The organism is Streptomyces sp. WM4235, assembly GCF_001279725.1.
Classification (GTDB): Bacteria; Actinomycetota; Actinomycetes; order Streptomycetales; family Streptomycetaceae; genus Streptomyces.
In genome coordinates, this window is the sequence record NZ_LGDE01000013.1 from 1 (window position 1) to 56656 (window position 56656).

Annotated in this window: 51 protein-coding genes, 2 tRNA genes and 1 pseudogene (1 of these 54 cut by a window edge); 26 read left to right on the plus strand and 28 right to left on the minus strand. The window is 71.5% G+C overall.

The features are described 5' to 3' along the window. Positions 1–1352: serine/threonine-protein kinase (locus tag ADK55_RS02470; RefSeq protein WP_053675530.1), on the minus strand; the 1352-nt coding region annotated here is incomplete at its 3' end. Positions 1353–1453: 101 nt separating this feature from the next. Continuing rightward, entirely contained in the window at positions 1454–2002 is a 549-nt protein-coding gene (locus tag ADK55_RS02475; RefSeq protein WP_053675533.1) for a helix-turn-helix domain-containing protein, read from the minus strand. 160 nt (positions 2003–2162) lie between these two features. Here ADK55_RS02475 and ADK55_RS02480 point away from each other — a divergent pair. The 4 genes from ADK55_RS02480 (at position 2163) to ADK55_RS02495 (ending at position 6845) form a co-directional block, all read left to right on the plus strand. Beyond that, positions 2163–2235, plus strand: a tRNA-Ala gene (locus tag ADK55_RS02480). 255 nt (positions 2236–2490) lie between these two features. Further along, positions 2491–4254 (plus strand): hypothetical protein, encoded by a 1764-nt coding sequence (locus ADK55_RS02485; protein ID WP_159041262.1) that lies wholly within the window; start codon positions 2491–2493, stop codon positions 4252–4254. A 68-nt stretch (positions 4255–4322) separates the two neighbouring features. Then, the gene (locus tag ADK55_RS02490; protein WP_053675538.1) at positions 4323–5462 is read left to right on the plus strand and encodes a Fic family protein; all 1140 of its coding nucleotides are present in this window, start codon (positions 4323–4325) and stop codon (positions 5460–5462) included. Positions 5463–6314: 852 nt separating this feature from the next. Then, positions 6315–6845, plus strand: coding sequence for a LysM peptidoglycan-binding domain-containing protein (locus ADK55_RS02495; RefSeq protein ID WP_053675540.1), 531 nt, complete (start codon positions 6315–6317; stop codon positions 6843–6845). A 120-nt stretch (positions 6846–6965) separates the two neighbouring features. On the opposite strand, the gene ADK55_RS02500 is transcribed toward ADK55_RS02495, so the two are convergent. Then, positions 6966–7655, minus strand: a complete 690-nt coding sequence (locus ADK55_RS02500; protein ID WP_053675542.1) for a DUF5324 family protein — start codon at positions 7653–7655, stop codon at positions 6966–6968. 175 nt (positions 7656–7830) lie between these two features. Between ADK55_RS02500 and ADK55_RS02505 the strand changes: the two genes are divergently transcribed. Both ADK55_RS02505 and ADK55_RS02510 read left to right on the plus strand, forming a co-directional pair. Beyond that, positions 7831–8358, plus strand: coding sequence for a peptidylprolyl isomerase (locus ADK55_RS02505; RefSeq protein ID WP_053675544.1), 528 nt, complete (start codon positions 7831–7833; stop codon positions 8356–8358). A 175-nt stretch (positions 8359–8533) separates the two neighbouring features. Continuing rightward, complete coding sequence (locus tag ADK55_RS02510; RefSeq protein WP_053675545.1) at positions 8534–9415, plus strand: rhomboid family intramembrane serine protease; 882 nt, start codon at positions 8534–8536, stop codon at positions 9413–9415. Positions 9416–9579: 164 nt separating this feature from the next. Here the strand turns inward: ADK55_RS02510 and crgA are convergent, their stop codons facing one another. Continuing rightward, positions 9580–9834: a cell division protein CrgA gene (crgA, locus tag ADK55_RS02515; RefSeq protein ID WP_053675547.1), complete on the minus strand. Its 255-nt coding sequence runs from the start codon at positions 9832–9834 to the stop codon at positions 9580–9582. Between the two features lie 91 nt (positions 9835–9925). On the opposite strand from crgA, the gene ADK55_RS02520 reads away from it, so the two are divergent. The 6 genes and pseudogenes from ADK55_RS02520 to ADK55_RS02540 all read left to right on the plus strand — a co-directional run bounded on the left by ADK55_RS02520 (position 9926) and on the right by ADK55_RS02540 (position 14005). Further along, positions 9926–10702 carry a DUF881 domain-containing protein gene (locus ADK55_RS02520; RefSeq protein ID WP_053675549.1) on the plus strand — a complete coding sequence of 259 codons (777 nt, stop codon included), beginning with the start codon at positions 9926–9928 and terminating at the stop codon, positions 10700–10702. Then, complete coding sequence (locus ADK55_RS02525) at positions 10671–11441, plus strand: class E sortase (protein ID WP_053675551.1); 771 nt, start codon at positions 10671–10673, stop codon at positions 11439–11441. Before ADK55_RS02520 ends, ADK55_RS02525 begins: the two co-directional genes overlap by 32 nt. 79 nt (positions 11442–11520) lie before the next feature. Further along, entirely contained in the window at positions 11521–11697 is a 177-nt protein-coding gene (locus tag ADK55_RS39015; protein ID WP_030011120.1) for a hypothetical protein, read from the plus strand. Further along, positions 11694–12332, plus strand: coding sequence for an aminodeoxychorismate/anthranilate synthase component II (locus ADK55_RS02530; RefSeq protein WP_053675553.1), 639 nt, complete (start codon positions 11694–11696; stop codon positions 12330–12332). Before ADK55_RS39015 ends, ADK55_RS02530 begins: the two co-directional genes overlap by 4 nt. Positions 12333–12484: 152 nt before the next feature. Beyond that, positions 12485–13150 (plus strand): annotated as a pseudogene (locus ADK55_RS02535) (class E sortase); the annotation flags it as partial. A gap of 117 nt (positions 13151–13267) precedes the next feature. Continuing rightward, positions 13268–14005: a class E sortase gene (locus ADK55_RS02540; protein WP_053675557.1), complete on the plus strand. Its 738-nt coding sequence runs from the start codon at positions 13268–13270 to the stop codon at positions 14003–14005. 164 nt (positions 14006–14169) lie between these two features. Here ADK55_RS02540 and pknB read toward each other — a convergent pair whose 3' ends face one another. From pknB to ADK55_RS02570, 6 genes are all read right to left on the minus strand, one after another. Continuing rightward, entirely contained in the window at positions 14170–16209 is a 2040-nt protein-coding gene (gene pknB, locus ADK55_RS02545) for a Stk1 family PASTA domain-containing Ser/Thr kinase (protein ID WP_053675559.1), read from the minus strand. 192 nt (positions 16210–16401) lie between these two features. Next, complete coding sequence (locus ADK55_RS02550; RefSeq protein WP_053675561.1) at positions 16402–17862, minus strand: peptidoglycan D,D-transpeptidase FtsI family protein; 1461 nt, start codon at positions 17860–17862, stop codon at positions 16402–16404. Next, entirely contained in the window at positions 17859–19283 is a 1425-nt protein-coding gene (locus ADK55_RS02555) for an FtsW/RodA/SpoVE family cell cycle protein (RefSeq protein ID WP_053675563.1), read from the minus strand. Before ADK55_RS02555 ends, ADK55_RS02550 begins: the two co-directional genes overlap by 4 nt. Positions 19284–19314: 31 nt before the next feature. After that, complete coding sequence (locus ADK55_RS02560; protein WP_053675565.1) at positions 19315–20778, minus strand: PP2C family protein-serine/threonine phosphatase; 1464 nt, start codon at positions 20776–20778, stop codon at positions 19315–19317. 144 nt (positions 20779–20922) lie between these two features. Then, positions 20923–21420, minus strand: coding sequence for an FHA domain-containing protein FhaB/FipA (locus ADK55_RS02565; protein ID WP_053675567.1), 498 nt, complete (start codon positions 21418–21420; stop codon positions 20923–20925). 10 nt (positions 21421–21430) lie between these two features. Next, positions 21431–22273, minus strand: coding sequence for an FhaA domain-containing protein (locus ADK55_RS02570; RefSeq protein ID WP_053675569.1), 843 nt, complete (start codon positions 22271–22273; stop codon positions 21431–21433). A gap of 291 nt (positions 22274–22564) precedes the next feature. Between ADK55_RS02570 and ADK55_RS02575 the strand changes: the two genes are divergently transcribed. The 6 genes from ADK55_RS02575 (at position 22565) to ADK55_RS02600 (ending at position 28190) form a co-directional block, all read left to right on the plus strand. Beyond that, positions 22565–22647 (plus strand) — tRNA-Leu (locus tag ADK55_RS02575). A gap of 275 nt (positions 22648–22922) precedes the next feature. Next, on the plus strand, positions 22923–24533 hold the full coding sequence (locus tag ADK55_RS02580; protein ID WP_053675571.1) for a sensor histidine kinase: 1611 nt from the start codon (positions 22923–22925) through the stop codon (positions 24531–24533). Between the two features lie 8 nt (positions 24534–24541). Further along, the gene (locus tag ADK55_RS02585; RefSeq protein WP_053675573.1) at positions 24542–25201 is read left to right on the plus strand and encodes a response regulator; all 660 of its coding nucleotides are present in this window, start codon (positions 24542–24544) and stop codon (positions 25199–25201) included. A gap of 68 nt (positions 25202–25269) precedes the next feature. Next, the gene (locus ADK55_RS02590; protein WP_078998384.1) at positions 25270–26703 is read left to right on the plus strand and encodes a DUF2252 domain-containing protein; all 1434 of its coding nucleotides are present in this window, start codon (positions 25270–25272) and stop codon (positions 26701–26703) included. A 59-nt stretch (positions 26704–26762) separates the two neighbouring features. Next, positions 26763–27722 (plus strand): hypothetical protein, encoded by a 960-nt coding sequence (locus ADK55_RS02595; protein WP_078998386.1) that lies wholly within the window; start codon positions 26763–26765, stop codon positions 27720–27722. Positions 27723–27845: 123 nt separating this feature from the next. After that, positions 27846–28190 (plus strand): rhodanese-like domain-containing protein, encoded by a 345-nt coding sequence (locus tag ADK55_RS02600; protein WP_053675575.1) that lies wholly within the window; start codon positions 27846–27848, stop codon positions 28188–28190. A gap of 49 nt (positions 28191–28239) precedes the next feature. Here ADK55_RS02600 and ADK55_RS02605 read toward each other — a convergent pair whose 3' ends face one another. From ADK55_RS02605 to paaA, 6 genes are all read right to left on the minus strand, one after another. Next, on the minus strand, positions 28240–29382 hold the full coding sequence (locus ADK55_RS02605) for an acyl-CoA dehydrogenase family protein (protein WP_053675577.1): 1143 nt from the start codon (positions 29380–29382) through the stop codon (positions 28240–28242). Between the two features lie 137 nt (positions 29383–29519). Next, positions 29520–30647, minus strand: a complete 1128-nt coding sequence (locus ADK55_RS02610; RefSeq protein ID WP_053675579.1) for a 2Fe-2S iron-sulfur cluster-binding protein — start codon at positions 30645–30647, stop codon at positions 29520–29522. Continuing rightward, positions 30648–31133, minus strand: a complete 486-nt coding sequence (gene paaD, locus ADK55_RS02615; RefSeq protein ID WP_053675750.1) for a 1,2-phenylacetyl-CoA epoxidase subunit PaaD — start codon at positions 31131–31133, stop codon at positions 30648–30650. It abuts the gene before it with no gap. Positions 31134–31147: 14 nt separating this feature from the next. Further along, positions 31148–31897, minus strand: coding sequence for a 1,2-phenylacetyl-CoA epoxidase subunit PaaC (paaC, locus tag ADK55_RS02620; RefSeq protein WP_234349865.1), 750 nt, complete (start codon positions 31895–31897; stop codon positions 31148–31150). Continuing rightward, complete coding sequence (paaB, locus tag ADK55_RS02625) at positions 31894–32178, minus strand: 1,2-phenylacetyl-CoA epoxidase subunit PaaB (protein WP_053675581.1); 285 nt, start codon at positions 32176–32178, stop codon at positions 31894–31896. Before paaB ends, paaC begins: the two co-directional genes overlap by 4 nt. Beyond that, a complete protein-coding gene (paaA, locus tag ADK55_RS02630; RefSeq protein WP_078998388.1) occupies positions 32175–33179 on the minus strand; it encodes a 1,2-phenylacetyl-CoA epoxidase subunit PaaA in 1005 nt (334 codons plus the stop codon). The genes paaB and paaA overlap by 4 nt, the downstream gene beginning before the upstream one ends. A gap of 147 nt (positions 33180–33326) precedes the next feature. Here paaA and ADK55_RS02635 point away from each other — a divergent pair, with 147 nt between their 5' ends. The 3 genes from ADK55_RS02635 to ADK55_RS02645 are packed head-to-tail and all read left to right on the plus strand — an operon-like array spanning position 33327 to position 36070. Continuing rightward, the gene (locus tag ADK55_RS02635; RefSeq protein WP_053675583.1) at positions 33327–34049 is read left to right on the plus strand and encodes a DUF5819 family protein; all 723 of its coding nucleotides are present in this window, start codon (positions 33327–33329) and stop codon (positions 34047–34049) included. Next, positions 33986–35236 (plus strand): HTTM domain-containing protein, encoded by a 1251-nt coding sequence (locus ADK55_RS02640; protein ID WP_053675586.1) that lies wholly within the window; start codon positions 33986–33988, stop codon positions 35234–35236. Before ADK55_RS02635 ends, ADK55_RS02640 begins: the two co-directional genes overlap by 64 nt. Before the next feature lie 51 nt (positions 35237–35287). Then, positions 35288–36070: a TrmH family RNA methyltransferase gene (locus ADK55_RS02645; RefSeq protein WP_053675588.1), complete on the plus strand. Its 783-nt coding sequence runs from the start codon at positions 35288–35290 to the stop codon at positions 36068–36070. Here the strand turns inward: ADK55_RS02645 and paaN are convergent. Further along, positions 36067–37749 carry a phenylacetic acid degradation protein PaaN gene (gene paaN / locus ADK55_RS02650; RefSeq protein ID WP_053675590.1) on the minus strand — a complete coding sequence of 561 codons (1683 nt, stop codon included), beginning with the start codon at positions 37747–37749 and terminating at the stop codon, positions 36067–36069. The genes ADK55_RS02645 and paaN overlap by 4 nt on opposite strands. A gap of 167 nt (positions 37750–37916) precedes the next feature. Here paaN and ADK55_RS02655 point away from each other — a divergent pair, with 167 nt between their 5' ends. Both ADK55_RS02655 and ADK55_RS02660 read left to right on the plus strand, forming a co-directional pair. Continuing rightward, the gene (locus ADK55_RS02655; RefSeq protein WP_053675757.1) at positions 37917–39500 is read left to right on the plus strand and encodes a 3-hydroxyacyl-CoA dehydrogenase; all 1584 of its coding nucleotides are present in this window, start codon (positions 37917–37919) and stop codon (positions 39498–39500) included. Beyond that, the gene (locus ADK55_RS02660; protein ID WP_053675592.1) at positions 39497–40084 is read left to right on the plus strand and encodes a TetR/AcrR family transcriptional regulator; all 588 of its coding nucleotides are present in this window, start codon (positions 39497–39499) and stop codon (positions 40082–40084) included. Before ADK55_RS02655 ends, ADK55_RS02660 begins: the two co-directional genes overlap by 4 nt. Before the next feature lie 120 nt (positions 40085–40204). On the opposite strand, the gene ADK55_RS02665 is transcribed toward ADK55_RS02660, so the two are convergent. Further along, positions 40205–40804: an Lrp/AsnC family transcriptional regulator gene (locus tag ADK55_RS02665; protein WP_078998391.1), complete on the minus strand. Its 600-nt coding sequence runs from the start codon at positions 40802–40804 to the stop codon at positions 40205–40207. A gap of 178 nt (positions 40805–40982) precedes the next feature. Between ADK55_RS02665 and pdhA the strand changes: the two genes are divergently transcribed. The 3 genes from pdhA to ADK55_RS02680 are packed head-to-tail and all read left to right on the plus strand — an operon-like array spanning position 40983 to position 44463. Next, positions 40983–42113, plus strand: a complete 1131-nt coding sequence (gene pdhA / locus ADK55_RS02670) for a pyruvate dehydrogenase (acetyl-transferring) E1 component subunit alpha (protein ID WP_053675759.1) — start codon at positions 40983–40985, stop codon at positions 42111–42113. Continuing rightward, complete coding sequence (locus ADK55_RS02675) at positions 42113–43126, plus strand: alpha-ketoacid dehydrogenase subunit beta (protein ID WP_053675597.1); 1014 nt, start codon at positions 42113–42115, stop codon at positions 43124–43126. Before pdhA ends, ADK55_RS02675 begins: the two co-directional genes overlap by 1 nt. Then, positions 43126–44463: a dihydrolipoamide acetyltransferase family protein gene (locus ADK55_RS02680; protein WP_053675599.1), complete on the plus strand. Its 1338-nt coding sequence runs from the start codon at positions 43126–43128 to the stop codon at positions 44461–44463. The genes ADK55_RS02675 and ADK55_RS02680 overlap by 1 nt, the downstream gene beginning before the upstream one ends. 84 nt (positions 44464–44547) lie before the next feature. On the opposite strand, the gene ADK55_RS02685 is transcribed toward ADK55_RS02680, so the two are convergent. The 10 genes from ADK55_RS02685 to ADK55_RS02730 form a co-directional block, all read right to left on the minus strand. Further along, positions 44548–45528 (minus strand): NAD(P)H-quinone oxidoreductase, encoded by a 981-nt coding sequence (locus ADK55_RS02685; RefSeq protein ID WP_053675601.1) that lies wholly within the window; start codon positions 45526–45528, stop codon positions 44548–44550. 45 nt (positions 45529–45573) lie between these two features. Then, complete coding sequence (locus tag ADK55_RS02690; protein ID WP_199826423.1) at positions 45574–46674, minus strand: potassium channel family protein; 1101 nt, start codon at positions 46672–46674, stop codon at positions 45574–45576. Further along, entirely contained in the window at positions 46662–47999 is a 1338-nt protein-coding gene (locus ADK55_RS02695; protein WP_053675605.1) for a molybdopterin molybdotransferase MoeA, read from the minus strand. Before ADK55_RS02695 ends, ADK55_RS02690 begins: the two co-directional genes overlap by 13 nt. Continuing rightward, positions 47996–48859, minus strand: a complete 864-nt coding sequence (locus ADK55_RS02700; protein ID WP_053675607.1) for an NTP transferase domain-containing protein — start codon at positions 48857–48859, stop codon at positions 47996–47998. Before ADK55_RS02700 ends, ADK55_RS02695 begins: the two co-directional genes overlap by 4 nt. Positions 48860–49058: 199 nt before the next feature. Beyond that, positions 49059–49598, minus strand: coding sequence for a bacterial proteasome activator family protein (locus ADK55_RS02705; RefSeq protein WP_053675609.1), 540 nt, complete (start codon positions 49596–49598; stop codon positions 49059–49061). A 158-nt stretch (positions 49599–49756) separates the two neighbouring features. Next, positions 49757–52486 (minus strand): ABC transporter permease, encoded by a 2730-nt coding sequence (locus ADK55_RS02710; protein ID WP_234349871.1) that lies wholly within the window; start codon positions 52484–52486, stop codon positions 49757–49759. A gap of 101 nt (positions 52487–52587) precedes the next feature. Further along, a complete protein-coding gene (locus tag ADK55_RS02715; RefSeq protein WP_053675613.1) occupies positions 52588–53331 on the minus strand; it encodes an ABC transporter ATP-binding protein in 744 nt (247 codons plus the stop codon). Between the two features lie 26 nt (positions 53332–53357). After that, a complete protein-coding gene (locus tag ADK55_RS02720; RefSeq protein WP_053675615.1) occupies positions 53358–54026 on the minus strand; it encodes a PadR family transcriptional regulator in 669 nt (222 codons plus the stop codon). 108 nt (positions 54027–54134) lie between these two features. Beyond that, complete coding sequence (locus ADK55_RS38300; RefSeq protein WP_053675617.1) at positions 54135–54911, minus strand: hypothetical protein; 777 nt, start codon at positions 54909–54911, stop codon at positions 54135–54137. A gap of 164 nt (positions 54912–55075) precedes the next feature. Next, positions 55076–56656, minus strand: the 3' portion of a protein-coding gene (locus ADK55_RS02730; protein WP_053675619.1) for a protein kinase domain-containing protein. Its footprint extends 48 nt past the window's final position; 1581 of the gene's 1629 nt are visible here — the last part of the coding sequence; its start codon lies off the right edge, out of view — the gene reads right to left on this strand; its stop codon occupies positions 55076–55078.

Here is a 56656-nt window from a genome sequence, read left to right on the forward strand (position 1 = left end):
AAGCAGAGGAGCGCGGCGGCGAGGATGCCGACCGTGACCCTCGCCGGGGGCGGGGCGATCCGGAAGGCGCGGGGCGCGGCCGGGCCGGGGGGCGTCGTCGGGCCGGTCGGTGAGGCCGCTGCGGGCCGGGCGGGCCGGGCCGGTGCTTCGGCGCCGAGCGGGGTGAGGGCCGGCTCGGGTGCGGCCGGCGGGGGCAGGTGGAAACTGCCCGTCTCGGAGGGGCCGTACGCCGTGGGGGGCGGCCCGAACGCGTCGAGGGGCGCGGGCGGCGTCGCGTACGCGGCGGGGGTGGGCGTCGGGGTGTGGACGGGTGCGGGCGCGGCCGACGACGGGGTCCGGTCCGGGGGCAGGAGCGGGGGCGGTGCCACGGCGCCCGTGCGCGGGTCCGTCGGGGTGGTCCCACCGGGCCCCGTGGCCGGGTGTGGGACCACGGCGGCGGTGGGGCCGCTCCCGGGGGTCACCGCGCTGGTGTTCTGCGGCCCATGGGGGCCGAAACCGTCGGGGAGCGGGCCGAGTTGGTCGAACACCTCCACCGGCTCCTCGTCCGGCGCGGCGGGCGGAAGCAGCTCCATGGCCTCGGCAAGGGCCTTGCGGGCCCCTGTGGCGGTTCTGAACCGGCTCTGGGGATCGGGTTGCAGGAGGTTCGCGATGACGTCCCACAGGGGCGCGGGGACGCCTTCGGGGGCATCTGGGGTGCCGTGCGCCAGGAAGTGCTCCACCAGTGCCTGGGCGTCCGGCTTGCGCCCCTGGAGGAGGTACAGGGCGACCAGGCCGGTGGCGAAGAAATCGGCGGGGAAGTCGGGCTCCGCGCCGAGGAGTTGCTCGGGGGCGGAGTAACCCGGCGTACCCACGACGTAGTTGGTCTCGGTGAGCCGCGGCTCACCCTTGCGCATGGAGATGCCGAAGTCGGACAGCCGCAGGTGCGGCCGCCCGGTTCCGGTGGCCGCCATCAGTATGTTGGCCGGTTTGATGTCGCGGTGGACGACGCCCTCCGCGTGGACCGCCGCCAGTCCCGCCAGGAGCTGGTCGAGCAGCGTGCACACGAACCGGGGCGGCAGGGGGCCGTAGTCCCCGATCACGTGGGCGAGCGAGCCCCCGGCGACCAGGTCCATGGTGAACAGGACCTTGTCGTCGTCCGCCGCCCAACTGGCCGGCGCGAGCACGTGCGGATGATCGATCCGCAGGGCCTGCTCGCGCACGAACCGCAGCAGGGTGTGGGCGTCGCTCTGCATGAGGACCTTCGCGGCGACGTACCGACGGCGGCGGTGGTCCCAGGCACGCCAGACGGCGCCCGCTCCACCCCGACCGATCGGGTCGATCAGCTCGTACCGGCCCGCGAAGACCTCACCCATCGCTGTGCCCGTCCCCCGTCGTCGCCGGATGCCAGTTGTCAGTTGCCAGTTGTCGGTTGCCAGTCGTCGGTCGTCGGTCGCCAGTCGTCGTCCGCCGTGACTCAGTTCTGGTGCGACTCGTAATGCGCCACGGCGTCGGCGGTGCGACCCGCTCCGTACACCCGGAGGAACTCTGCCAGTTCCGGATGGCTGGGGGCGAGGGTCTCCGCCGCGTCGATGATGTCCCCGGCCGCCGAGACGGAGCGCAGCAGCGACTGGATCTCACGGACGACCCGCTTGACGGTGGGCGCGCCCGAACCGGCCGCCGTCTGCCCGCTGTTGCTGAGGACGGATCCCCCCTGGGTCTTCTTGATCTCGTCCATCCTGTCGGTGGCCTCCCCCGCGCTGACGCTTCCGTCGGCCACCTGACCGGCGAGATCCTGCAGGGCCTGGACCCGCTGGACCACGGCCGGGTTGCCGATCTTGGCGCGCTGGCCGCTCATCAGCTGGGACAACATCGGCGCCGAAAGCCCGAGGACGGCAGCGAGGCGAGCCTGGTTCAAGCCGAGGTCATCTATGAGCCGGCGGAAGAGCGCCCCCAACGGCTCCCCGTACCAACTGCGCTGAAGCTCTCTGGCTCTGGCCGTGGCCTCTTGCTGTACAGCGTCCACTCTTACTACTCCCCTTCGCTGGTGCGAACCTCGCGAGCATCTTACGGAGAGTGGTCGCGGGGCGGGAGTCCCTATCATTTTGCGGGATGAGGGGGTACACCCGGTACTCTGTTCTGCGGAACGACCACTCCTTCTCCGGGGGCGGCCGTGTCCACTTTTCGGGGCCTTAGCTCAGTTGGTAGAGCGCTGCCTTTGCAAGGCAGATGTCAGGAGTTCGAATCTCCTAGGCTCCACATCGCGAAGACCCCCTTGACCTGCGGAAACGCAAGTCAAGGGGGTCTTTTGTCCGTTTGGCCTCGTTGACGCGCCAACACGGCCAAACGGACAAAACGCGGCAGTCGTGCGGGAGGTCTGTCTGGTGGATCTCCTGGTGGCTGCAGGACTGGGTGAGCGGATCGGGAAGGCGCCGGGTTCGGCCCTGAAGTCATGGCGAGCAGGGCAGCTCATTTGATCCCGCGCGGTCGGGTTCCCGCCCTACAGTGAGCGGCGTGAGCGACCTTCCCGACCCACAGTCGGTACTTGAAGATCTTGGCAAGCTCGTTCCGGAGCTCGTCCCGAATCCCGGGGCCGACCCGGATCTCGTCGTCATTGGTGAGCGCTATTGGGCCTTGGCAGGCTTCTCCCCGGAGCTCGGTACTCCTGTGTGGTGCGAGAAGGTCAAGGACATCGACACTGCGGGATGGGGACACCAGATCTATGCCGTCGCGGCGGCCGGCGTCCGCGCCGTGGTCCCGGGGCGGACGTGTAGCCAATGCGGGGAAGCATTGAGCCTCACTTCACGGACGGCCTTCCAGCAGGTGTGCGACGGCCAGGATTCCGCCTGTGTGGAGTGCACGGAGTCGTTGCTTTCCGCAGTGCGCGTGGTCCTCGATCCGGCGCGCAAGGCCAAGAGGGAGGCCGGCAGAGCCAGGACGCGGCAGCAGGAGGTCCTCCACGACACCGGCGCCGCGTGGGCCGAAGTCCAGAAGGAGGTTGTCGCACAGCGCTATGCGACCGTCTTTCCCCGCGAACGCACGGAGCCGCTCTCTGTCTCCGTCAAGGACATGGTCGCGACTCTGGCACTCCTGAGGTACGCCTCCTCGACCTCCCCGATCGCCGATATCGGAGCTTGGCTCGACCCCCTGTACCCGGACATGGGTGAGGTGACCGAGTTACTGGGATCGCTGGTCAGGGCCGAGCTGCTGAAGATTCATCCCACCAGCCCGGCTGAGGCATTCGTCTGGGACCCAGCCAGTTTCGAGCACGCGCTACGGGACGCCGGAGGAGACCTGGATGCCCTTGCTGCGCCCGAACTCAACGGCAGTTTCCATCCGCTGAGGGCTCGGTACTACGCCCCCTTCGGCACGAGCCAGGGAATGGCGGCCGAACAGCTCGACATCGACCTCGCCGCCGCCCTGGGTCCGGCCCTCATGAGCGCGACGCAGCAGGCCGAGCTGCTGGCGCTCGCGCGGGAACTCATCGCGGAGGAGGCGCTCCGCTACTTCACCAACCGACTGGAGGAGCTGAACCTGCCTCCGGTTCCGGAGAACCATGGTGCTCGACTTGGCGATGCGGCCTACAAGGTCGCCGAACACCGGCCCCTTGGGGAGATCTACAACCTCGTGTGGCGTGCGACGCGTGCCGCAGCAGAAGCAGCTCAGAAGAACCCCCGCGCTCCCCGCGCACACATGAGTACCTACGCGGTCAACAGGTTCGAGGGCGATGCTCAACGAGCAGTTGCCGAAACCGAGTGGGAACTCAAGCCGTTCAGTGCCATCGCCGGCAACGGCCCGGCGGCGATGACTCGTGCGCTGTTCTACAGCGTTCTTGATCTCAACCCGATCGACACGAGCATTCCGCAACTCAGGGAGGGATTGCCGCCCCCTGTCGCGGCATCGATTGCCGCGGCCGGGGTGACCGCCCCCGGCCATGATGATCTGGCGGCTGTCGTCGCCTGGCTACATGCCCACCCGGATGCCTGGGACCCGCGCAGGGTTCCTGCGGAGCTCGGGCTCCTTGAGCAAGCCCGGGAAGGGGCTCCCGACTGGCACTTCGAGGGGAAGATCATTGCGCGGGACGCGGCCAGACTTCACCGGCTGCACTTACGGCTGGCTCCCGCCCTCGGGGTGAAGGAGGCAGCTCTGGCGGTGCTCGCGGCCACGGGGATGCTCGTCCATCCGGTGACACGGGATGGGGTCACCGTGACCAGCGGGGAATGGATTCTGGACGCACTCAGCGTCCTGTTCGTCGATGGCTCGGACGGCCAGGTGTAAGGGCCTCGGGATGTAACGGCATGGGATGAAAAATTGACTGAATCATTCAGTCATGCTGTCATCGAGTCATGCTCTATGGAACTCCTTCTCTGGATGACGACGACCGCCGTGTCCTTGGCGAGATCGAGGAGATGCGGCAGCGCCTGCGGCATCAGCTGCGTGCGCAGCCGCGCTGGCAGGGACAGCTACGGCGGAACCTGACGGCTCGCGCGATTGCTGGTTCGAACACCATCGAGGGCTATGCCGCGACCGTGGATGACGTCGAGGCGCTGATGTCGGGTGAGGAGCCGCTGGAGACCGAGGAACGGACGAGGGTAGAACTGGAGGGTTACCAGCGGGCCATGACCTACATCCAGGCTCTGTCGGATGCAGGTCCAGGGTTTCGGTACGACGGGGGTCTGCTCAACGGCCTGCACTTCATGTTGCAGGGCCATCATCTGGACAAGCGGCCCGGTCGATGGCGGGATGGACAGGTGTTTGTCACCAGCCCCGACGATCCCCTTGTGCCTGCCTACACGGCACCGGATTTCGAGCAGGTGCCCGGGCTCATGAACGAGCTGATCGACTGGCTCAACGATGGTGACCTGGATGCTCCCGTGCACGTAAGAGCCTCCATGGCGCACCTCAACCTGGTCAATATTCACCCTTGGAAGGACGGAAACGGGCGCATGTCGCGCTCGATCTCCACCCTCGTGTTCGCCCGTGAGGCCTTGATGCCACCAGAGTTCTCCTCCATTGAGGAGTGGCTCGGGTACGGCCGCAACACCTACGGCTACTACAACGTGCTGCAGGAAGTCGGTGGCCCGGCCTGGAGCCCGAAGCGAGACACGCACCCGTGGATCCGCTTCTGCCTGGGTGCACACCACCGGCAGGCGCAGGTCGCGCAGCGTCGTACGGATCTCCTTGCGAGGGCCTGGATCAGGCTAGGCGAGGAGGCCGCGGCAGATGGCATGGACGAACGTGTTGTGTATGCCTTGCTGCCCGCATTCTGGGGATCTCGCGTACGGCGGGCGGTTTATCAGCACGACGCCGAACTCTCGGACCAGCAGGCGATTCGCGACCTTCGTGACTTGGTTCGCCGTGGCTGGCTCGTCGCGCACGGACAGACCCGTGCCCGCTCCTATGCTCCGGGGGCACGCATCGAGACGGTCCAACAGGCTGTGCGACAGTCGTTGGAGCCCTACTCCGATCCGTACTCTCAAGGCTGACGGATCAGGGGGATTCCTTCCCGTCCGTGAGTTGCAGCGGCTTCCCGCCTGTACCGCCCGGACCTGAGTGCACGGCGGGCCTATTGGGAGGCGCGGCGGCGAGCCGCGTGAGCACTGCCTGCGTTTCCCCCGGAGCTGGTCTGGCAGAGCGCACCGCGTTGAGCGCCACATGACGGGCAGGTCCCTTGTTGAGCCTCGACCGCATGGACAGCGAGCGCATAACGCGCCTGGTGAAAGATCCGTTTGAAGGCTTCTCCAGTACCTGGGATGACGCAGGCTGCCTCGGAGGGGGATCGGCAGTAGCCGCAGGCGATGGCGAGCGCGACGGCCTCCTTCTGGCGCAGTTGCGCCGCTTGCCGGGCTTCCTGTGCCGCCTGTTCTCGACGACGGGCCTCTTCGCGCTCTGCCTTGGCCTGGAGGATGCGCTGGTAGGTCTCGGGATGGTTGACGTGTTGACGCCTTTTTCGTGTGCGCGGCGGGGTGCGGGCACCGCTGCGGTCGGTCGCCGGAAACGGTGGCCGACCCGGCACCGAGCGGGGCGCGCCGGCCGCCGGGGAGAGTCGACGGACCGTCGACGGGGTGCGTCGCGCTGTGCCGGCCGGCCTTTCCGGGGCCGCGCGGGAAGGCCCGGTGCGCGGACGGGAGCTGGTTGCCGGCGGTCTCGTGGTCGCGCCCTGCCGAGAGCCCCCGACCGGCCCGCCGTGTCCGTCAGGGGGACCGCGAACCCCCGGGGGCGTCCGGCCCGCGGTGTCCCCCGGTCGGCTCAGTCACCCGGCCGGTCGGCGCCGGGTGGCCGAGAGTGGAGGGAGGCACTGTGCCAGGGGGCGACACCACGCCGGAGGCGTACACACCATGGGAATCTTCGACTTCCTGAAGTCCGACAAGAAGAAGGCGCACGACGCCGCCGAGACGGCGAAGGAGCAGGTGGAACAGCAGGCGGTGGCGAAGCCCGCCACCCCGGACGCGCCCAACGACCTCGGCGGGAAGTACACCGACGCCGCCGCGGCCACCAAGGCGGCCGCCGACCGGATGGCCGCCGCCGCTCCCCCGAAGCCCGCGCCGGCTCCCCCGCGGCCCGCCGCGCCGCCGAGGCCCGCACCGGCTCCGCCCAGGCCCCCGGCGGCCGGGCCGGTGGCGCACCACACGCCCACCCCGGCGTCCGCCGCGCACAAGGCGGTTCCGGCGGCGCCCATGCCGAAGCCGGCGCCCGTCGCGAAGAAGCGCACGTACACCGTCAAGTCCGGCGACTCGTTGTCGGCGATTGCCCGCCGCGAGCTCGGCAACGAGGCCCGTTGGCGCGAGCTCTACGCCATGAACCGGGGAGTCGTCGGGTCCAACCCCGACCTGATCCACCCGGGGATGGTGCTTACCCTCCCCAACTGACCGCGAGCCCCGACCGACCGCGGGCCCCGACCGACCGCTGGCGACGGGCACGGCGAGGGGCCCGGATCGATCTCGATCCGGGCCCCTCGCCGTGTCTTCCCGACTGTCGGGCGACTCCCGTTACTGCTGGTCGTCGCCGGCCGAGCGGGCCTCCTGCTCCTTCGCCGCCAGCTCGTCGTCAAAGCTCGCCGGAGCGGAGTCGCGGGAGGACAGTTCGGTGGCTGCCGGCGGTTCGACGAGCCAGTCCGGGTTCGACTGACGGTCCCACCACTTCCAGGCCGCGTACGCCCCGCCGGCGACGACGCCGACCAGCAGAACGCCCTTGAACACCCGGCCCGTGCGGGCCCGGCGCTTCTGGCGCCGCACCAGCTTGCGCACTTCCTCGGCCGACACCTGGCCGCGCAGGGCGGCGAAGGCGGCGGTCGACCGGGAGGCGGCCTCCTCGGCCACCGGCTGCGCCGCGGCGAGCGCGCTTTCGAGTCGCGGCTGGGTGTACTCGGCTGCCTGTCGCGCGGCGCGCCGGGTCTGCTTCACCGCCTTCGTCGCGGCCCGGTCCACGTTCGGCGGCACGTGGGAGCGCGCCGCCTTGATGTGGGGGTGCAGATGGGAGTCGTACGTCGTACGCGCGTGCCGGGCAGCCTCGCCGGCCGCGTACGAAATCTTGGGCGCCAGCAGCTCGTTCGCCTCATGCGCATAGTGCACAGCGGCGTCCTTGGCGGTTCCTGCGTACGGCGCCACCACTTCCGCTGCGTGCCGCATGCTCTCCCTGGCGCTCTCGGCTGCCGCGTGCACGCTGTCCTTGCGGGTCACGGGGTTCCTCCTCCTCGGTGGCGGACACAGTTCACCTTTCCACCCTTTGTCGGATCATGCCTGCCTTACCGTCGACCGGCATGCGTGACAGGGCATCCGAGTGGAGGATTTCTGTGCGTGGAAGCACCCCGTGGGAGTATCTGTACCGACAGTGATGACTATGGAAGGCAGATTCGTGGCCGAGAAGCTCTACGCCACCCTGAAGACGAACCACGGCGACATCGAGATCGAGCTGCTCCCGAACTTCGCCCCCAAGACCGTGCGGAACTTCGTGGAGCTCGCCACCGGCGCCCGCGAGTGGACGCGACCCACGGACGGGCAGAAGACCACGGACCCGCTGTACGACGGCACGGTCTTCCACCGGATCATCAGCGGTTTCATGATCCAGGGTGGCGACCCGCTCGGCAACGGCACGGGCGGTCCGGGCTACCAGTTCGCGGACGAGTTCCACCCCGACCTGGCCTTCACCAAGCCGTACCTGGTCGCCATGGCCAACGCCGGGCCGGGGACCAACGGCTCGCAGTTCTTCATCACCGTCGCGCCGACCGCCTGGCTGACCCGCAAGCACACCATCTTCGGCGAGGTCACCGGAAAGGCCGGCCAGAAGATCGTGGACGCCATCGCCGGACTGCCGACCAACCCGCGCACCGAGCGCCCGCTGGACGACGTGATCATCCAGTCGGTCGTGATCGAGAAGCGCTGACCCGACCGGGGAGACGCCCGACCGCGGCTCCGGGACCGGTCGGCCCCGGCCGGGAGCCGACGACCGCGGCCCCCGGGAACCTTTTCGCCCCGCCCGTCCGTCCTGGATACATACCTGGACACCTACCGGACCGGCGGGGTGGCACCATCCGCCTCGCCACCGATCGAGGGGACCGATGGACACCGACCGTCTGCCGGGCTGTTACCGCCACCCGGACCGGGGCACGGGCATCAGCTGCACCCGCTGCGAGCGTCCGATCTGTCCCGAGTGCATGATCAGCGCCTCGGTGGGCTTCCAGTGCCCCGAATGCGTCCGGGAGGGCTCCGGCACGGGCCACCGTCCCACCGCGAACGCCCCGCGCACCATCGCCGGCGGCGTGGTCGCCGCCGACCCGCACCTCGTCACCAAGATCCTCATCGGCGTCAATGTCGCCCTGTTCTTCGCGACCCTCCTGGCGCCGGGGATCGTCCTCCCCCTGGAGCTGCTCGGCGGCTACGTCGACTATTGGGGCGGACCGCTCCACGGCGTCGCCGGCGGCGAGTACCACCGCCTGCTGACCTCGGTGTTCCTGCACACCCAGTGGTGGCACATCATCGGCAACATGATCGCCCTGTGGGTGATCGGCGGTCCCCTGGAAGCGGCCCTGGGCCGGGCCCGCTACCTGACCCTCTACCTGCTGTCGGGCCTGGGCGGCAGCGCCCTCGTCTACCTGCTGACCGGGCCGTCCACCCAGACCCTCGGTGCGTCGGGCGCCATCTTCGGACTGCTCGGCGCCACCGTCGTGCTGGCGCGCCGGCTGCGCTACGAGATGCGTCCGGTCCTGATCATGGTCGGTCTGATGCTGTTGTTGACCTTCGTGCGGATCGGGGACGTCGAGGTGTCCTGGCAGGCCCACATCGGCGGCCTGGTCACCGGTGCGCTGGTGGCACTGGGGATGCTCCTGCCCGCCGCGGGCAGAAAGCGGGCGTTGATCCAGTGGGGGACGTGCGCGGCGGTGTTTCTCCTGGTCATGGGTGTGATCGTGGTCCGTACGGCCCAACTGACCGCACTCACCTGATCACACCGGCGTCAACTCTCCACAGAGTTATCCACAGATCTTCTGTCTTTTCCTCAGGTGTGGATGACGCTGTGGATAACTCATGGGGAGAGCTTCCCAGGGTGGTCCCGCTGCGCTAGTGCTGTGACCGGGCGAGCGGGACTACCCACACCGCGTGGGGAAGGCTACTTCCACTGCGTGGAGACGCCGAACCCGGCCGCGATGAAGCCGAACCCGACCACGATGTTCCAATTGCCCAGCGACTCGATCGGCAGCTGGGTATCGGTCACGTAGAAGACGACGATCCAGGCCAGACCGATCAGGAAGAAGGCCAGCATGACCGGGGCCACCCAGCTCCGGTTCGTCAGCCTGATCGTCTGCGCCTGCCGCGTGGGCGGCGGGGTGTAGTCGTCCTTCTTGCGGATACGTGACTTCGGCACGAGGGGCTCTCCTGTCGATGCGCTGGGGACCTTGCCTGCCCCGGGCGTCCGTTAGCGTAGTGGACCTGTGGCGTTGAAGGAGAAGGCTACGTTGAGCAATTCCGACGACTCCTCCGCGGGTCCCCGTGGCCGGGCCAGGCCCGTCCGGTTGTTGACCGCTGCCGTTTTCGCCCTGGCCGGCCTCATCTTCGTCACCAGTTTCAACACGTCCAAGGGTACGAACATTCGCACGGACGGCTCACTCCTGAAGCTGTCCGACCTCATCCACGAGCGCAGCCAGGACAACGCCGAGCTGGAGCGGACCACCGCGACCGTGCGCGACCAGGTGGACGCCCTCGCGGAGCGCGACGACGGGAGCACCAGGGCCGAGGACGCCAAGCTGGCCGCCCTGCGCACAGCCTCGGGCACCGAGGAGCTGTCCGGCAAGGGCCTGACGGTCACGCTCAACGACGCGCCGCCGAACGCCACGGCCCGCATCCCCAACGTTCCCGAACCGCAGCCCAACGACCTCGTCATCCACCAGCAGGACCTCCAGGCCGTGGTGAACGCGCTGTGGCTCGGTGGCGCCCAGGGCATCGAGGTCATGGACCAGCGGTTGATCGCCACCAGCGCCGTGCGCTGCGTCGGCAACACGCTGATCCTCCAGGGCCGGGTCTACTCGCCCCCCTACAAGGTGTCGGCCGTCGGTGATCCGCGCGCGTTGCGCAAGGCCCTGGCCGCCTCGCCCGCCCTGCAGAACTACCAGCTGTACGTGAACGCGTACGGGCTCGGCTGGAAAGTGGAGGAGCACAAGGAGCTGACACTCCCCGCCTACTCCGGCACAGTGGACCTCCACTATGCGAAGCCCGTGGAGTCCGCCACGCCCTGACGTCGTACTGCGGCTGCTGGTACGGACGTTCAGCGAGGTGTGTCTGACCGTCGGCACGGTGATCGTGTTGTTCGTCGCGTACGTGCTCCTGTGGACCGGGGTCAAGGCCGACCGGGCCATGGACGGGGAGATGGCCCGGATGCGCGACCGCTGGGCCGCGCCCGCCGCCCACGCACCGGCCCCCGCTCCGGTGCCGACGACCGCCGCCCCGAGTCCCTCGACGGGTCCCTCGACACGGCCCTCGACACGGCCGGAACCGGCGCGGATCCCCGAGGGCCGGGCCTTCGCCGAGATGTACGTGCCCCGCTTCGGTCGGGACTGGAACAAGCCCGTGCTGGAGGGCACCGGCACCGAGCTGCTCAAGAAGGGCCTCGGCCACTACCCGGGCAGCGGCCGGCTCGGCGAGACCGGGAACTTCGCGGTCGCCGGGCACCGGCGGACGTACGGGGACCCCTTCAAGGACATCCCCGAGCTGCGGCCGGGGGACAGCGTGATCCTCAAGGACGCGACGACCTGGTACACGTACACGGTCCGGGCCGCGCCGCTGCGCACCCTGCCCGACGAGACCGGCGTGGTCGACGCGGTGCCCGCGCGCTCCCCCTTCACCACCCCCGGCCGCTACCTGACCCTGACCACCTGCGATCCGGAATGGGGCCACAGCCACCGGCTGATCGTCTGGGCCGAACTCACGGGCACCCGGGGAGCCGCCGAGGGCGAACCCGAGGGTTTGTCGAGCTGACCCCTGTCGTCGGGCCGCTGCCTTTAGTCTGTTGCGGTACCGCCCCCGCGGTGCGTGGGACGAAAGGGACGCGGACGGAATGTACGGCTGGATCTGGCGGCACCTGCCCGGCAACGCGTGGGTCCGCGCGCTGATCTCTCTCGTACTGGTCCTCGCGGTGGTCTTCGTGCTCTTCCAGTACGTCTTCCCGTGGGCCGAGCCGCTCCTTCCGTTCAACGATGTGACGGTGGACGAGGGATCGGGAGCCACTCCGTGAGCGCGCGCATTCTGGTTGTCGACAACTACGACAGCTTTGTCTTCAATCTGGTCCAGTACCTCTACCAGCTCGGCGCCGAATGCGAGGTCCTGCGCAACGACGAGGTCGAGCTCGCGCACGCGCAGGACGGCTTCGACGGCGTGCTCCTGTCGCCCGGACCCGGCACCCCCGAGGAGGCCGGCGTCTGCGTGGACATGGTGCGGCACTGCGCGGAGACCGGTGTGCCGGTCTTCGGCGTCTGCCTCGGCATGCAGTCGATGGCCGTCGCCTACGGAGGGGTCGTGGGCCGCGCTCCCGAGCTGCTGCACGGCAAGACCTCGCCCGTGACGCACGAGGGGCTCGGGGTCTTCGAGGGACTGCCGTCGCCGTTCACCGCGACCCGCTACCACTCGCTCGCCGCCGAGCCGCTGACCCTGCCGGACGTGCTGGAGGTCACCGCGCGCACCGAGGACGGCATCATCATGGGGCTGCGGCACCGGGAGCACGACGTCGAGGGCGTGCAGTTCCACCCCGAGTCGGTGCTGACCGAGTGGGGCCACCGGATGCTCGCCAACTGGCTCGTGCGCTGCGGTGACACCGGGGCCGTCGGGCGTTCGGTGGGGCTGGCCCCGGTGGTGGGCAAGGCCGTCGCGTGACTGCGGTCGCGCCGTCCGTGCCCACGGAGGGACGGGCCGCGCGGCGCAGGGCGGCGCAGGAGGCCGCGAAGCGCTCCCACGCGCGGGGGCGCAGGCGGGGCGGGCGCCGGCGTCGGCCCCCACGCTCGGGCGGCCCGCTGGTGGTGCTCACCCGGGCGCTCGGGGAGCTGTTCATCACGACGGGCCTCGTGATGCTGCTGTTCGTCACCTACCAGCTCTGGTACACGAACCTGCTGGCGGAACGGGCGGTGGACGGAGCCGCCGGATCGCTGCGGCAGAACTGGGAACGCAACCCGGGCGCCGCCGCCGCGCCGCAGGTCGAGGCCTTCGAGCCGGGACAGGGGTTCGCGATCATGTACATCCCGAAGCTGGACGTGAAGGTGCCGGTGGCCGAGGGCATCAGCAAGCCCAAGGTGCTGGACAAGGGGCTGGTCGGGCACTACTCCGAAGGCTCCCTGAAGACGGCGATGCCGGCGGACAAGCAGGGCAACTTCGCGGTGGCCGGACACCGGAACACCCACGGGGAGCCGTTCCGCTACATCAACAAGCTGGTGCCCGGCGACCCGATCGTGGTGGAGACGCGGGACGCGTACTACACGTACGAGATGACCTCGGCGTTGGCGCAGACCTCGCCCGCGAACGTGTCGGTGATCAAGCCGGTGCCGGAGGGTTCCGGCTTCACGACCCCGGGCCGGTACCTCACACTGACGACCTGCACCCCCGAGTTCACCAGCACCTACCGGATGATCGTATGGGGCAGGATGGTCGAGGAACGCCCCCGCAGCCAGGGCGTTCCACCCGCGCTGAAGAGCCCGTGAGAGCCCGTGAGAGTCCGTGAGAGCCCGTAACCAAGAGCCCCCGGAGAGCCGGCGGGGCCCGCGAGGGCCCGTGAAGAGCCGCCTGACCGCTCGTACGTCGTAGAGGACGAATCCGCAGTGTCTCGTGCCCGCCGTCGCCGTTCCGCACCGCCGAGCCGCAACCGCGGTGTGCTCGCCGGTTTCCTGAGCCTGCTGGGCGAACTCCTGATCACGGTCGGACTGGTCCTGGGCCTGTTCGTGGCCTACTCGCTGTGGTGGACGAACGTGCTCGCCGACCGGCACGCGTCGGCCAAGGGCGACGCCGTCCGCGAGCAGTGGCAGCGTTCGCCCGCTCCCTCCGACCAGAAGCCCGCCGCGCCGGGGGCGCTCGACACCCAGGGCGGCATCGGCTTCCTGCACGTGCCCGCGATGAAGAACGGCGAGGTGCTGGTCAAGCCGGGCATCGCCCCGGACGTCCTGAACGACGGGGTCGCCGGCTACTACACGGAGCCGGTCAAGTCCGCGCTGCCGTGGGACGCCAAGGGCAACTTCTCGCTGGCGGCGCACCGGGACGGGCACGGCGCCAAGTTCCACAACATCGACAAGCTGCGCGACGGCGACGCGATCGTCTTCGAGACGCGCGACACCTGGTACGTGTACAAGGTCTTCGCGGAGCTGCGCCAGACCTCGAAGTACAACGTGGACGTGCTCAGCCCGATCCCGAAGGAGTCGGGCCGGACCGTCGCCGGCCGCTACATCACGCTCACCACCTGCACACCGGTGTACACCTCGAAGTACCGGTACATCGTCTGGGGCGAGTTGCAGCGGACCGAGAAGGTGGACGGCGACCGCACCCCGCCGGCGGAACTGCGCTGACGTTCCGCCCCGGCACCCCCGGACCCCCATCTCCCGGGATGCCCCCGGACGGCCCTGGAAGGGCCCTGTGGGCGCCCCTGGGGCGCAAGTGACGAAAGGCCCGGCCCCCTCCCGATGGGAGGGGGCCGGGCCCTTCGAGTGTCGCCCCGGCGGGGCTGCGTCGATCAGCGGCCGAGACCGCCGATGAAGCCCCCGTTGCCGCCGTTGTTACCGCCGTTGCCCCCGTTGCCCCCGCCGCCCTTGGGGAAGGTGCGGACGTTGATGACGGTGCCCGCCGGGACCTGGCTGCCGACGCCGGGGTTGGAGTCGAACACCACGGCGTCGTCCTCGGACGGACCGCTGAGGACCGCGCCGAAGGACAGGCCGACCCCCTGGAGGGTCTGCTTCGCCTGGCCCACGGTCTGGCCGGTCAGCGTCGGAACGGCGACCGGGGCCACCTGCTCCTTGGCGATGGTGATGTTGACCGTGGTGTCCTTGTCCAGGCTCTCGCCCGGCTTGTACTGCTGCTTGAAGACCGTCTTCGCCGGCGTGCCGGCGGGGGCGTCCTCCTCGGTGACGCTGCCCAGTTTCAGCTTGGCGTCCTGGAGGGCCTTCGCGGCCTGGGCCTGGTTCTTGCCGGCGAGGTCCGGGACCGTGGCCTTCGAGAACTCCTTGGCCACCGTCAGCGTGACCGTGGAACCCTTCTCGGCCTCGGTGCCCGACTTCGGGTCCTGATCGAGGACGATGCCCGCGGGCTGGTCGGACTCCACGGTCTTCTTCTGGACCTCGAAGCCCTTGGCCTTCAGGTCCGCCTCGGCCTTGTCGAACGCCAGGCGGCGCACGTCGATGACGGCCACCGGGGGCGCGCCCGAGGAGATCTTGACCGTGACGCTGCTGCCCTTGTCCACCTTGGTGTCGGCGGCCGGATCCTGCTCGCAGATCTTGCCCTTCGGCTGGTTGTCGCACTCCATCTCGCCGCCTTGGACCACCTGGAGGCCGATGTTCTTGCCCCGTTCCTGCGCCGCGACCAGGGTGTCGCCGATCAGCTTGGGCACGCTGGCCCGGTTGTCGGCGTTCCCGTCGAAGATGGTCCTGCCGATGAGGATGGCGCCGACCAGGACGAGGACGCCCGCCAGGACCAGCAGGACCGTCGAGGCGCGGCTCTTCTTCTGCGGCCGGCGGCCGTGACCCTGGTCGTAGCCGCCCTGGTCGCCGTATCCGTAACCGCCGTCGCCCGAACCCGCCGGCGGCATCATCGAGGTCTGGCCGGAGTCCGCCGAGCGCAGGGCGGTGGTGGGCTGGTCGTAGCCCCCCTGGTGGCCGTAGCCGCCCTGGTCGGGGTAGCCGTAGCCGGCCGCGCCCATGGAGGCGGTCGCGGTGACGGGCTGGCCGTCGAGGCAGGCCTCGATGTCCGCCCGCATCTCGTCGGCGGACTGGTAGCGGTAGTCGGGGTCCTTGACCAGGGCCTTGAGGACGATGGCGTCCATCACGGGCGTGATCTCGGGGTCGAAGTTCGACGGGGGCTGCGGCTCTTCCCGGACGTGCTGGTAGGCGACGGCCACGGGGGAGTCACCGACGAACGGGGGCCGGACGCAGAGCAGTTCGTACAGCAGGCAGCCGGCCGAGTAGAGGTCGGAGCGGGCGTCGACCTGCTCGCCCTTGGCCTGCTCCGGGGAGAGGTACTGGGCGGTGCCGATGACGGCGGCGGTCTGCGTCATGGTCATGCCGGAGTCGCCCATGGCGCGGGCGATGCCGAAGTCCATGACCTTGACCTGGCCGGTGCGGGTCAGCATCACGTTCGCGGGCTTGATGTCGCGGTGCACGATGCCGGCGCGGTGGGAGTACTCCAGGGCCTGGAGGATGCCGATGCACATTTCGAGCGTGCGCTCGGGCAGCAGCTTGCGTCCGGAGTGCAGCAGCTCGCGCAGGGTGGATCCGTCGACGTACTCCATCACGATGTACGGGATGGAGATGTTGTCGACGTAGTCCTCGCCGGTGTCGTAGACGGCGACGATCGCCGGGTGGTTGAGCGACGCGGCGGACTGGGCCTCGCGGCGGAACCGGGCCTGGAAGGACGGGTCGCGGGCGAGGTCCGCTCGCAGGGTCTTCACGGCGACGGTACGGCCGAGCCGGGTGTCGTGGCCGAGGTAGACCTCGGCCATGCCACCGCGGCCGAGCACGTGGCTCAGCTCGTACCGGCCGCCGAGGCGACGCGGCTCTTCCATAACTTGCAGCCCTCTCCGTCAGTCCCGACCGCACCGGTGTGTGGTCCGGCGGTGTGCTGTTCGCGCAAAGGCTACCGGCCGATCGTGGGTGATCGGTTCGTGACCACAGGCTGATACCCGACCGGTACCGTACGCTCCGATCCGGACCGGATCAGTGGTCCGGATCACCCTCCCCGCCGTGCCGGCGGACGCTCATCGGTTGCTCTTCAGTACGGCTTCCATGACGGCCTTCGCGACGGGCGCGGCCAGGCCGCCGCCGCTGATGTCCTCGCGTTCGGCGGCGCTGTCCTCGATCACGACGGCGACGGCGACGGGCGAGGTGCCGTCGGGCTTCTCGGCGTAGGAGATGAACCAGGCGTAGGGGCGCTTGGCGTTCTTCTCGCCGTGCTGGGCGGTGCCGGTCTTGCCGCCGACGACGACGTCCTTGATCTTGGCCGGGGTGCCCGTGCCCTTCTCGACGACGTTGACCATCATCTGCTGGACCTTCTGCGCGTTCGCCGGGGAGAGCGGGCGGCTCATCTCCTGCGGCTCGTGCTTCTCGACGGTGTCGATATTGGGAGCGGTCAGCTGGTCGACCATGTACGGCTTCATCAGCTTGCCGTCGTTCGCGATGGCGGCGGTGACCATGGCCATCTGGAGCGGGGTGGCGGCGGTGTTGAACTGGCCGATGGAGCTCTGCGCGTTGCCGTCCTTGCCCATCGTCTTGTCGTAGACGCTGGCGAAGGCGCGGACCGGGGTGTCGACGGTGCTGTTGAAGCCGAACTTCTCGGCGGTCTCGACCATCTTGTCGCGGCCGACCTTGTCGCCCATGTTCGCGAACACGGAGTTGCAGGAGACCTGGAGCGCGAAGTTCAGCGTCGCCTTCTCGCAGCCGCTCGCGTGGTTGACCATCGGGGTCCGGGTGCCGGGCAGCATGTACGGCTCGGGAGTGTCCGTGGCGGCGTTGATGTCGCTCACCACGTTGTTCTCCAGGGCGGCCGCGGCCGTGACCACCTTGAAGGTGGAGCCCGGCGGGTAGGTCTCGCGCAGGGCGCGGTTGACCAGGTTCTTGTCCTCGCTGTCCTTCAGCTGGACCCAGGCCTTCTCGTCGTTCTTCGAGAAGCCGGCGAAGCTGGACGGGTCGTACGAGGGGGTGCTGACCAGGGCCAGGATGGCGCCCGTGCGCGGGTCGAGCGCCGCGACGGCACCCTTCTTGTTGCCCAGTTGCTTGAACGCGGCCTTCTGCGCGGCGGCGTTCAGGGTGGTGATGACGTTGCCGCCGGCCTTCTTCTCGCCGGTGAACATGCCGATGGTGCGGTCGAAGAACAGCCGGTCGTCGTTGCCGGTGAGGATGCCGTCGTCGAGGCTCTCCAACTGCGTGGAGCCGAACGCCTGCGAGGCGTACCCGGTGACGGGCGCCCACAGGGGGCCGTCGAGGTAGGTGCGCTTGTACTTGAAGTCGCTGCCGTCGGTCACGGAGGAGCCGGTGATCGGCTTGCCCTCGACGATGATGTTGCCGCGCTCCGTGGCGTACTGGGCGATCTGGACCCGGCGGTTCTCCTTGCGCGTGCTGAGGTCCTCGGCCTGGACGTACTGCAACCAGTTGGTCCGCACGAGCAGCGCGAGGACGAGGAGCCCGCAGAACAGCGAGATGCGACGCAGGGGCTTGTTCATGACGGACGAACCACCTGTGTCATCTCGGAGTCGGGGGACGGAGCGGGGGACGGAGCGGGACGCCGTGCGGTGTCGCTGATCCGGATGAGGATGGCGATGAGGACCCAGTTCGCGAGGACGGAGGAGCCGCCCGACGCGAGGAAGGGCATCGTCATGCCGGTCAGGGGGATGAGGCCCATGACACCGCCGGCGACGACGAAGATCTGGATGGCGAAGGCGCCGGAGAGACCGATGGCGAACAGCTTGCCGAAGGGGTCCCGGGCGGCGAGGGCGGTGCGGGCACCGCGCTCGATGATCAGGCCGTAGATCAGGAGGAAGGCCATCACGCCGGCCAGGCCGAGTTCTTCGCCGACCGTGGAGAAGATGAAGTCGGAGTTGGCGGCGAAGCCGATCAGGTCGGAGTTGCCCTGTCCCCAACCGGTGCCGAGCACGCCACCGGAACCGAAGCTCATGATCGACTGGCCGACCTGCTCGCAGGCCCCGGACTTGGCGTAGCAGGCGAAGGGGTCGAGCCAGGCGTCCACACGGGCCTTGACATGGCTCGCTGTGGTGCCGACGACGACGGCGCCGCCGACGGACATGAGCAGACCGATGACGATCCAGCTCGTGCGCTCGGTGGCGACGTACAGCATGATCACGAACATGCCGAAGAACAGCAGCGAGGTGCCGAGGTCGTTCTCGAAGATGAGGACGAGCAGGCTCATCGCCCAGATCATCAGGATCGGGCCGAGGTCGCGGCCGCGCGGCAGGTAGAGACCCATGAAGCGGCGGCTGGCCAGGGCCAGGGCGTCACGCTTGACCATCAGGTAGCCGGCGAAGAAGATCGCGATGACGATCTTCGCGAACTCGCCCGGCTGGATGGAGAAACCGCCGACGCTGATCCAGATCTTCGCGCCGAAGACGTCGGCGCCGAGGCCCGGGACGACGGGCAGGATCAGCAGGACCAGCGCGGCCGCCATCGAGATGTACGTGAACCGCTGGAGCACGCGGTGGTCCTTGAGGACCAGCAGCACGCCCACGAACATGGCCAGGGCCATAGCCGTGTACATCATCTGCCGCGGCGCCGACTCGGAGAACGCGCCGAAGCTCCGCTTCGCGAGGTTCTGGAGCCGCTCGGACTGGTCGAGCCGGTAGATCAGCACCAACCCGAGGCCGTTGAGCAGGGTGGCGAGCGGCAGCAGCAGCGGGTCGGCGTACTTCGCGTAGCGACGCACGGCGACATGCGCGAGACCGGCCAGGACGCCGAGGCCGAGGCCGTAGGCCACCATGCCCGGGGGCAGGGAGCCGTTCATGGCCAGGCCCACATTGGCGTAGGCGAAGATCGGGATGACCACGGCGAAGCCGAGCAGCAGGAGCTCGGTGTTCCGCCGGCTCGGAGCCTCGATGGCGCCGATGGTGGTCGTGTTGGTGACAACGCTCATGGTGTGGCAGGCCCCCTGCGCCCGCGTATCTCTACTGCTTTTCGCACTGGCCGGCCAGTTGCTGCTCGGCGGCAGTCAGGCTGGGGCCGGGTGTCGTGCTGGGCTTCGCCTCGGCGGCGCGGCGGGCTTCGTCCTTCTTGCAGGCGGACACCTGCGCGGTGAGCTCGTCGATCTTCTGACGTGCTCCGTCGAGGCTGTCCTCGCTGATGGTGGCCTCGACCTGCTTGCGCTTGAAGGGCGGCAGGTACTTGAGTTCGATGTCGGGGTGATCCGCCTCGACCTTCGAGAGGTGGATCCACGCGAGGTTCTGGTTGATGCCGCGGTACAGCGCGACGTGCTCGTCCTTGACGCCCACGTAGAACTGGGTCTGCGTCCACCGGTGGCCGGCGTACACGCCGCCGCCGACGAGCCCGGCCACGAGCAGCAGGAGCAGCGTGCGCACGGTCCACTTGCGCCCTTTGCCGCGACGTCTGCGCGGGTGGTCGTACGTGTCCTCTTCGGCGTCGTAGGCGTCGGGTTCGCCGAAGCCGCCGTACGCGCCGCCGCCCTGGCCCGGGTCCTGGTTCTGGTCGGGGTAGCCGTAACCGGTGGCCTCACCGCTGCCGGGAGGGCCGAAGGAACCCGCGGGCGGGGAGGCCTGGCGGCCGAGCCCGGAGGCGCGGCCGGCCGGGGTCTGCATGGCGTTGCCGTCGAACAGCTGGTGCTGGTTCTCGGCGACCGCGCCCACGACGACCGGGCTGTCGTTGATCTGGGCGGCCAGGGTGTCGCCGCTGTCGGTGTCGAGGACGTCGGCGACGATGCAGGTGATGTTGTCGGGTCCGCCGCCGCGCAAGGCGAGTTGGATCAGCGCCTGCACGGTCTCGTGGGGGCCGTGGTAGTCGGCGAGGGTCTCTTCCAGGGTCTGGTGGGAGACCACGCCGGAGAGCCCGTCGGAGCAGATGAGGTAGCGGTCGCCGGCGCGGACCTCGCGGATCGACAGATCGGGTTCGACGATGTCGCCGCTGCCGAGCGCACGCATCAGCAGCGAGCGCTGCGGGTGCGTGGTGGCTTCCTCTTCGGTGATCCGGCCCTCGTCGACGAGCCGTTGCACCCAGGTGTGGTCCTGGGTGATCTGGGTGAGGACGCCGTCGCGGAGCAGGTAGGCGCGCGAGTCGCCGACGTGCACGAGGCCGAGTCGCTGACCGGTCCACAGCAGGGCGGTGAGCGTGGTGCCCATGCCTTCGAGCTGGGGGTCCTCCTCGACCATGACGCGCAACTGGTCGTTGGCGCGCTGCACGGCCACGCTGAGCGCGGTGAGGATGTCGGAGCCCGGGACGTCGTCGTCGAGCTGCACGAGTGTGGAGATCACCTCGGAGCTCGCGACCTCACCGGCGGCCTGGCCGCCCATGCCGTCGGCGATGGCGAGGAGACGGGGACCGGCGTAGCCGGAGTCCTCGTTCCCCTCGCGGATCATGCCCTTGTGCGATCCGGCGGCGAACCGTAGGGACAGACTCATGCGCACCTGCCCTGTCGACGATGCCTCCGGGTACAACCGGTCTCGAGCCACACTGCCCACCCTCCGGTCGGGAGCGCGCTCCGGTCGCAGTCCCCGGTGGGACGGACCGCCGCGGCTCGCTCGCTCCGCTCGCTCATTCTCGTACTACTTCCGCAGCTCGATGACGGTCTTGCCGATGCGGATCGGGGCGCCCGGCGGGATGGGCGTCGGGGTGGTCAGCCGGGTCCGGTCGAGATACGTGCCGTTGGTGGACCCGAGATCCTCGACGATCCACTGGCCGTCACGATCCGGGTAGATCCTGGCATGACGGCTCGACGCGTAGTCGTCGTCCAGCACGATCGTGGAGTCGTGGGCGCGGCCCAGCGTGATCGTCTGCCCGGCGAGGGCCACGGTGGTGCCCGTGAGGGTGCCCTCCGAGACGACCAGCTTGGTCGGCGCACCCCGCCGCTGGCGCTGCTGTGGTGGCGCGGATTGCCGCCCCGCCTGTTGCGGAGCGCTGTTGGCGCCGCCCCGGCGCGAGCCGCGTTGCGTGACTCGCGTTCCGAAGAGGTCGCTGCGAATGACCTGGACGGCCACGATGACGAACAGCCACAAAACGGCCAGGAAACCCAACCGCATGACCGTCAGGGTCAGCTCTGACATTGCCCCCGCTTCACCCTTCGGCTTGCCGATAAATGATGGTGGTGCTGCCCACGACGATCCGCGAGCCGTCGCGGAGCGTAGCGCGGGTGGTGTGCTGCCCGTCCACCACGATGCCGTTGGTGGACCCCAGATCCTGGATCGTCGGGGGCGTTCCGGTCCGGATCTCACAGTGCCGGCGGGAAACGCCGGGGTCGTCGATCCGCACATCGGCCTCGGTGCTTCGGCCGAGTACGAGCGTGCCGCGCGAGATCTGATGGCGGGTGCCGTTGATCTCGATCCAGCGGCGCGTGGTGCCGCCGCCGGAAGTCATGGGAGCCGCTCCGCCGGGGCCGCCGGGGGCGGTCCTGCGGGCGCCGGGTCCGCCGGGGGGCGGGGCGCTGGGCATGGGCGGGGCGGCGACCGGGGGGTACCCGTATCCGCCCTGCGGGCTGTCGGGAGCCGGGGCCTGCCCCAGGGGGCCGCCGCCTGACTGGGAGGTGCTGGAGGCGAGCGTACGGCTTCGGACGCGGTAGAGGCCCGTGTCGAGGTCGTCGGCCTTCTCCAGGTGGACCTTGATCGGTCCCATGAAGCTGTAGCGCTGCTGCTTGGCGTAGTCGCGGACGAGGCCCGCGAGCTCGTCGCCGAGCTGACCGGAGTAGGGACTCAGGCGGTCGTAGTCGCCGGCGCTGAGTTCCACGATGAAGTCGTTGGGTACGACGGTCCGCTCGCGGTTCCAGATGGTGGCGTTGTTGTCGCACTCCCGCTGGAGGGCGCCGGCGATCTCCACCGGCTGGACCTCGGACTTGAACACCTTGGCGAAGGTGCCGTTCACCAGACCTTCGAGTCGCTGCTCGAACCGCTTCAGGACTCCCATGGGGCACCTCCTCCGTCGTTGTCGCCCTGTACTGCTTACTGATCGTATCCACGCGTGGCGGATTCGGCTGGTTCCCCTTCGGCCTCGTGCCGAGGAGTGTTGGTCCTCACAAGCGATCGTAGGGGCGCTCAAGGGACAGTGTCCCGCACCGGGACGGGAGTGCGGGAGGGGCTGTCGAGGGTGAGGTGGGGGGAGCGGGAAAAGGGATGTGATTCCACCCTGTCTGGCGTGCTAATCTTTCGACGTCGCCAGGGGAACGGCCCGAAAGGGAAGATCCACTGGTAGCCGCTCGGGCGAGTGGCGGAACGGCAGACGCGCTGGCTTCAGGTGCCAGTGTCCTTCGGGACGTGGGGGTTCAAATCCCCCCTCGCCCACTTCGAGTGGTTCTCGAACCACTCGGCTTGAATTGAGAGAACCCCCACTCCGGAGAGATCCGGAGTGGGGGTTCTTTCGTCGTGTCCGGAAGTCGATGTGTGACGGCGCTCTCTCCGGGTCTTCCCGCCGTCGTCAGACTTTCGTCGGGTGGGGTGCGACGAAAGTGGGCGGCGGGCGACGCGTGCGGGTGTCTAGGGTCGGGCGCGTGGAAACGACGGCGGGGACGCGCGCGGGGTGGGACTGGCTGAGGGGGCCGGAGCCCTGGTCCCGTCGGATGGTGGCGGGGGACCTGGCGCTGGCCGGTGTGATCGCCCTGCTCGGCCTGGGGATCGAGGAACTCGACAACGGCACCCCGCTGCGGATGTGGGCCGGCGTCCTGGTCGTGGTGGCGCTGACGCTGCTGCGCCGGCGGCTGCCCGCGACCACGCTGATCGTGGGTGCGGCGGTGTCGCCCTTCCTGCCCGGAACGTTCCTGATCACGGCCCTGCTGGGCTGGTCGGCGGGGCGCCGGGTCGAGGACGTCGGTCGGGCCCTGGGGGCCTTCACCGCCGCCTTCGTCGCCGAGGTCGGCTTCAGTGTGGTGGCCGAGTGGTCGCACACGCGGCTCCTGCTGACGATCGTTTTCTCCACGCTGATGTTCCTGGCCGTCACCGTCATGCCGGGTCTCGCCAGTCGGTACTGGTCCCAGCGCCGTACGTTGCTGCGCGCCCTCCAGGAACGCAACGGACAGCTGATGCGCGAGCGGGCGATGGTCGCCGGGCAGGCCCGACTGCGGGAACGGCAGCGCATCGCGCAGGACATGCACGACAGTCTGGGCCACCAACTGGCGCTGATCTCGGTGCACACCGGCGCCCTTGAGGTGGACCCGAAACTCACCGACCGGCAGCGCGAGGCGGTGGGAGTGCTGCGGCACGCCTCGGTGGCCGCGATGCACGAACTCCGCGAGGTGGTCGGGATCCTGCGGGACGGGGTCGAGGCACCCGTCCCCGTCGAGGAGGCGTCGCAGCCCGCCGCCCGGGGGGTGGCCGGGATCGCCGGGATCGTGGAGGCGGCGCGGACCGCGGGTACCGACGTCCGGCTGACCGTCTCGGGGCGGCAGCGGCCGCTGGTGGCGGCCTGCGACCACGCGGCGTACCGGATCGCGCAGGAGGCGCTGACCAACGCCTACAAGCACGCGCCGGGGGCGCGGATCACGGTGGAACTGCGGTACGAGGACGACTCCCTGGTGGTGGAGATCGCCAACGGTCCCGCGGAGGGCCCGGGTGCCGGCGAGGTGGTGTCCGGCGGGCAGGGGCTTACGGGGCTGCGCGAGCGGGCCCGGCTGGTCGGCGGCATGGTCCACGCGGGGGCCGCCGAGGGCGGCGGGTTCCGGGTGGCGGGTGTGCTGCCGTACGGCGCGGAACCGGCCGGGACGGTCGAGGACGTGGCCGACGACTTCGGACAGCAGACGCAGGCGATGGGGCTCAAGGGCGCACCGCCGATGGACTGGGCGGCCGTCGACCGGGAGTTGGCGGTCCGCAGCCGTACCGGCGGGGTCGCGTTGGGCTGCGGCATCGCGGTCGCCGCGGTGATCCTGCTGGTCATCGTGATCGGGGCGGGGGTGGCCCTGCTGGTGGGATCCGCGAACAACGCCATGATCAGCGAGTCGGAGTACGACTCGACGCACGTGGGCGAGGCCGAGGACGCGGTCCGCGGGCGGCTGCCCGACGGCGACAGCATCCTGACGTCGGGCCTGGACGGGAAGGGACCGGCGCAGCCGGCCGGCACGGACTGCGTGGCGCTGCTCTCCTCGGAGGAGACGCGGCTGAACACCGATACGGTTTACCGGTTCTGCTTCAAGGACGGGAAGCTCGTCGACAAACAGACGTACGAGGTCAAGCAGTAGGAGCACGGGTGACACCCAGAGTGATCCGCGTCGTGATCGCCGACGACGAGCCGCTGATCCGGGCGGGCATAAGGATGATCCTGACCTCGGCGGCGGACATCGAGGTCGTGGCGGAGGCGGCCAACGGTCGGGAGGCGGTGGAACTGGCCCGGGCACACCACCCGGACGTGATGCTGCTCGACATCCAGATGCCGGTCATGGACGGGCTGACGGCACTGGGTGAACTGGGCCGCGCCGTGCCCGAGGTACGGGCCCTGATCCTCACCACCTTCGGCGAGCGGGAGAACGTCCTGCGCGCGCTGGGCGAGGGCGGCGCCGGGTTCCTGCTGAAGGACTCCGCGCCGGGTGAACTGATCGGCGCGGTGCGGGCCGCGGCGGCCGGCGACGCCTACCTCTCGCCCGCGGCGACCCGGCACGTGGTGGACCAGCTGGCCTCCGGGCGGTCCACCGGGCGGGGCGAGGAGGCCCGCCGTCGCGTGGCCGGGCTGAGCGAGCGGGAACGCGGGGTGCTGGCCTTGCTCGGCGAGGGACTGTCCAACGCGGAGGCCGGGCGCCGACTGCACATGAGCGAGGCCACGGTGAAGACCTACGTCAGCCGGATCCTGGCCAAGCTGGAGTGCGAGAACCGGGTGCAGGCGGCCCTGCTGGCCAGGGACGCGGGCCTGTAGATACGGTCGGGGCCCGCATCGATCGATGATGTGGGCCGAGTACGACGTTACGGGTGGGGGCGGCAGGCATGGCGACGGTACCGGGGCAGCGCGAGAGAGCGGCTGACGTGACGGACGGCGGGCGGATCCCGGTGGTGCAGGGGTTCGCCCCCCGCGTCGAGGGGGGCTCCCCCAAAGAGGCCGGCAAGGCGCTGAGGCTGCGGGTGCCGCGCGCGGCGCACGCGCGGTTCGAGCCCCCGACCGACCGGCCCGACGCCGTGCGGGCCGTCGAGGAGTCCAACGTGGGCCGGGTCGCCGAGCTGACGCCGATACGGGTGGGCCGGATGGCCGCCAACCCCTTCGCGTTCCTGCGCGGGTCGGCCGGACTCATGGCGCACGACCTGTCCGGCGGTCCGGTGACCGGCATAGGCGCTCAGATCTGCGGTGACGCGCACGCGGCGAACTTCGGCCTCTACGGGGACGCGCGCGGGCGACTGGTCATCGACCTGAACGACTTCGACGAGACCGAGTTCGGTCCGTGGGAGTGGGACGTCAAGCGGCTCGCGACCTCGCTGGTGCTGGCGGGGCGGGTGGCCGGGGCCGACGAGGACACCTGCCGGGCCGCGGCCCTGGACGCGGTGGGCGCGTACCGCCGGACCCTGCGGCTGCTGGCCAAGTTGCCGGCGTTGGACGCCTGGAACGCCATCGCCGACGAGGAACTGGTCTCGCACGCCGACGCCCGTGATCTGCTCGGCACGTTGGAGCGGGTCTCGGAGAAGGCCCGGAACAACACCTCGGCCCGGTTCGCCGCCCGGTCGACGGAGGTCGGGACCGATGGACGGCGCCGCTTCGTGGACGCGCTGCCCGTGCTGCGCCGGGTCGGCGACGCCGAGGCCGCGGCCGTGGCGGCCTCGCTCGGCCCGTACCTGCACACCCTCCAGGGGGACCGGCTGCCGCTGCTGGCCCGGTACGCGATCCACGACGTGGCTTTCCGCGTGGTCGGGACCGGAAGCGTGGGAACGCGCTCGTACGTGGTGCTGCTGCTGGACCACCGGGGAGAGCCGCTGGTCCTCCAGGTGAAGGAGGCCCGGCCCTCGGTACTGCTTCCCCACCTGCCCGCGCTGGGCTTCCACGCGGCGCCGGAGGAGCACGACGGGCGGCGGGTGGTGGCCGGGCAGAAGCGGATGCAGGTGGTCTCGGACATCCTGCTGGGGTGGACCACGGTGGAGGGGCGGCCGTTCCAGGTGCGCCAGTTCCGCAACCGCAAGGGCAGCGTGGACCCGGCGGCGCTGGCCGTGGACCAGCTCGACGACTACGGCCGGATGACCGGGGCGCTGCTGGCCCGGGCGCACGCGCACAGCGTCGATCCCCGACTGCTGGCCGGGTACTGCGGCAAGAACGAGGAGCTGGACGAGGCGATGGCCGACTTCGCGGTGGCCTACGCGGACCGCAGCGAGGCCGATCACGAGGTCCTGGTGGCGGCCGTGCGCAACGGGCGGATCGCGGCCGAGGCCGGGGTCTGAGTGTTTCACGTGAAACATCGGCCCGACCGGACCGGCCGGACCGGCCTTAGGGTGGCCGGGTGAGCGAGCAGACCGAGCAGAGCGACCAGACAGTTCCCGAAGAGCCCGTCGCGTCCACCGACGCGGTCGACGCCGGTGTCGCCGGTGGGGCCGGTGAGTCCGGTCATGCCGGTGGCTCCGATGCCGGTGGTGTCGGTGACGGCGGTGGTGTCGGCGGTGCCGGTGAAGCCGCCGGGGGCGGTGAGGAGCGGCCCGAGGCACGGCTGGACCGGGCCGTACGGGCGGCCGAGCAGGCGCTCATCGAGTTCGAGATCGCGGTGGAGACCTTCCGGGTGGAGGTCGAGAACTTCTCCCGCCTGCACCACCAGAAGCTCGGGCCGATGTACTCGCGTCTCGACGAGCTGGACGCGTTGATCGCGGAGGCGAAGGCGGCGCGCAGCGGTGACCCGGAGGATCTGCGGCGGGCGCACGAGGCACGCGCCCTGGTGATGCCGATGCCCGGTGTCGACGAGCTGTTCAACGACTGGCTGGACTCGGACGGGATGTCCGACGACGCGTCCGCCATGCTCACCGAGCGGTCCGTGCGGCCGCCGGAGCGGGTGCGGCCGTCGGAAGAGGTGCGCAAGCTCTACCGCGAGCTGGTCCGCAAGGCACACCCCGACCTCGCGCCGGACGAGACCGAGCGGGAGCGACGCGACGCCTTCATCGTGCGGGTCAACGCGGCCTACGGACGGGGCGACGAACAGGCGCTGCGCGAGCTGGCCGAGGAGTGGGCGGCGGGCCCCGTGCCGGAGGCCGCCAGGCCGAGCGAGAGCGAGGAGCTGTACGCACGGCTGGAGTGGCTGGCGGCGCGCAAGGAACTGCTGGCGGCGGTGGCGCGGGAGCTGGAGGACAGCGCGATCGGTTCGATGCTGCGGATGGCGCCGGAGGGCCCGGACCGGCTGCTGGAGGAGATCGCCGAGCAGCTGCTGGAGCGGGTGTCCGAGCGCGAGTCGGAACTCGCCGAACTGGCCGGGTAGTGCGGCGGCGCGGTGCGCCGGGAGGCGCCTCGCGCACAGGTGGGGCGGCGTCGGGTGGCTGGGGCGTCGGTGGGCGGTCGGATAGGTTGGCAGCCTGATTCGTGACGAGAGAAGGCGACAGCTATGAACTTCGGACCGCTTCCCTCGGTGGACGCCGCCGCGGTGCCCTCCGAAGGCTTTGTCCTGGACGTCCGTGAGGACGACGAATGGGCGGCCGGACATGTCGAGGGTGCGCTGCACATCCCGATGAGCGACTTCGTCGCCCGCTTCGGCGAGCTGACCGAGGCCGTCGAGGACGGCGGTCGGGTGCACGTGATGTGCCGGGTCGGCGGGCGCTCCGCGCAGGTCACCCAGTACCTGGTGCGCCAGGGCATCGACGCCGTGAACATCGACGGCGGCATGCAGGCCTGGGACGGCGCCGGGCGCCCGATGGTGACGGACAACGGGAACCCGGCCTTCGTGCTGTAGTCCTGTAGCCCTGTAGTCCGCTCCGCGGGGGTCGCACCCCGGGGTTCGCTCAGGTGAGGGGATGGGCGGCCAGCAGGTCGCCCAGGGCCTCCTCGTGCGCCGCGGCCGGGCCCAACTGGAGTTCCAGCTGCTTGGCCCAGGCGTGGTAGCGGTGCAGCGGGTACTCGGTGTCGGCGCCGAAGCCTCCGTGCAGGTGCTGGGCGGTCTGCACGACCCGGCGTACGCCCTCCGAGGCCCAGATCTTGGCCACCGCGACGTCGCCGGCGATCGGCAGCGGGCCGCCCGCGCCGGCCGTCGCCGATTCGAGCCGCCAGGCGGCCTGCCAGAGGGTCACCTCCATGGCCCGCAGGTCGATGTAGCGATCGGCCGCCTGGACGGCCACGGCCTGGAAAGTGGCGATGGGGAAGCCGAACTGTTCGCGCTTGCCGGTGTACTGGCTGGTCATCGTGAGCACGGCCTCCCCCAGCCCGAGCGCGAGCGCGCACGTGCCGGTGGTCAGCAGCCGGCGGAGCCCGTCCCAGGCGTCGGGGGCGTCGAGGAGGTGCGTGGCGGGCACCCGTACGCCGTCGAGCGAGAGCTCGGCGAGCCGCTCCCCGCTCGTGGAGTACTGGTCCGCGAGGGTCACCCCCGCTCCGGTGCGCGGCACCAGCGCGAGCACGGCCTCGCCCTCCCCGGCGTGGGCCGGGACGGCGATCCAGTCGGCGTTGTGCCCCCAGGCGACGGAGGTCTGCACCCCGTCCAGGACCCAGTGCGCGCCGTCCCGCTGGGCGGAGACGGCGAGTTCGGCGGGATCGTGGCCGGTACGACCGTGCGCGGCGGCGGTGAGGACGATCTCGCCCCGACCGGCGCCGGGCAGCAGGGCCGCCGCCAACTCGGGGCTGCCGTGGGTCTGGACGACCATCGCGGTGGCGCAGTGCTCCAGCAGCGGCACCCGGGCCAGCACCTTCGCCGCCTCGCGGAGCACCAGGCACAGGGCGATGGCGTCGAGCCCCGCCCCGCCGTGTTCCTCGGCGAGGACCAGGCTCAGCAGGTCGGATCCGGCGAGCCTGGCCCACAGGGGACGGTCGAAGTCGTCGGCCACGGCCCCGGGCGAGAGCGCGGGACTGGGCACGCCGTCGGGGGTGACGTCCGCGAACACGGCCCTCGCCGCCTCGACGGCCGCCTGCTGTTCCTCGGTGAAGGTGAAGTCCACTGCCTGTCCTCCCGCGTGCACCGGATCCCGTTCAGGTCTGACGGAGCGTCAAGATAGAACACGTTCCTGGAAATGCACAGCCTTGGAAATGTGTGGCCTTGGAGAGTGCACGGCCGTGCACAGGAGGAGGTGGTCGGTCAGCGGTCGAAGTCGATCTCCACTTCCTCCGTCACCGCGTGCGACTGGCATGCCAGGACGAAGCCGGCCTCCGTCTCCTCCGTCTCCAGCGCGAAGTTGCGGTCCATCCGGACCTCGCCCGAGACCAGGAACGCCCGGCAGGTTCCGCACACTCCGCCCTTGCACGCGTACGGGGCGTCCGCGCGGTTGCGCAGCACCGCGTCCAACAGGGACTCGCCGTCCTCGACCGGCCAGGTGCCCGAGCGGCCGTCGAGCCGTGCCGTGACACGGCCGTGGGCGGCGGTCGCGGAACGGACCGGGGCCGACGCGGCGGTGTCCTCGACGTGGAAGATCTCCTCGTGCACCCGGGTCCGGCCGACGCCCAGCGCGCCCAGGGCTCGTTCCGCGCCCTGTACCAGGCCGTAGGGGCCGCACAGGAACCAGCCGGTCACCTCGGCCACCGGCAGCAGTGCGGGCAGCAGAGTCGTCAGGCGTTCCTCGTCCAGCCGGCCGGACGGCAGACCGGCCTCCTGCTCCTCGCGGGACAGGACGGTCACCAGCTGGAAGCGGTCCGGGTAGCGGTCCTTGAGGTCCGCGACCTCCTCCAGGAACATCGTCGAGGCGGCCGTACGGTCACTGCGCACCAGGCAGAAACGGGCGTCGGTCCGGGCCGACAGCAGCGAGGCGGCGATCGACAGCACCGGGGTGATGCCGCTGCCGCCGACGATCGCCGCGTAGTGCGCGGCGGCCGGCGCGGCGGCCGGGTCCAGCACGAACCGCCCGGCGGGGACCATCACGTCGAGCACGTCGCCGGCGGCGATCTCCTTGTGCGCGAAGGTGGAGAACTCCCCGCCCTCCACCAGTCGCACCCCGACCCGCAGCAGCGCGGGACCGGCGGCGCCGGGCGCGGGCGAGCAGATCGAGTACGTACGGCGGACCTCCGTCCCCTCGGGGCCGCGCCGGCGCAGGGTGAGGTGCTGGCCGGGGGCGTGGATGTACTCGGCCCGCAACTCCTGAGGCACGCTCAGGGTCAGCGCCACCGAGTCGTCGGTGAGCCGGTCGACCGCCGCCACCGTCAAGGAGTGGAACGCGCCGTGTCGTGCGGGGCGCGCGGACACCGGTGTGGGCGACGGCGGGGACACGGCCATCTAGAGCTCCTTGAAGTGGTCGAACGGTTCGCGGCAGGTGACACAGCGGCGCAGTGCCTTGCACGCGGTGGAGGAGAACCGGCTGAGCAGCTCGGTGTCGGTCGATCCGCAGTGGGGGCAGCGGACCGACAGGGTGAGCGGGACCGGCCCGCCGGCGGAATGGGGGCGGGGCGGGGCGATGCCGAACTCGGCCAGCTTGCGGCGCCCTTCGGCGCTGATGTCGTCGGTCGACCAGGCGGGGGCCAGGACCGTGCGCACCCGGACCTCCGGTATGCCGTGGTCGGTCAGGATCCGCCGGATGTCGTCGGACATGGCCTCGATGGCCGGGCAGCCGGTGTAGGTCGGGGTGAGGGTGACCTCGACGTGCCCGTCGGCGTGCATCCGGACGCCGCGCATGACGCCGAGCTCGGCGAGGCTGAGGACGGGCAGCTCCGGGTCGGGGACCGACCCGGCCAGGTCGGCCAGCTCGGTCTCCAGCCGGGTCATTCCCGTGCCGGTGGTCACCACGACGCTCCGGGGTGGCTGCGGTGCAGGTGCTGCATTTCCGCGAGCATCCGCCCGAACGACTCGGTGTGCAGTCCCTCGCGGCCGGCGCCGGCGGCCCAGGCGCCCGTGCGGCGGCCCTCGGGCAGGGTGAGCCCGGCCCGCTCCAGCACGGCGCCCACGGCGGCCAGCCAACGCTGCTCCAGGGCCTGCCAGTCCACGCCGTCGAGCCCGTCGATCGGCCGGAACATCTCGCCGGTGTACCGCCACAGCGCGGTCAGCGCGGTCAGCATCCGGGCGCGGCTCTCCTCGGTGCCGTCACCGAGCCGCAGCGTCCACTGCTCGGCGTGGTCGCGGTGGTAGGCGGTCTCCTTGACGGCCTTGGCCGCCAGCGGGGCGAACGGGCCGTCGCCCGCGGCCAGCACCGTGTACAGCTCGTGCTGGTGGAAGGAGAAGTACAGCTGGCGGGCGATGGTGTGGGCGAAGTCGCCGTTCGGCTGCTCGACCAGCTGGAGGTTGCGGAAGGACCGCTCGTCGCGCAGGAACGCCAGCTCGTCCTCGTCCCCGGCCATGGAGAGCAGGACGCGGGCCTGTCCGAGCAGGTCGAGGGCGATGTTGGCGAGGGCGACCTCCTCCTCCAGGACGGGGGCGTCGCCCGCCCACTCGCCGAGGCGGTGGGACAGGATCAGCGCGTCGTCGCCGAGGGCGAGGGTGGCGGCGCGGAGCGTGGCGGGGCTGGTCTCGGTCGTGGTGTCGATGCCGGTCACAGGTGACGCACCCCCTCGGGGATCTCGTAGAAGGTGGGGTGCCGGTACGGCTTGTCCGCGGACGGGGCGAAGAACGGGTCGCGCTCGTCGGGGGACGAGGCGGTGATCCCGGTGGAGGGCACCACCCAGATCGAGACGCCCTCGTTGCGCCGCGTGTACAGGTCACGGGCGTTGCGCAGGGCCATCTCCGCGTCCGGTGCGTGGAGACTTCCGGCGTGCGTGTGCGAGAGGCCGCGGCGTGAGCGCACGAACACCTCCCACAGGGGCCAGTTCTGCGTCATACCCGTGCCTCGCTTTCGGTGCTTGCCTTGCTCGCTTGCTTCTCGGCGTACGCCGCGGCCGCGTCGCGGACCCAGGCGCCTTCCTCGTGGGCCGTGCGGCGGCGCGTGAGGCGTTCCTCGTTGCAGGGGCCGTTGCCCTTGAGGACGTCCCAGAACTCGGCCCAGTCGATGGCGCCGAAGTCGTGGTGTCCGCTCTCCTCGTTCCACTTGATGTCCGGGTCGGGCAGCGTCAGGCCCAGCGCCTCGGCCTGCGGCACGGCGATGTCCACGAAGCGCCGGCGCAGCTCGTCATTGGAGTGCCGCTTGATCCGCCAGGCCATGGACTGCGCGGAGTGCGCCGACTCGTCGTCCGGCGGGCCGAACATCATGAGCGAGGGCCACCACCAGCGGTCGACGGCGTCCTGCGCCATCGCGTGCTGCTCCTCGGTGCCCTTCGAGAGCGCCATCAGCAGCTCGAAGCCCTGGCGCTGGTGGAAGGACTCCTCCTTGCAGATCCGGACCATGGCGCGGGCGTACGGGCCGTAGGAGCAGCGGCAGATCGGAACCTGGTTGGTGATGGCCGCGCCGTCCACGAGCCAGCCGATCGCGCCGACGTCGGCCCAGGTCAGGGTGGGGTAGTTGAAGATCGACGAATACTTCTGCTTGCCCGAGTGGAGCTTGTCGAGGAGTTCGTCGCGGCTGGTGCCGAGGGTTTCCGCGGCGCTGTACAGGTACAGGCCGTGGCCGGCCTCGTCCTGGACCTTGGCCATCAGGATCGCCTTGCGGCGGAGCGAGGGCGCGCGGGTGATCCAGTTGGCCTCGGGCTGCATGCCGATGATCTCGGAATGCGCGTGCTGGGCCATCTGGCGGACCAGGGAGGCGCGGTACTCGTCGGGCATCCAGTCGCGCGGCTCCACTCGCTCGTCCGCCGCCACGGCGGCGTCGAAGGCAGCCGCCAGCTGTGCCCCGAGGTCGGTCCCCAGGGCTTCGTCCTGCCCGGACTCCGGGGTCACTGTGACCATTGCGGGCTCCCTGTCAGAGTTTGTCGGCCGGCCGCCGGTCACCCGACCGACCGATCGTTCGGTTCGTCCTCTTCAATGGTGAGACGACGGCCCGTAGGGTGTCAACCTCTGTGGGCAACCCTGTGGAAGCCGGATGATCGGGGCGGGATGGATTCGAACGAGCGCGAGCCTTCGGAACAGCCCGTTCCGGAGGCCCTCACGCCGGGTGCGCCCGCGGACGCCGAGGCCGGCCCGCCGGTCGTCGCGCCGCCGCCCAGGGCGCCCGGGATCGCCGGTCTGTCCACCCCGTACCGGGTGGTCGTGGCCCTCGCGCTGGGGATCGTCGCCGTGGCCGCCTGCGGGCACCTCGCGGCCGTCTTCCTGCACGTGGCCCCGTCCAACACGCTCAGCAAACGGCACGCGAGCACGATCGACGCCTGGATCTACCCCGAGTTCGAACAGAACTGGAAGCTCTTCGCCCCCAACCCCCTCCAGCAGAACATCGCGGTCCAGGTACGGACCCAGGTACGGGCCTCGGACGGTGGGCTGACCACCGGCGGCTGGCGCGACCTGTCCGCCGAGGACGGCGCGGCGATCCGCCACAGCCTGCTGCCGAGCCACACCGAGCAGAACGAGCTGCGACGGGCCTGGGACTTCTTCACCGGCTCCCACGACGAGAACAACAAGCCGAACGGCGAGCGCGGCGCGCTGTCGGAGGAGTACCTGCGCCGCATCGCGATGGACCGGCTGGCGCCCCGGGATCGGGAGGACGACCGGATCGTACGCATCCAGTTGCGTTCGGCGACGACCGCCGTGGCCGCGCCGAAATGGAGCGACGAGCAGAGCGACACCCGGACCTACTACCGGGAGCTGCCGTGGTGGACGGTCTGAGGCCGAGCGCGCGCAGCCGTGCCCGCGCGGCCGCCGGGCAGGCCTTGGCGCAGGTCACCGGCCGGGCGCTGGGGCCGTACCAGAGCGCCGTGGTGCGCATCGGGTTCTCCGCGACCTGGCTGTTCTTCCTGCTGCGGGAGTTCCCGCACCGGCACGAGCTGTACGGGCCCGACGGCCCCTGGAGCTGGGGGATGGCCGAGCGGCTGATCGCCTCGAACCGGGCCTTCACGGTGCTGATGTGGTCCGACGCGACCTGGTGGTTCGAGCTCGTCTACGGGCTCTCCGTGCTCGCGAGCGTGCTGCTGATGCTGGGCTGGCGGACCCGGGCGACGTCCGTGCTCTTCATGATCGGCGTGCTGTCCCTCCAGAACCGCAGCGTCTTCATGGGGGACGGCGGGGACAACGTCATCCACCTGATGGCGATGTACCTCGTGCTCACCCGCTGCGCGCGGGTCTGGTCCCTGGACGCCCGCCGGGCGCGGCTGCGCGGCTCGGCCTCGGCCGGTGCGGCGGGGCCCGTGCTGTGGAGCGTGCTCGGGCTGCTCTTCGCCTACGGGGCGGTGACCGGGAGGTTCGGCGCGGGCTGGCTCGCCGCGTTCGCGGCGGTGTGGGTGGTGCTCGGGCTGTGGTGGCTCGTCGACCGCTTCGAGCCGGAGGGGGAGGGCCGGGCCGTCCTCGACGTGCTGGCGAACCTGCTGCACAACGCGGGGATGCTGGTGATCATGGCGGAGGTCTGTCTGATCTACGCCACTGCGGGCTGGTACAAGATCCAGGGCTCGCGCTGGCAGGACGGCACCGCGCTGTACTACCCGCTGGGCCTGGACTACTTCACCCCGTGGCCGGGGCTGTCCGGGGTGCTGGCGGGCAGCGGGACCCTGGTGATGCTGCTGACCTACGGGACGGTCGCGGTCCAGGTCGCGTTCCCGTTCACGCTGTTCAACCGGCGGATCAAGAACGTGCTGCTCGCGGTGATGATGCTGGAGCACGCCGGGATCGCGGTGCTGCTCGGCCTGCCGTTCTTCTCGCTGGCCATGATCGCGGCCGACGCGGTGTTCCTGCCGACGGTGTTCCTCGTCTGGCTCGGCGCCCGTGCGGGTGCCGAGCGCCGGCGCGACCGGGCCGCCTCGGAGCCGCCGCCGGGCCCGCTCGACGCCCCGACCCCGATCCCGGCCGAGGTCGCGCGCTGACAGGGCGCCCGCCGGTCCCGGGGCCCGTGCGCGGCCCGTAGGGTCGGCGGTATGAGTGAGCAGCACGGGGACCCCGGACAGGTCGCGCGGGAGTGGCGGGAGGCCGCCGGGCGGGAGGACGTGGTCCTGCTCGACGGGTTCCACGCGCTGAAGCACGCGCTGCGCTTCGGTGCCCGGGTGGAAGCCGTCGTCGCCGACGATCCCGAGGCCGTCGGGGCGCTGGCCGCCGAGCTGGCCCCGGACGTGGAGGCGCGGGTCCGCGGGCTGGTGCGCGGGACGGAACTCAAGGGGTTGCTGGCCCGGGTGCACCCCACCGGGGTGGCCGCGCTCGCCGTGCGACCGGACCGCGAGGCGGGCCTTGAGGCGCTGCGCCGGCCGGGCCGCACCGCCCCGATCGTGGTCCTGGACAACCCGCGCAACCTCGGCAACGTGGGCGCCGTCGTCCGGCTCGCCGCCGGCTTCGGCGCCACCGGGGTGGTCACGCGCGGAGACCTCGACCCCTGGCACCCCAACGTGGTCCGGGCCGGGGCCGGCCTGCACTACGCGACCACCGTCGACCGGGTCGAACTGGAGACCCTGCCGCCCGGGCCGCTGTACGCGCTCGACCCGGAGGGCGAGGACATCCGTGCCCTCACCCTCCCGGACGACGCCCTGCTCGCCTTCGGCTCGGAACGCCACGGGATCTCGCCCGAGCTGCGGGCCCGCGCCGATCACCTGGTGTCCCTGCCGATGCGGCCGCAGGTCTCCAGCTACAACCTGGCCACCAGCGTGGCCATGGCCCTCTTCCACTGGGGCGGGCCCCACCTCGACCAGGCCCACCCCGACCGGGTCTAGGCCTGGCGGCGGACCTCCACCACCCGGAACCGGTTCGCGACGAAGGCGCCGTCGCACAGGGCCGCGTTGGCGGCCGGGTTGCCGCCGGAGCCGTGGAAGTCCGAGAAGGCCGCCGTCTGGTTGACGAAGACCCCGCCGGTCAGGTTCAGCGACAGCTGCGCCGACTCCTCCAGACAGACCGCCTCGACGGCCCGCTCGGTGTCCGCGGACGTGGTGTACGCGCCCACGGTCATCGCGCCCTTCTCCCGCACCGTGCGGCGCAGCAGCTCCAGTGCGTCGGCCGTGGAGTCGACCGCGACCGCGAACGACACCGGGCCGAAGCACTCCGAGAGGTAGGGGGCCTCCGGGTCGGCCTTGGCGGCGTCCAGCTTGACCATCACCGGCGTGCGGACCACCGCGTCCGGGAACTCCGGGTTCGCGACCTCCCGCGAGGCCAGCGCGACCTCGCCCAGTCCGGCCGCCGCCTCCAGCCGGGCCTTGACGTCCGGGTTGACCAGCGCGCCCAGCAGGGCGTTGGCCCGGGCGTCGTCGCCCAGCAGGCCGCCGACCGAGGCCGCGAGGTCGGCCACGACCTCGTCGTACGTCTTGTGTCCGGCGTCGGTGGCGATGCCCTCGCGCGGGATCAGCAGGTTCTGCGGGGTGGTGCACATCTGGCCGCTGTAGAGGGACAGCGAGAACGCCAGGTTGGACAGCATGCCCTTGTAGTCGTCCGTGGAGTCGAGGACGACGGTGTTCACGCCGGCCTTCTCCGTGTACACCTGCGCCTGGCGGGCGTTGGCCTCCAGCCAGTCGCCGAACTCCGTGGAGCCGGTGTAGTCGATCAGCTTGATCTCGGGGCGCACGGCGAGCGTCTTGGCGATGCCCTCGCCCGGCCGCTCCACCGCCAGCGCCACCAGGTTCGGGTCGAAGCCGGCCTCGGCGAGGACCTCGCGGGCCACCCGCACCGTCAGCGCGAGCGGGAGGATCGCCCGGGGGTGCGGCTTCACCAGGACGGCGTTGCCGGTGGCCAGGGAGGCGAACAGGCCCGGGTAGCCGTTCCAGGTGGGGAAGGTGTTGCAGCCGATCATCAGCGCGATGCCGCGCGGCACGGCGGTGAACGTCTTGCCGAGCTTGAGCGGGTCCTTCTTGCCCTGGGGCTTCTCCCAGTCGGTCTGCCCCGGGACGCGGGTCTGCTCCTCGTACGCGTAGGCCACGGCCTCCAGACCGCGGTCCTGCGCGTGGGGGCCGCCCGCCTGGAACGCCATCATGAAGGCCTGGCCGCTGGTGTGCATCACCGCGTGGGCGAACTCGTGCGTGCGGGCTGAGATCCGGGCGAGGATCTCGACGCAGACCACGGCGCGGGTCTCGGGACCGGCGTCCCGCCACGCGCCCATGCCCGCGCGCATCGCGGGCAGCAGCACCTCCGGGTCGGCGTGCGGGTACTCGACGCCCAGCTCGGGGCCGTACGGGGACACCTCGCCGCCCGTCCAGCCGTCGGTGCCGGGCTGGTCGAGTTCGAAACGGGTGCCGCGCAGGGCCTCGAACGCCGCGAGCCCGTCGGCCGGGGCGGTCTCCCCGTAGGCCTTGGGGTGCTCGGGATGCGGGGACCAGTAGGCGCGGGTGCGGATGGCCGACAGCGCCTGGTCCAGGGTGGGACGGTGCTTCTCGGTCAGCTGGGGGACGGTGGGCTCGGCGGCCATCAGGGACCAACTCCTCGTTGAGCCGGGCAAGATCGGGCTGGTTCGCAGACTGGGATCCGGCAGGGGCGGGTGAAGAAGAGCAGACTGGAGTTAGAGTAACCGAACGATCGGTCGGGACAAGAGGGCCCGGCGGACCTGTGGACAAGTCGGTGCGGGAGGATCGGGTCATGACAGCAATCGAGCGGTCCCGCACTGTGGCGGTCATCGGCGCCGGCACGATGGGGCAGGGCATCGCCCAGGTCGCCCTCCTCGCAGGTCACCCGGTGCTGATCCACGACGTCAACGAATCCCTCGCGCGGGACGGTCTCGGCCTCGTGCAGGACCGCGTCGAGCGCATGGTCGCCAAGGGGCGCCTGGACCGCGCCGAGGCCGACGACGCGATCGGCCGGATCGGCTGCGCACGCGACCTCGCGGACCTCGCCGACGCCGCACTCGTCATCGAGGCCGTCGTCGAGGACGTCACCGTCAAGCGCGCGCTCTTCGCCGCGCTCGAAGAGGTGGTTTCGCCGGACGCGCTGCTGGCCACCAACACCTCCTCCCTCTCCGTGACGGAGATCGCCGCGGGACTCGCGCACCCCGGCCGCTTCCTCGGCCTGCACTTCTTCAACCCCGCCCCGCTGCTCCCGCTCGTCGAGGTGGTCAGCGGCTTCGCGACCGACCCGGCCGCCGCCGAGCGCGCGTACGACACCGTCCTGGGCTGGCGCAAGACGCCGGTCCGCTGCGCCGACACCCCCGGCTTCATCGTGAACCGGATCGCCCGCCCCTTCTACGCCGAGGCCTTCGCGGTGTACGAGGAGCGGGGCGCCGACCCGGCCACCATCGACGCCGTGCTCCGCGAGAGCGGCGGCTTCAAGATGGGCCCGTTCGCACTGACCGACCTCATCGGCCAGGACGTCAACGAGGCCGTCACCCGCTCCGTCTGGGAGTCGTTCTTCCGCAGCCCCAAGTTCACCCCCTCCCTCGCGCAGCGCAGGCTGGTCCAGTCGGGTCGCCTCGGCCGCAAGTCGGGCCACGGCTGGTTCCCGTACGGCGAGGCCGCCCCCGAGCCCGTCCCGCACACCGCGGGCCCCGAGGAGGCACCCGCCAAGGTCACCGTCGTCGGGGACCTCGGCCCGGCGTCCGCGCTGACGGAGCTCCTGGAGGAGGCCGGGATCGCGGTCGAGTCCACCGAGCACGGGGGGCCGTACATCCAGCTCCCCGGCGAGGGGCAACTGGTGCTCGCGGACGGCAAGACCTCCATCGAGTTCGCGGACGTCGTCTACTTCGACCTCGCGCTCGACTACCGCGACGCCACCCGGATCGCCCTGTCCGCCGGCGAGGACACCACCGAACAGACCCTGGCCGAGGCGATCGGCCTGTTCCAGAAGCTCGGCAAGAAGGTCTCCGTCATCGGCGACGTCCCCGGCATGATCGTCGCCCGGACCGTCGCCATGCTGATCGACCTCACGGCCGACGCCGTCGCGCGCGGGGTCGCCGCCGCCGAGGACATCGACACGGCGATGCGACTGGGCGTCAACTACCCGATGGGCCCCGCCGAATGGCACGACCGGCTCGGCCGGGACTGGGCGTACGACCTCCTGCACCACCTCGACGAACGCTGCCCGGGTGGCCGCTACGCCCCCTCGCTCGCGCTGTACCGGCTCGGCTACGCGGCGGGCGACGACGAAGCGGAAGACGCGGGACCGGGTGACACGGGCACGGACGGGGCGGTCGGATCGGGCACGGACGGGACGGAGGGGGACGCGGAGTGACGACGCCCCGGCGGGACACCTACACACCGGAGACGCTGCTCTCCGTCGCGGTCCAGGTCTTCAACGAGCGCGGCTACGACGGCACCTCGATGGAACACCTCTCCAAGGCCGCGGGGATCTCCAAGTCCTCGATCTACCACCATGTCGCCGGCAAGGAGGAACTCCTGCGCCGGGCCGTCAGCCGCGCGCTGGACGGTCTCTTCGCGGTCCTGGAGGAGCCGGGAGCGGTACGCGGCCCGGCGGTCGAGCGCGTCGAGTACGTCACCCGGCGGACGGTCGAGGTGCTGCTCGCCGAACTCCCCTACGTGACCCTGCTGCTGCGGGTGCGCGGCAACACCCGGACCGAACGCTGGGCACTGGAGCGCCGCCGCGAGTTCGACCACGCGGTGGCCGACCTCCTCAAGGCCGCGGCGGCCGACGGCGACCTGCGCGCGGACGTGGACATCAGGCTCGCGACCCGGCTGCTCTTCGGCATGGTCAACTCCCTGGTCGAGTGGTACCGCCCCTACCCGGGCGCCGACCACGCGCAGCTCGCCGACGCGGTCGTCCACATGGCCCTGGACGGTCTCCGCGCCCAGAAGTGACCCCGGCGGAGCCGCACGGGCCGTACGGGAGCCGCGCGGCGGCCGGGCCTCACCCGGACGGCCCAGCGGGGCGCGCGGGAGTCCCGGTGCCGCCCGAGAACCGGGGCGCCGGGCGCGCCCTCACGCCGGTTCCGGGTCGTCCGGGAGGGCGGGGCCGGGCGCACGGGTGTCGGTGTCGAGGAGGTCCGTCTCCTCGAACACCAGCAGCGTGCGGGTGGACAGCACCTCCGGGATGGACTGGAGGCGGGTGAGCACCAGCTCCCGCAGGGTGCGGTTGTCCGGCGTGTGGACCAGCAGCAGGACGTCGAAATCACCGCTGACCAGGGCGATGTGCGCCGCGCCCGGGAGTTCGCGGAGCTGCTCGCGCACCGTCCGCCAGGAGTTCTGCACGATCTTCAGGGTGATGTAGGCGGAGGCCCCCTGGCCCGCCCGCTCGTGGTCGACCCGCGCCGTGAAGCCGCGGATGACCCCGTCGTCGATCAGCCGGTTGATCCGGGCGTACGCGTTGGCCCGCGACACGTGGACCTGCTCGGCCACCGACCGTATCGACGCCCTGCCGTCCGCCTGGAGCAGCCGCATGATCGACCGGTCGATCGAATCGAGCGGCCGGGGCGGCGGGGCGGCCGTCGCGGGGGGCCCGGAGGGGACCGGCGGGGCGCCCGTGACACCACCGGGTACGGCCGGCGCGGAACCGGCTCCGGCCATTTGTTCATCCGGCATTGCCCACTGCCTCCCTGCGTTGGACGTCCTGCACCCATCCCACGGCCCCGCCGCCACTTTGTCCACAGCCTGGAGCCGGCTGTAGCCAAATTGCGCGGACAACCGAACAATCGGTAGGTGAGGCGCCTCACACCCGGGGTGCTCCCTGCCCGCTTCCCACGAGGAGGTGTACGCCGCCATGACGGTCCAAGAGCTGCCCGGTGCCGGTGCGTCCCACCGTTTCACGCCGCCCGCCTGGAGTCCCCGCACGGATGCCGCCCCGCTGCTCCCGGACCCCGAGCCGTACCGGGTGCTGGGCACCCCGGCCGCCGACGGGCTCGACCCCGAGCTGATGCGCCGGTGCTACGCCGAGCTCGTGCGAGGCCGCCGCTACAACGCCCAGGCCACCGCGCTCACCAAGCAGGGCCGGCTCGCCGTGTACCCCTCGACCGTCGGCCAGGAGGCCTGCGAGATCGCCGCCGCGATGGTCCTGGAGGAGCGCGACTGGCTCTTCCCGAGCTACCGCGACACCCTCGCCGCCGTGGCGCGCGGGCTGGACCCCGTACAGGCCCTGACGCTCCTGCGCGGCGACTGGCACACCGGGTACGACCCGCGCGAGCACCGGATCGCCCCGCTCTCCACCCCGCTCGCCACCCAGCTCCCGCACGCGGTCGGCCTGGCGCACGCCGCCCGACTGCGCGGGGACGACGTGGTCGCGCTCGCCATGGTCGGCGACGGCGGCACCAGCGAGGGCGACTTCCACGAGGCGATGAACTTCGCCGCCGTCTGGCAGGCCCCGGTCGTCTTCCTCGTGCAGAACAACGGCTTCGCGATATCCGTCCCGCTCGCCAAGCAGACCGCCGCCCCGACCCTGGCCCACAAGGCCGTCGGGTACGGGATGCCGGGCCGGCTGGTCGACGGCAACGACATCGCCGCGATGCACGAGGTGCTGTCCGAGGCGGTCCGGCGGGCCCGCTCGGGCGGCGGCCCCACCATGATCGAGGCCGTCACGTACCGCATGGAGGCGCACACCAACGCCGACGACGCCACCCGCTACCGCTCGGACGCCGAGGTGGAGGCCTGGAAGGCGCACGACCCGGTGGCCCTGCTGGAGCGCGAACTGACCGCGCGCGGCCTGTTGGACGCGGAGGGCATCCAGGCGGCGAAGGACGCGGCCGACGCGATGGCGGCGGCGCTGCGCGACGGGATGAACGCCGATCCGGTGCTCGACCCGATGGACCTCTTCGCGCACGTCTACGAGGAGCAGACCGACCGGCTGCGCGAACAGGCCGAGATGCTGCGCGCCGAACTCGAAGCGGGGAACGAGTGATGACGACCACCACCGCGGCCAAGCCCGTCGCCAAGCCGGCGACCATGGCCCAGGCCCTGGGCCGGGCGATGCGCGACGCGATGGCCGAGGACCCGACCGTCCACGTGATGGGCGAGGACGTCGGCACGCTCGGCGGGGTCTTCCGGATCACCGACGGGCTCGCGAAGGAGTTCGGCGACGACCGGTGCACGGACACGCCGCTCGCGGAGGCCGGCATCCTCGGCGCCGCCGTCGGCATGGCCATGTACGGGCTGCGGCCGGTCGTGGAGATGCAGTTCGACGCGTTCGCGTACCCGGCCTTCGAGCAGCTGATCTCGCACGTCGCGAAGATGCGCAACCGCACCCGCGGCGCGATGCCGCTGCCGATCACCATCCGGGTGCCGTACGGCGGCGGGATCGGCGGTGTCGAGCATCACTGCGACTCCTCCGAGGCGTACTACGTCGCCACCCCGGGCCTGACCGTGGTCACCCCGGCGACCGTGGAGGACGCGTACGGGCTGCTGCGCGCGTCCATCGCGAGCGACGACCCGGTGATCTTCCTGGAGCCGAAGCGGCTGTACTGGTCGAAGGCCGACTGGTCGGCCGAGGCCCCGGCGGCCGTGCCCGGCATCGGCAAGGCGCTGGTCCGCAGGGCGGGCACGAGCGCGACGCTGATCACCTACGGGCCCTCCCTGCCGGTGTGCCTGGAGGCCGCCGAGGCGGCCCGCGAGGAGGGCTGGGACCTGGAGGTCGTGGACCTGCGCTCGCTGGTCCCCTTCGACGAGGAGACGGTCGTCGCCTCCGTGCGACGCACCGGGCGAGCGGTGGTGGTCCACGAGGCCGGCGGCTTCGGCGGACCGGGCGCGGAGATCGCCGCCCGCGTGACGGAGCGCTGCTTCCACCACCTGGAGGCGCCGGTGCTGCGGGTGACCGGGTTCGACATCCCGTACCCGCCGCCGATGCTGGAGAAGCACCACCTGCCCGGCGTGGACCGGATCCTGGACACCGTGGCCCGCCTGCAGTGGGAGAACTGATGCCGCAGGTACTGGAGTTCAAGCTGCCGGACCTCGGCGAGGGACTCACCGAGGCGGAGATCGTCCGCTGGCTGGTGGCGGTCGGCGACGTCGTCGAGATCGACCAGCCGGTGGTCGAGGTGGAGACGGCCAAGGCGATGGTCGAGGTCCCGTGTCCCTACGGCGGTGTGGTCACCGCCCGCTTCGGGGAGGAGGGGACGGAGCTGCCGGTGGGAGCCCCGCTGATCACCGTCGCGGTGGGGGCGGCGTCCCTCCCGCAGGCCCCGGCCGCGCAGGCGGCCGGGGCCGAGGGCGCCGGCAACGTGCCCCGGCCCCTGATCGGTTACGGCGAGGACCACTCGCGCCCGGCGCGTCGGCGACGGGTGCGACCCGTCACCGCCGCGGTGTCGGCACCCGTCGTCGCCGCTCCGGTCGCTCCGGCGGTTCCGGTCGTTCCCGTTGTTCCGGCGCCCGTCGCCGGCCCTGTGCCCGTGATCTCGCCGCTGGTGCGCAAGCTGGCCAAGGACGGCGGGGTCGACCTGCGCGCGCTGACGGGGTCGGGGCCCGAGGGTCTGATCCTGCGGGCCGACGTCGAGGCGGCGCTGGCCGCACTGCGGGCGGCCGAACCGGCCCCGGCCCCCGCGCCGGTTCCCGTCGCCGCCGTCGCGGGCGAGGTGCGGATTCCGCTGAAGGGCGTACGGGGAGCCGTCGCCGAGAAGCTCTCGCGCAGCCGGCGGGAGATCCCCGAGGCCACCTGCTGGGTCGACGCGGACGCCACCGAACTGATGGCCGCGCGGACCGCGATGAACGCCGCGGGCGGGCCCAAGATCTCGGTACTGGCGCTGCTGGCCCGGATCTGCACGGCCGCCCTGGCCAAGTACCCGGAACTCAACTCCACCGTGGACCTGGCGGCGAAGGAGATCGTCCGGCTGCCGTCGGTGCACCTCGGGTTCGCCGCGCAGACGGAACGCGGCCTGGTCGTCCCGGTGGTCCGGGACGCGCAGACCCGCAACCCTGAGACGCTGTCGGCGGAGTTCGGGCGACTGACGGAGTTGGCACGGTCCGGGAAGCTGGCCCCGTCCGACCTCACGGGCGGGACGTTCACCCTCAACAACTACGGGGTGTTCGGAGTGGACGGTTCCACGCCGATCATCAACCACCCGGAGGCGGCGATGCTGGGGGTGGGCCGGATCATCCCGAAGCCGTGGGTGTACCGGGGGGAGCTGGCCGTCCGTCAGGTCGTGCAGCTATCACTGACGTTCGACCACCGGGTCTGCGACGGAGGCACGGCCGGCGGCTTCCTGCGGTACGTGGCCGACTGCGTCGAATCGCCCGCCGTCCTGCTGCGCTCGCTGTAGCACCCCCGCCGTCCCGGGGCCGCCGTACGCGGCACCGGGACGGTGTCCCGGGGGCCCGGGACGGGTTGGGAGACGGGTTCCGGCTCAGGCCGTGGTGAGCAGCAGTTTGCCGACGTGCGCGCTGGACTCCATGACCCGGTGGGCCTCGGCGGCGTCCCGCATCGGGTACGTGGCGTGGACCACGGGGCGCACCCGGCCCGCCGCCACCAGAGGCCACACGTGCTCCCGTACCGCCGCGACGATCGCCGCCTTCTCCTCCAGCGGCCGGGCCCGCAGCGAGGTCGCGGTGATCGCCGCACGCTTCGCCAGCAGCGCGCCCAGGTTCACCTCGGCCTTCACCCCGCCCTGGAGCCCGATGATCGCGAGCCGGCCGTTGACGGCCAGGGCGTCCAGGTTCCGTGACAGGTACTTCGCGCCCATGATGTCCAGGATCACGTCCGCCCCGGCCCCGCCGGTCGCGGCCCGCACCTCCTCGACGAAGTCCTGCTCGCGGTAGTCGATCAGGATGTCCGCGCCCAACTCCGCGCAGCGCGCCAGCTTCTCCTTGCCGCCCGCCGTCACCGCCACCCTCGCGCCGACCGCCTTGCCCAACTGGATCGCCATGGTGCCGATCCCGCTGGAGCCGCCGTGCACGAGGAGGGTCTCGCCGGGGCGCAGCCCCGCCACCATGAACACGTTCGACCACACCGTCGTGACCACCTCCGGCAGCGCCGCCGCCGTCACCGGGTCCAGGCCGTCGGGCACCGGCAGCAGTTGTCCCGCCGGGACGGCCACCCGCTCCGCGTACCCGCCGCCGGCCAGCAGGGCGCACACCTCGTCGCCCACCGACCAACCGGACACTCCCGGCCCGATCGCGGTGATCCGACCGGAGCACTCCAGCCCGGGGTACCGGGACGCGCCGGGCGGGGGATCGTAGAACCCCTGCCGCTGGAGGACGTCCGCGCGGTTCACGGCGCTCGCCGCGACCTCGACGAGCACCTCGCCCTCGCCCGCCACCGGATCGGGTACGTCGGTCCAGACCAGGGCCTCGGGGCCGCCGGGCTGCTCGATGGTGATCGCATGCATGGCCCGGAGGCTACGCGAACCGCTCCCCGCCGGCCGGCAACCCGGCTACTCCGCGGACCCCAGGGTGGCCGGCGGCGTGTGCGGCGGCACCGCGCGGACGATGGTGATGACGCGGTCCGTGGACTGGAGCGGGCTCGCGTGCGGGTCGTCGTACGCCAGCAGTCGGTGGCCGCGCAGCACGCTCACCACGAGGTCCTCGGTCTCCCGGACCGACTTGCCGACCTCCGGCTTCCGGACGGGCCGTTCGATCAGGTCCAGGCCGCTGCCCTGCTGGATCAGGTCCTCCATGACGGTGCCGGCGCTGGGGCTGAGCACCGACAGGCCCAGCAACCGGCCCGCCGCGCTCGCGCTCGTGATGACCGCGTCCGCGCCCGACTGGCGCAGCAGCGGGGCGTTCTCCTCTTCCCGCACCGCCGCGACGATCTTCGCGCCGCGGTTGAGTTGACGCGCGGTCAGTGTCACCAGGACGGCCGTGTCGTCCCGCTGCGTGGCGATGACGATCTGGCGGGCCTTCTGCACCTCGGCGCGGAGCAGCACGTCGGAGCGGGTGGCGTCGCCCACGACGCCCGTGAGCCCCTCCGCGTTGGCGATGTCGACCACCTTGGAGCTCGGGTCGACGACGACGACCTGCTCCTTGTGGAGGCCGGTGGCCAGCAGCGTCTGCAGGGCCGAGCGCCCCTTGGTGCCGAAGCCGATCACGACCGTGTGGTCACGCAAGTTCTTCCTCCAGCGGTTCAGCCGCCATTCTTCCCTGGTCCGCTCGGTGAGGACTTCCAGGGTGGTACCGACGAGGATGATCAGGAACAGCACGCGCAGCGGCGTGATCAGCAGGACGTTGAGCAGCCGCGCGCTGGCGCTGTACGGGACGATGTCGCCGTATCCGGTCGTCGACAGGGTGACGGTCGCGTAGTAGACGCAGTCGAGCAGGGTGATGCTGTCGTCGGCGTTGTCGTGGTAGCCGCCCCGGTCGAGCCACACGATCAGGACGGTCAGGCACATCACGAACAGGGCCATCAACAGGCGTCGGGTGACCTGCCGCAGGGGCTTCTCGACCTCCCGTTTGGGCAGTTTGATGCGCCGGGAGACGAGTTTCTCGTCCGCGCCCCGGGCCATGGCGTCATGGCCGTGCAGTTTCACGTGAAACATCCCCCCGCTGCCCATGGCAGATCGAGTACTTCGAGTTCCTGCCCGGACCGCGCGCCGCCGGTCGGCACGACGGCCAGCGCGTCGGCGGCCGCCACCCCCCGGAGCATCGCGGGGCCGTGGTAGCGCAGCGGCACCGCGTGCTCGTCGGTCAGCAGCACCGGGACGAGCCGGGTGTCGTACGGGTGCCCGGGTACGTCCCCCTGAACCGCGACCGTGTACCGGGGGCGTTGCCGGCGCCCCGCGAGGGCCCGCAGCAGCGGTTCGGCCAGGGTCAACAGCCCGGACACGGCGGCGAGCGGGTTCCCGGGAAGCCCCACCAGGTGGCGGCCGGCGGACCGGTCCCCGAGCCGGGCCAGCAGCATCGGATGCCCGGGGCGCACGGCGACCCCGTCGACGAGGAGTTCGGCCCCCGCGCGCCGCAGCACGGGACGCACGTGGTCGACGGGGCCGGAGGCGGTGCCGCCGGTGGTGACGATCAGGTCGGCGTCGGAGGCGGTGACGGCCTCGTACAGGGCCTCGGCCCCGGCGGGGTCGTCGCCGAGCCGCCGCGTTCCGATGACCTCGGCGCCGAGTCGGGTGAGCCACGGGCCGAGCATGGGGCTCAGGGCGTCGCGGATCAGGCCGTCGTGCGGGAGACCCTCGGTCAGCAACTCGTCGCCGAGCACCAGGATCTCCACGCGCGGCCGGGGCCGGGTCTCCAACTCGTCGTACCCCGCGGCGGCGGCCAGGCCGAGCACCGCCGGGGTGACCAGGGAGCCGGCGGGCAGCAGCAGGTCGCCGGAGCGGCACTCCTGGCCGCGCGGGCGGATGTCCTGGCCGGTGGCGACGGGCCGTTCGGCGAACAGTTGGGAGCCGACCTCGCGGGAGTGCTCGGAGCGGATCACGGCGGTGGTGTCGGCGGGGATCCGGGCCCCGGTGGCGATCCGTACGGCCTCGCCGTCCGCGAGGGGCTCGGGCCGGTCCGCGCCGGCCAGTACCCCGCCGTCCCGCACGGTCCACGGGCCGGGGCCGGCGACCGCCCAGCCGTCCATGGCCGAGGTGTCGAAGGACGGCAGGTCGGTGAGGGCGTCGAGGGGCCCGGTCAGCACCTCGCCGAGGGCGTCGGGGAACGGGACCCGGTGCGAGCGGGCCCGGACGCCGGAACCGGCCCGGACGGCCGCCTCGCGGGCCCGGAGCCAGGGCGCGGCGCGGTGCCCGCCACCGTCCGGGGTGCGCGAGACGAGGGCCAAGGCCTCGTCGAGGGGGTCGGCGGAGGAGCGGGGGGACCCCTCGGGGCCGGGGGCGGCGGCTTCGGCCGGGACGCGCTCGGCGTCGGTACGGGTCATCCGGAGCCGGCTTCGGTGTTCTTCTCGGAGGTTTCCTCTGCCCAGCGCAGCGCCAGGTCGGTCGCCTTGCGGGAGGCTTCGGCGACGGCTCGGGCCGGGTCCGCTCCGGCGGCCTCGGCCCGGGCGGCCGCGTAGCCGATGAGGAAGGTGGTCAGCGGGGCGGCGGGCCGGGCGACGCCGTGGGCGGCGTCACGGGCGAGGTCGAGCAGGGCCTTGGTGTCGACGTCCACCTCGATGCCCAGCTCGTTCTTGACGGCGGTGATCCATTGATCCAGCACGGTCCCATGCTCTCTGATCCGGGCCCGGGCGGCCGCGAGATCGTCCCAGGTGTCGCAGTCGAAGGAGGCGAGTGGCGCAGTGGCGATGACGGTCGCCACGTCGAGTCCGGCGGTGAGCTCGCGCAGCGGGAGGCCCGCCAAGTCACCGTGCTCGGCGGCCAACCGGGCGAGCCCCGCACGGAGCGGCTCCGTGCGGTAGGAGGCCACGAGGGGTTGGTCCCGGCCGTCCGGATCCCGCAGCATCGCCCCGTCGGGTCCGGGCGAGTCCAGCAGGGACCGTACGGTGGCGCGGTCCAGGAACGGCAGGTCGGCGGAGAGTACGAGCACCCGCGCCGCGGTCGTCTCCCGCAGCCCGGCGTCCAGCGCGGCCACCGGTCCGCCGCCCGGCGGGTCCTCGCGGGTCCAGCGCACGGGGCGCGAGGTGACGCGGGTCCCGCCGACGACGACGGTGGCGTCCGCGTCGACGCAGGCGTCGAGGACCCGGTCGAGCAGGGCCCGGCCGCCGACGTGCAGGGCGGGCTTGTCGGCCCCGCCGAGTCGCCGCGCGGCGCCGCCTGCGAGGACGATGGCGTCGTAGCTCATGCCTCTGAGTATGAGGGGGCCGTGTTGCGCGCGGGTTCCCCCGATTACCGGCCGCTTGTCGCGCCGCTGTGAGGAACCGCCCCGGGCGGTCGCCGTGAGACGCCCGCCCCGAACACGCGTCACCCCGGGGAGCCGAGGCTCCGCCGGGGTGTGGGGGTCCGGAGACGAGCGGGTGTCCGGGACGGGGCCGCCGATCGGGCTACAGGTACGGGCCCGAGCGGACCGCGCCGTGCGGACCCTCGTCGTCGTCCTCGTGCGAGGCACCCGGAGGCAGGGCCCGCCGCATCTGCTCCAACTGTGCCCGCGCCGCCATTTGTTGCGCGAACAGGGCCGTCTGGATCCCGTGGAAGAGACCTTCCAGCCAGCCCACCAACTGCGCCTGCGCGATCCGCAGTTCCGCCTCGGAGGGAATCGCCTCCTCGGTGAACGGCAGGGACAGGCGCTCGAGTTCCTCGACCAGCTCGGGAGCCAGGCCGTCTTCGAGTTCCTTCACCGACGCGGCGTGGATGTCCTTGAGCCGGACACGGCTCGCCTCGTCGAGAGGTGCGGCGCGCACCTCTTCCAGGAGTTGCTTGATCATGCTGCCGATCCGCATGACCTTGGCGGGTTGTTCGACCATCTCCGTCACCGGGACCTCGCGCGACTCGTCATCGGCGCCGCCGACCGCCATCCCGTCCTGTCCCACGATCAGGACGTGCGGGGGGCTTTCCTGCGACCGTTCACTCCTCGGCATCTCCATGCCGTCATTCTCTCGCACACCTTCGTTCTCACACGGTGTGCCCCCGTACAGGCGTGATCCACCCTGTACGGGGGCACACGATGACCCCGTCGTCACTCGTACGTCACCGAGCGGTCACCCTGGTCACCCGTGTCACGGGCGCCCCGGGAGATCCGGCGTCAGCCCGCCGCCCGGCGGGCCAGGGCGCCGCTCGACTTCGTGACGATCGCGGCCAGCAGGGCCGCGCCCAGCGGGACCACGACGAGCAGTCCGGCCAGCGTCTCCCACGGCACCGCGATCGGGATGTACTGGCCCTCGGTGGCGCCGGACTCCTCCAGCATCCGCTTCGCGGTCTCCCGCTCGGTGAGCCGCAGCCCGACCGCCGGCAACAGTCCGGCGACGGAGCCCAGGACCACGCCCATCAGGGCCACCACTCCGCACTGGAAGCCGCTCAGCGTCCGCCGCACCCGCGGCGGGGCGCCGACCGCGGCCAGCGTCTTCAGGTCGGCCTCGGCGTCGGCCTGGGCGAGGCCCGTGGCGATGCCCGCCGCGCCGATGGTGACGAGACCGGCGAAGATGGTGAGGGCGAGCATGGGCAGGGTGTCCCGGCCCTTGTAGCCCTCCTCGATCGAGACCGAGGCCTCCAGCCCGATCTGGTCGATGCGGCTGTCCAGCTTCTGGCGCTGCGTGCTGCCGGGCTTGCCGTCGAGGGTGAAGTAGGAGCCGGCCGGCGCGGTGGTGAGCCCGGCCGCCTTCACGGCGCTCGCGGGGAAGACCACGACGAGTCCGTAGCCGGACTCGGGATCGGTCGCCTGGTGGACCGGCATGACCTTCTTGACGCCCTTCGGCTCCTCGTCGGGATCGATGCCGTTGGACTCCTCGGTCACGATGACGAGGGTGAGGCTGCCGTCCTTGACGAAGCGCTTGTCGAACGAGACGGGCTTTCCGGCCTTGAGCGCGGCCGCGGCGCCGGGGTCGCTCACCCCGAGGACCTTCATCAGGTTCTCGTCGGCGACGACCAGCTGGAAGGGCTGCTGGTAGTTGGTCTGCTTGCACCGCCAGTCCTGGAACAGCTCACGCCGCTGCGCGGGGGTGTAGGCCTCGAAGGAGTTCCTCGACGAGTAGAGCGGGCAGCGGTTCTCCTTGGGCGTGACGATCTCCGCCCGTCCGCAGCCCGGTTCCACCGAGTAGGAGTCGCAGGTCGGCTTGCCGACGACGATCCGGTCCACGTCCGCCCGGACCGCGAGCGGGAACTCCTTGGCGAGCGCGTCGCGGACGGCGGGCACGTCCCGGTACCGGTCGTTCTCGTTGCTCGCCAGCACGCCGGCGCCCGCCGGCATGTTCGCGACGTACTCGTGGCGGGCCTGCACGTCGGTGCTGTACTCGTACGTGGCCACCGCCACGGTGCCGGCGACGGCCGCCAGGACCGCCGCGACGGCGGGGGCCGTACGCCCCCGGTTGCGCACGGCGTCGCGCAGGGCGAGCCGCGGCGACAGCGGCAGCCACCGCCCGAGGCGCCCGAACAGGCCGACGAGGGTCGGGGTGAGGGCGACCACGCCCAGCTCGGCGAGGGCGCTGCCGCCCCCGACGACCACGGTCCCGGTGTCGGAGACGGCTCCGTAGAGCGCGATGGCGGCGCCGGCCGCGATGGCCACCAGCCCGATGAACGGCAGGACCCGGTTGGCCTTGCGGACCCCCCGACGGCCGGTCAGCGAGGCCAGCACGGTCTGCCGGGAGGCGGTGATCGCCGGGACGATCGAGGCGAGCAGGCCGGTGATCACGGCGAGCAGCGCGATGCCGAGGAGTTCCAGGGGACGGATCTCGAAGCCGCCCCAGCGCAGCCCCAGGTACTCCTCCAGGACGGGTCGCAGGCCCAGGGTGAGCGCGCCGCCGAGGGCGAGGCCGATGACGGCGGACGCCGCGCCGATGACCAGGCCGCCGGAGAGGACGATGGCGCGGATGTGGCGGCGGTCGCCGCCGTTGGCTCCGACCAGGCCGAGTTGGCGGCGCGAGCGCCGGGCGCCGACCGCGAACGCGGGGCCGGCGAGCAGGCAGATCTCCAGCATCGCGAGGCCGACGACGGTGGCCAGGATGGTCAGCTCGACGGTGCGCATGCTTGACGACCCGTCCAACCGGCCTTGCTCCCTCTCCTGCTCGTAGAGCGGGACGTCGGAGTCGGCGGGCGGGTTCAGGTTGACGGCGCGGGAGACGACGACGACGCCCTTGGCGTTCGCGGCCTTCACCATGTTCCACGTGAAACCTTCGCCGCCGACCTTGACGAGGTAGGTGTCGTCGACCGACACCCCTTCGGTGCCGCCGGCCCGGAGTTCCTTGTCGAGCGGGGTGAGTAGGGTCCCCGGCGGGGCCGTGATCTCCATCTCCTTCAGGGCGGAGGGGAGTTCGTACGCCCCCACGATCCGCAGGGCGCGGGACGAGCCGCGCGGGGTGACCTCGGAGCCGACGAAGAACCCGGAGTCCTTCAGGAAGGCGTCGGTGGCGACGATCTCGCCCGCCGCGGCGGGGAGCCGACCCCGCTTGAGGGTGAGCATGCCCTCGACGAGCGGGTCGGCGGTGTCCAGCTCGCGCAGGCTGACGTCCAGCAGGCCGTGCGTGGTGCGGACCTTGGCATGCCCCTTGCTGTCCTTCACCAGCCGGGTACCCGGCTGGACGACGGACGGGAGGGGATCCGGGGCCTTGTCGCGCGCGGAGGGGTCGTAGGACGAGTAGCCGCCGACGGGGACGGAGTAGTCGCCGTTCGGCTTCTGATAGACGGGCCCGCCCGTGCGGGAGCTCGACAGCATGGCGTCGGCGGTGCCGATCCGACGGGACATCGTCTCGTCCACGGTGAGGGAGGCGCTGCGGGTGGTGAGGTCGGCGGCGCTCACCCCGACGATCGGCAGGGCGATCATCGCGAGGACGAGGGCACTGCGCCCCTTCGCGCGCCAGGCGTCGCGGCGGGCGATCCGGATCGCGGCGATCCAGGAGTGGTACCAGGTGTGGAGCGGGGTGGTCACAGGCCGGCCGTCCGCCCGGAGAGCAGGGAGTCGGCGTGGCTGCGCAGGGTCTCGTCGACGACGCTGCCGTCGCGCAGGAAGACGACCCGGTCCGCCCACGCGGCGAACCGGGGCTCGTGGGTGACGAGGATTCCGGCGGCGCCCGCGTCGCAGCGCGAGCGCAGCAGGGCCAGCACGGATTCCCCGGTCTCCGAGTCGAGGGCGCCGGTGGGCTCGTCGGCGAGGACCAGGCGGCGGTCGCCGACGAGGGCGCGGGCGATGGCCACGCGCTGCTGCTGTCCGCCGGACATCTCGTCCGGGAAGCGGTCGGCGAGCTGCCCCAGGCCCATCTCCTCCAGCGCCGCCAGCGCGGAGGTCCGGGCCTTGCGGGCCGATATCCCGTCGAGTTCGCGGGGCAGGGCCACGTTCTCGGCGGCGGTGAGGGCCGGGATCAGGTTGTAGTCCTGGAAGACGTAGCCGATGCTGCGGCGGCGCAGCGCGGCGAGCTGCTTGCGGCTCGCGGTGGTGATGTCGGTGCCCTCCACGATCACCCGGCCGCTGCTGGGGGTGTCGAGTCCGCCGGCGAGGGTGAGCAGGGTGGACTTGCCGGACCCCGACGGGCCCATGACGGCGACGAGTTCGCCGGGGTACACGGCGAGGTCGATGCCGCGCAGGGCGTGCACCTCCGTGGCGCCGCTGCCGTGCGTGCGGACGAGTTTGTCCAGCTGGAGTACGGCGTTCTGTGACTGCTGGTCAGGCATGGAAGGGTCCCCCTGGGACGGTTCGTTCAACTCCGCCGCGTGCGGGCGGTGGAGGGGAGGTCGGTGGTGCCGCCGGCGGCGGTCGTCGCTTCGGCGGCGGGTGCGGTCGGGGCGGCCTGGGGCGGATCGGGTGCGGCTCTCCGGTCGGCCGACAGGGAGAGCCGGACGAGCCGGGCTTCGCAGTGGTCGAGCCAGCGGGCCTCGGCCTCGGTCTGGAAGATCAGTTGTTCCAGCACCAGCAGCCAGGCGATGTCGTCGCGTTCGTGGGAGGTGCCGCTCTCGATCGCGGTGAGCGCCTGTGCCTTGAGCCGGGTGTAGTCCTGCATCGCCTTGATCGTGGCGTGCCGCTGGGACTGGATGACGGAGCGGATGTCCACGCCGGGGGCGCCGACGGCCATGGCGAGCTTGATGGACAGTTCGTCCCGGGGCGGATTGGCGCGGTCCACGGGGCGCTCGTACCACTCGTGGAGTTCGGCGCGGCCGGTGTCGGTGATGGCGTACAGGGTGTGCCCGGCGGGGTCCTCGCCGCCGGGCGCGACGAGCCCGTCGCGCTCCAGGCGGGCGAGGGTGGTGTACACCTGTCCGACGTTGAGGGGCCAGGTGGACCCGGTGCGGGATTCGAACTCGGTACGCAGCTGAGAGCCGTACCGAGGACCCCTTTCGAGCAGGGCGAGAAGGCCGTGGCGGATCGACATACTCAGTATGTATACCGGGTATGCCGCAGTGCGCAACCGTCTTGGGATGTACTCCGCAGGGGGGACCCGCGGTGCGGCCTCCGTCCCGAGTGCCGGTCGGACGGCCGGTCAGCGCCCTCGGCGCAGCCGCACTCCCATGAAGCCCAGACCCAGTCCCATCAGGGCGAACCCGGTGCCGAGCGGCAGCAGGTGGGCGGCCAGATCGGCGGCCCGCTCGTTGGGCCCGGTGCCCATCGCCTCGACCGCGGAACTGCCGGTCGGCTCGGGGGTCGGCTTCGCGACCGACTCGCGACGGGAGGGCGCGGGCACCTCCGACGCCTGCGGCCGTGCGTGCGCCGGTGGAGGCCGCGTCCGCTCCCGCAGTCCCGGCCGCTCCCGGAGCTCCGGCCGCTCCCGCAGTCCCGGCCGTTCGGGTCGCGCGGGCCGCTGCGCCGACCCGGGCCGCTCCGCGGCTCCGTCCCGCAGGCCGGGGTGCTCTGGGTGCTCACGGCGCTCCGGGTGCTCCGGCCGCTCGGGCAGTGCGGGCCGCTCGGGTCGCAGCGGGCGGGTGACCGGCACGGCCATGGGGCCGGCCGGCTCGGCCACGGGGCGCCCGGGCCGCTCCCGCCCGGAGCCGGCGGCGCTGCCGGCCAGTTCCTCGTAGGCCTCTTCCGGTACGACCGACGCCCGTACGACCGACGCCCGTACGACCGACGCCGGTACCACCGCCGCCGGATCGGTGGCCGTGGTCGCGGCGGCGAGGGCGGGGGTGAACGCGCGGGCGAGGGGGCGGACGGAGGGCGCTGCGGCGGCGGGGCCCTGGGCGTGTGCCGGCGCCGCGACCAGCAGCGCGGCGGCCGCCAGTGCGGCGCCGGCCGTCCAGCGCGGTGCGCGGGCGTGAGTCACGCGCTCAGGTTTGCATAAACGGACAAAAGCGGCATCTCGTACACCGTGTACGGGATGCCGCTTCCACGAAAGAGCAAGAAGGGCGCGAACGCCACGAGAAGAGGGAGGGGGTGGGGCGGTCGGCAACCGCCGCCCGGCGCCCGCCCCGCCCGCCCAGCTCCGCCCTACTCCGGGTTTCCGGTGGAGACGCGGAGGGTGAAGGTGGTGTCCTTCGGGTCGATCTTCTCGCCGGCGGAGGGCAACTGGTCGATCACGGTGCCGTCGCCGTAGACGGCCTCGTCGCGGGGCTCTTCCTTGATCTTCCAGCCCGCGGCCTGGATGCAGTCCTTCACCGAGCGGATGTTCTTGTACCGGAAGTCGGGGGCGTTGACCTTCTTGGCGTCGTCGTAGGCCTTCGACGGGCTCTTGCACTTCTCCGCGTCGATCGTCCGCGAGAGGTCCGGGCCCCGGTAGCCCGGGCGCGTGGAACCGGACGCCGAGGTCGAGGAGGACGGCGTCGCGATGTCCTTGTCCTTGTCGTCGCCGCCGAGGTTGAGCACGGCGATCAGCCCGCCGATGGCCACCAGCGCCACCACGATCGAGCCCACGATCACGCCCGTGTTCTTCTTCGACCCGCCGCCCGCGCCCCCCGGGGCCGGGTTCGGGTTCGGCGAGATGTTGAACGGCGGCGGGGTCTGCGGGGCGTACTGATGCGGGGCGTGCTGCTGCTGGGGCGGGTAGGCGTATCCGCCCTGGGCCGGTGTCTGCGGCGCGTACGGGGACGGCGCCGGGGTGTGCGGCGGCTGGTACGGCTGCTGCACCGACTGCGGCGGCGCCTGGAACCCGGAGTCCACCGGCGGGAACACGGCCGAGCTCACGCCCGCCCCGCTGCCGCCCGAGGCCGCGCCCGGCACGATCACCGGGGCGCCCGTGCGACCGGCCGCCAGCACGCGGTCGATCTCGTCGCGCATGGCCGCCGCGGTCGGGAAGCGCTCGTTCGGGTTCTTCTTCAGGGCCCGCGCCACCAGCGCGTCCATGGCCGGCGTCACCGACCGGTTGATGGAGGACGGGGCGACCGGCTCCTCCTGCACGTGGGCGTACGCGATGGCCAGCGGCGAGTCGGCGTCGAAGGGGATCCGGCCCGTCAGCAACTGGAACAGCATGATGCCGACGGAGTAGAGGTCGGACCGGGCATCCACGCCGCGGCCCAGCGCCTGCTCGGGCGACAGGTACTGCGGGGTGCCGACGACCATTCCGGTCTGCGTCATCGAGGTGACGCCCGACTGCATGGCGCGGGCGATGCCGAAGTCCATGACCTTGACCACGCCGCGCCTGGTCATCATCACGTTGCCGGGCTTGATGTCGCGGTGGACCAGCCCCATCTCGTGGCTGGTTTCGAGCGCCGCGAGCACGTCGGAGGTGACCTTGAGCGCCTTGTCGGCCGGCATCGCGCCGTACTGCGCGATGTCCGCCTGGAGCGCGGAGCCGAGCGGCTGCCCCTCGACGTACTCCATGACGATGTAGGGCATCAGCGCGCCGTCGAGCTCGCCCTCACCGGTATCGAATACCGAGACGATGTTCGTGTGCGACAGTTTCGCTACAGCCTGCGCCTCGCGGCGGAACCGCTCGCGGAAGGACGCCTCACGCCCCAATTCGCTGTGCAGCGTCTTGATGGCGACCTGTCGGTCGAGGGCCGAGTCGTACGCGAGGTAGACGGACGCCATGCCGCCTTCGCCGAGCAAGTCCCTTAGCTGGTAACGGCCACC

Coding starts and splice junctions, on each gene's coding strand:
- ADK55_RS02645 (WP_053675588.1), top strand. CDS start 35,288: ATGAGTGAGCAGCACGGGGACCCCGGACAGGTCGCGCGGGAGTGGCGG.
- ADK55_RS02550 (WP_053675561.1), bottom strand. CDS start 17,862: ATGAACAAGCCCCTGCGTCGCATCTCGCTGTTCTGCGGGCTCCTCGTC.
- ADK55_RS02490 (WP_053675538.1), top strand. CDS start 4,323: ATGCTCTATGGAACTCCTTCTCTGGATGACGACGACCGCCGTGTCCTT.
- pdhA (WP_053675759.1), top strand. CDS start 40,983: ATGACGGTCCAAGAGCTGCCCGGTGCCGGTGCGTCCCACCGTTTCACG.
- ADK55_RS02680 (WP_053675599.1), top strand. CDS start 43,126: ATGCCGCAGGTACTGGAGTTCAAGCTGCCGGACCTCGGCGAGGGACTC.
- ADK55_RS02600 (WP_053675575.1), top strand. CDS start 27,846: ATGAACTTCGGACCGCTTCCCTCGGTGGACGCCGCCGCGGTGCCCTCC.
- ADK55_RS02590 (WP_078998384.1), top strand. CDS start 25,270: ATGGCGACGGTACCGGGGCAGCGCGAGAGAGCGGCTGACGTGACGGAC.
- ADK55_RS02610 (WP_053675579.1), bottom strand. CDS start 30,647: ATGGCCGTGTCCCCGCCGTCGCCCACACCGGTGTCCGCGCGCCCCGCA.
- ADK55_RS02695 (WP_053675605.1), bottom strand. CDS start 47,999: ATGACCCGTACCGACGCCGAGCGCGTCCCGGCCGAAGCCGCCGCCCCC.
- ADK55_RS02510 (WP_053675545.1), top strand. CDS start 8,534: ATGGACACCGACCGTCTGCCGGGCTGTTACCGCCACCCGGACCGGGGC.
- ADK55_RS02495 (WP_053675540.1), top strand. CDS start 6,315: ATGGGAATCTTCGACTTCCTGAAGTCCGACAAGAAGAAGGCGCACGAC.
- ADK55_RS02710 (WP_234349871.1), bottom strand. CDS start 52,486: ATGATCGCCCTGCCGATCGTCGGGGTGAGCGCCGCCGACCTCACCACC.
- ADK55_RS02525 (WP_053675551.1), top strand. CDS start 10,671: ATGCGAAGCCCGTGGAGTCCGCCACGCCCTGACGTCGTACTGCGGCTG.
- ADK55_RS02665 (WP_078998391.1), bottom strand. CDS start 40,804: ATGCCGGATGAACAAATGGCCGGAGCCGGTTCCGCGCCGGCCGTACCC.
- paaB (WP_053675581.1), bottom strand. CDS start 32,178: ATGACGCAGAACTGGCCCCTGTGGGAGGTGTTCGTGCGCTCACGCCGC.
- paaN (WP_053675590.1), bottom strand. CDS start 37,749: ATGGCCGCCGAGCCCACCGTCCCCCAGCTGACCGAGAAGCACCGTCCC.
- ADK55_RS02685 (WP_053675601.1), bottom strand. CDS start 45,528: ATGCATGCGATCACCATCGAGCAGCCCGGCGGCCCCGAGGCCCTGGTC.
- ADK55_RS02690 (WP_199826423.1), bottom strand. CDS start 46,674: ATGTTTCACGTGAAACTGCACGGCCATGACGCCATGGCCCGGGGCGCG.
- ADK55_RS02715 (WP_053675613.1), bottom strand. CDS start 53,331: ATGCCTGACCAGCAGTCACAGAACGCCGTACTCCAGCTGGACAAACTC.
- ADK55_RS39015 (WP_030011120.1), top strand. CDS start 11,521: ATGTACGGCTGGATCTGGCGGCACCTGCCCGGCAACGCGTGGGTCCGC.
- pknB (WP_053675559.1), bottom strand. CDS start 16,209: ATGGAAGAGCCGCGTCGCCTCGGCGGCCGGTACGAGCTGAGCCACGTG.
- ADK55_RS02655 (WP_053675757.1), top strand. CDS start 37,917: ATGACAGCAATCGAGCGGTCCCGCACTGTGGCGGTCATCGGCGCCGGC.
- ADK55_RS02555 (WP_053675563.1), bottom strand. CDS start 19,283: ATGAGCGTTGTCACCAACACGACCACCATCGGCGCCATCGAGGCTCCG.
- ADK55_RS02700 (WP_053675607.1), bottom strand. CDS start 48,859: ATGAGCTACGACGCCATCGTCCTCGCAGGCGGCGCCGCGCGGCGACTC.
- ADK55_RS02570 (WP_053675569.1), bottom strand. CDS start 22,273: ATGGGAGTCCTGAAGCGGTTCGAGCAGCGACTCGAAGGTCTGGTGAAC.
- paaD (WP_053675750.1), bottom strand. CDS start 31,133: ATGACCCGGCTGGAGACCGAGCTGGCCGACCTGGCCGGGTCGGTCCCC.
- ADK55_RS02560 (WP_053675565.1), bottom strand. CDS start 20,778: ATGAGTCTGTCCCTACGGTTCGCCGCCGGATCGCACAAGGGCATGATC.
- ADK55_RS02580 (WP_053675571.1), top strand. CDS start 22,923: ATGGTGGCGGGGGACCTGGCGCTGGCCGGTGTGATCGCCCTGCTCGGC.
- ADK55_RS02565 (WP_053675567.1), bottom strand. CDS start 21,420: ATGTCAGAGCTGACCCTGACGGTCATGCGGTTGGGTTTCCTGGCCGTT.
- paaA (WP_078998388.1), bottom strand. CDS start 33,179: ATGGTCACAGTGACCCCGGAGTCCGGGCAGGACGAAGCCCTGGGGACC.
- ADK55_RS02675 (WP_053675597.1), top strand. CDS start 42,113: ATGACGACCACCACCGCGGCCAAGCCCGTCGCCAAGCCGGCGACCATG.
- ADK55_RS02705 (WP_053675609.1), bottom strand. CDS start 49,598: ATGGAGATGCCGAGGAGTGAACGGTCGCAGGAAAGCCCCCCGCACGTC.
- ADK55_RS02640 (WP_053675586.1), top strand. CDS start 33,986: ATGGAGCGACGAGCAGAGCGACACCCGGACCTACTACCGGGAGCTGCC.
- ADK55_RS02720 (WP_053675615.1), bottom strand. CDS start 54,026: ATGTCGATCCGCCACGGCCTTCTCGCCCTGCTCGAAAGGGGTCCTCGG.
- ADK55_RS02635 (WP_053675583.1), top strand. CDS start 33,327: ATGGATTCGAACGAGCGCGAGCCTTCGGAACAGCCCGTTCCGGAGGCC.